Raw genomic sequence first — 56,291 nt, 5'->3', positions numbered from 1 at the left:
ACTGTTCAGTCCCCTGCCGAGGGCAGGCTCGACCTTCTCCTGGAGGCGGCAAAAAGGGTTCATATCACCCGGGCCGAGCGTCCGCCCAGCAAGACGCCGCCCCAGTTTCCCACTATGCTCAGAAGCCATCTCTCCGGAGGGCGGATCGTCGATATCAGGCAGCATCAGTTCGACCGGCTATTAGAGATCAAAGTGGAGCGGAGTGGCGTTCCCCGTTATCTGATCATAGAGCTCTTTCCCAAGGGGAGCATGATCCTGCTCGACGAATCCAGAAACATCCTCAGCATGCTCAGAAAGATGCTTTACCGGGGGAGCAAGATGGCTGCTGGAGAGCCCTACCTCTATCACCCCGGCCAGCCCGATCCCAGGAGCATATCCCGGGAGGAGCTGGCCCTCTGGCTCGCCTCCAGCGGCCAGGATCTGGTGAGGTCCCTGGCCCGCGGCCTGAATATGGGTGGAACCTATGCCGAGGAGGTCTGCCTGGTGGCCGGGATAGACAAGAACAAGGAGGCGATCGACCTTGACTCCGAGGAGATCGATAGGGTGCACCAGTCCTTGAGAGATGTGTTCCTGAATGATACCCTCGACCCTCATATCGTCATCGAAGATGGCTCTCCGGTAGATGTCCTGCCCCGCCCACTGAAGCTTTACTCCGGCCTGGAGCAGAAGCGCTTCCCCACCTTCAGCGAGGCTCTCGACGCCTTTTTTATCAGACTTGAGGAGGAGAAGGCGCCCAAGCAAGATCCCCTGGAGCGCAGGATAGAGCTGCAGCGCAAGGCCATTGAGGAGTTTCAGATCCAGGAGGCAGAATTGGTCCGTAAGGGGGAGCTGGTCTACCAGCTCTACGGCAGAGTGGAGCAGATCCTCTCCCTGATGAATGATGCTCAGGCCCGAGGCTTCTCCTATAACCAGATCTGGGAGAGGATCAGCAGCTCAGGCCTTCCCCAGGCCAAGACCATCCTCTCTTTGGACGGCAGAGGGGAGATGCATGTCCTGCTGGATGAGGAGGAGCTGGAGTTGAATGCCGCCTTGACCGTTCCCCAGAATGCCCAGAGGTACTATGAGCGGGCCAAGGAGATGCTCCGCAAGGCCAAGGGGGCCCAGAGCGCACTGGCCATAACCGAGGAGCTGAAGGCCGGAAAGGCTGCACCCAAGAAGGCCCGTGCCGCTCCTTCGTACTACAGGAGAAGGAAGCCCAAGTGGTATGAGAGGTTCCGCTGGTTTTACTCCTCCGATGGCTTCCTGATCTTGGGGGGAAGGGATGCAGACAGCAATGAGGAGATCTATGCCAAATACCTGGAGAAAAGGGACCTGGCGATGCATACCGATGCTCCCGGTGCTCCCCTCACAGTGATCAAGACAGAGGGCAAAGAGGTGCCGGAAAGCACTCTTCAGGAAGCGGCGGTTTTTTCTGTGAGCTACTCCTCTCTTTGGAAGGGCGGACTGGCGGCAGCAGACTGCTACCTGGTTAAGGGGGGTCAGGTGAGCAAGACCCCAGAGCCGGGGGATTCTTGAAGAAGGGCTCCTTTGTCATCGGGGGGAGCGCAGGTACTTCCGGGATGTGCCTTTTGGGATTGCCCTGGGCATAAGGGATGGAGCTCTCATAGGCGGTCCCGTCTCGGCAATAAAGCCCGGCTCAGATCCGGCGGTGGAGATCGAGCCAGGAGAGCTGAATGCCGATGATCTGGCCAAGAGGATCTACCGGCAGTTCTCAGAGAGGGTGGGGGACAGAGCCTTCCTGAAGTCCATAGCCTCCGTGGATCAGATCGTGCAGTTCCTGCCGCCGGGAAATTCGAGGATAAAAGCCACCTGATGATGAATTCTGGGTCAGGGTCTTGAGTTATGGTCCTTGGTTATGATAGAGGGTTGCGATAACGGGTCATGATACTGAACTATGATACTGAGATATGATATTGAGATATGATATTGAGATATGGTATTGAGCGATACTGGCCTATGGTACTGGGCTATGATCAGAGACCGGGCATCGCAGGAAAATTTCCTGGGCTCCTTGCCCGTTTTATGGGCGATGTACCACAGAAGAGCTTCCTTTGTGCTTTGTTCTCTTGGCCTCAGGTTTTAGCCGCAGGGGACTGCGAATCTCCATTTCTCAACTCTTTCGCTCAAAATATCATTGTCCTTAACATCCTGGAAGATGCAATAGATCCTCTCAAGCCTCACCCATCTGCTGCTCCTCTGAGCGGCTGATTGCCCTCCTGCCATCCATAGACAAATTTTTATGCTCTGCTGCTCAGATATAACATCGATGATAAAACAGTTTTCAAATTTCAGCCAGAGGAGCCCCGGGATAATCATACTTCCTGTCCTTATCCTTCTTCTATTATATGGGCCGGCCCATGCAGCCACCATCACCGTTCAGCCCGGGGAGCGCATACAAGAGGCCATCGATCTGGCTCATAATGGCGATATCATCGAGGTCATGAGTGGCACCTACCGGGGGACGCTGGATATCAGAAAAGAGGTCTCTTTAATCGGCATTGATTCCGGAGAAGGAATGCCGGTGATCGATGCCGGCTCGATCTTCGGATCGGTATTCATGACCGCCAATAACAGCCAGATAAGCGGATTTAGGATATTGAACCCGAATGGCGACGGAATCGATGTCGTATCCAGCCATAACAAGATCAGCAACAACATCATAGAAGCATGCGGAGCCGCAATCTACCTGATGGTATCAGACGGGAATACCATCTCCAATAACGATGCAACCGCCCGCTGCCAGGGGGTGATGGCCCTTCTCTCCAGCGATGGCATAATGCTGGCTCACTCGCATGAGAATCTCATCGAGGGCAACACTGCATCAGGGGCATCGATGGGCATATACCTTTACTTCTCCCACAACAACACCGTTCTCAATAACATCGCTCAGAGAAATGATCATGGGATCGCCATCAAGGGCTCAAGAAATAACACCATACAGGAGAACTGCATCTATAGCAGCAAAGAGGAGGGAATTGGCCTTCTGAATGGCTGCAGCGGGAATACCATCACAAAGAACAATGCGACGAACAATTCCATCGGCATATACATTCGAGATTCCAGCCATAATATAATTTATCTGAACGACTTCATAGATAACCGCAAAAATGCCCTGTCCTCTTCTTCAAATAACAGATGGCACTCACCTGGGCAAATCGACTATCCATGCGCGAACAAGAGCTGTACAGGCTTTTTAGGCAACTACTGGTCCGATTATAAGGGCAATAGCTTAGACGAAAGCGGCCTGGGCGATGTCAGCCACGCCTTTGATTATAACTGCCAGGATGACTATCCTCTGATGATCCCCAGTTGCGATCTGATCAAGCCCAAGATGATCCATAAAGGTATAGTAATAGAGCAATAGGTAATAGAGCAATAGGTAATAGAGCAATAGGTAATAGAGCAATAGGTAATAGAGCAATAGGTAATAGAGCAATAGGTAATAGAGCAATAGGTAATAGGCAATCGAGTTGTTAGATTGAAGATACAGCAGCGATAAGAGAAAGGAAGAGCGCCCAATTCAGCTCTCACCCTCCGAAGATCGGATCTTTTCCCCGCTTATCCTTGCCCGCTTCAGGCCGACCGGTGCCGATGCTCATAAGAATTCGTACTTGAGCTTGACAACTGATGGCCGGATCGGAAAAGTCTCTCTTTCATTGTATTGCTGACTGATTCTCCATTCTATATAAAAGACGAATTCACATCCACATCAAAGATCAGATCAATAGAAACTGCCCCGGGGAGAGGCTTGCAGCCAGCATCACCATATTGATCTCCTGGTGATCCGTCCAGGTATGGGCCTGCTGATTTGCCTCATCCTGCCAGAAGGCCTCTATCTCCTCACGAAGGGGCAAGGATCCCAAAAGAGCATCCGGATGAATGCTCGCATCCCTTTGAGTCCCCCCTTGAACGAAGAGCTCCGGCTGCTCCTCCCACCATCTTGCCAGCCCTTCTGCTGCCGTCAGCCCGATGGAGAGGCCCAGCTCCCGGAAGGCCAGGCGGCGTTCAGCCGGCCAGCTCAACTCTCCCCTGCGAAGATATGCCTGCAGTCCGATCTTGGCAGAGAGCAGGACAGTCTCCAAAAGTCCTCCATCCCTCAAAAAACCCTTCATCATCAATTGGGCGATTCGCGAGCCATCGAAGAGCAGCCCCCCTATCCCCAGAGGATCGCTGGTGGGAAGGGTGATCCCCCGGCAGATCCCCGCCATCTCCGAGATCTCCTCTGAGAGATCAAGGGAAGGAGAGATATAGAGATCCTCGCCCGCCGCCTGCAGCTCGCTGTAGGTGACAAGGCCATCCAAAGGATCATGCTGCCCCATAGACGGGACCAAAGGTCGGGAGAGATCGATGCTCATCTTCCAGTACATCCTCCCTCTGCTGTATACAAAGCTGCGATGAGCAGCTTGCGCCAGCTCCACCGCCCACCGCCAGTAAACTGGATCTCCTGTCACCCGAAAGACGCATCGCAGGGCATGCATCCACTTTGTGAGATAATGATAGTACTGGCCATCCCGGTCCCATTCCAGGCGCTCATCGAAGGGCTCCTCAGCCCGGCGTTCCTTCTGGCTCTTTCCGATGCGCAGCCCACCCGCCGTGGGATGGCGTCTCCCCTCCTCCTCTTCCAGGCCGCTGATCCAGCCCCGCCTCTGATCGTCATCCCGGTGGCGGCCTAAGGTGTGATGCACCTGATCCACCAGGGATAGGGCCAGATCCAGATGGCTCTTTTCATCCGTCTGGCTGAAGAGCTCAAGGTAGCTGCAGACGGCAAAGGCATCCGTCCAAAGATACCGGCGAGAGCTTCCTTCCCCGCCCGTCAGGCCGGTGAGGCGGGCATAATCCTCCATGATCTGGCGGACTTCGGCCAGGTTCCCTCTCCTTGTGCTCTCTTCAGTATGATATGCAGCCATCGTCTTCCTATCCATATCATCTGTCGATTGGTCTGTTGATGCACCTGTAGATTCGTCTGTTGATCTGTCTGTCGATCTGTCTGCCCAATTCATCTCTTATCTTCCGCTCTCTGCCGTCCAGATCCTCCCATAGTTGCTGGGAATATCGATCTCCCGCCATTCCCCGGCCTTTGCCCTGAAACCCTCCTCCCCGTGGATCTCCTCATAATAATCGCCTCCCAGCGGAAAGGGGAAGTACGTCTTCTGGTCGCTGTCTGTGAAGTTGAGGGCCACCAGGCTGAAGACATCCCCTGCCCGGCGGGAGAAGAGCAGGAGCCCTCGGGACTGATACCTCTCAGGATCGTCATAGAACCAGTGATCTCCCCTCAGGAACTGCTCCTTCCGCCTGAGCTTCATCAGCCTTCTGGTCAGCCAAATGCTCCTCTTTCCAATGGGATCATAAAAGTAATCCCACCTCATGGGCCGGAAGATCACCACCCTTCCCATGCCGCTCTCCGGGAGAAAATAGTTCTCCCCCATCTCCTGGCCCTGCCAGATCAGGGGAATTCCCCTGGCGGTCATTATGGCGATCAGATAGGGCTGAACCTTATACCAGCATCTCCTGTCCCCCTCTTTCAGAAGGTCGTTGTCATCCCTGCTGATAGTGCGGAAGTTGCAGACAAAGCGATAGTGGTCGTGATTCTCAATATACTGCAGGGCGCTTTTTGGAATGGTATCCTCATTGATCTTCATTGTTTTAGGATAACCTAGAAGGCCCAGCCTGTGGCCCAGGTGGGTCAGATGGCCCTCCAGCTTTTCAGTCTCTGCTCCGGCCACTGCTTTGGCCACATCAGTGGCGGCATCAAAGGTCTGATTCTGCCAGGTGCTGCTGCTATAGGTCTTCTCCAGAATCTCCTCCGGGCCCTCAAGCTGTTCTGCACACTGGATGAGGCGGATCTCATCACCCTCAAAGAACCTCTGCCAGTGATCTTGAGACCCGCTCATCCCCTCAACCAGCTTATAGGTCTGATAGACCAGATTGGCATAGCCCTGGCCGGTGGGGCCATCCCAGTAGTTGGGGACGCAGTCGTACCTGAATCCATCCACATGATAGGTCTTCAGCCAGTGATGGTTGACGGTATAGAAGAAGTCGCGGGTCAGAGCACGCCTGAAATCGGTGCTCTCTCCGAAAAGGTTCTTGGCGAAGTCCCCCAGAAAGGGATTCTCCCCAAAGCCCATCTCCCGGTAGAGGTAGGAGTAGGGAAAGAGGCTGTCCGTATGGCCGTAGACCATATCCAAGATGACGGCGATCCCCCTCTGATGGGCGGATTCGATCAGCCTCTGCATATCTCTTCTCTTGCCAAACCTCTCGTCCACCCCGAAGTAGCCGATGGGCAGAAATCCCCAGTCGGTGGTGTTGGCTATATTGGTGACCGGCATGATCTCAATGCAGTTGACCCCCAGATCCTCCAGGTATTCCAGATGGCGGACGGCAGTCTCCATGTCTCCGCCGAACTCATTTATCATCAGCTCATAGATTATGAGGTCCTCCTGTCTGGGAATCCTCCATTGCTCTTCTCCCTTGCTCCAGATATGAGGCTCATAACCCAGGGTGAAGGCGGAGAGCTTTCCAATGCCAAACTCCCGCGCATAGGGGTCTATTATCCAGTCGATGGGCTCTTTATCCCCTCTTTCCAGAGAATAGCGGTATACATATCTGCCCGGATTGCCCCAGACGGATCTCTTATGGGGCTTTTCAGAGGCATCTATCTCCACCTGGCAGTGCCAGTACTCCCCATATTTTGGATCGATAGAGCATTCCATCGGGAAGCTCTTCGCCGGCACATCCTGCAGGAACTGGTCAGTCTCATGAATTATCTTGACAGAGATGCGATTGCCATTCTCATCCGATACCCAGGGCAGGAAGACCCCGAAGTCTGCTATGCCCTCCGGGGTGCATCTGGCCCCCAACCTCTCCAGTGGCAAGAGATTCATCAACAACCCCCCATTTAATCGAAGAAAGAGCCCTTTTATGATGAGGCTCATAATCAGAGAACGTCTTCTGCAAGGAACTCCAGCATAGGATTTGTCAGTTATCCTAGTTAAGGATTATGAGTAGATAAATAGATACGCATTCAGATAAACTAGTATATAGATATTTGAGTAAATAGATATGTGGATATGGGGATACATGGATTAATGGATGCATGAGTGATCAGATGCATGAGCGATTGGATGCATGAGCGATTGGATTATAAAAATGCTCAAATAAGCAAGCAGGATAATCGGCGAATAGATAGATATTAAGAGAGGGCTCAGGAATCAAATATCGAGGATCACAGATATATCCTATAGCTGCCACAAATATTCCAGCTATGTACACCATCATCGCCTGTGGCATCTTCAAAGATGAGATCGAGAGGGTGAGCGCCGATCTTGGATTCCCCCACCAGACACGCTATTTGGGTCCAGGCCTGCATGTCAACTTCGATGAGCTGAAGGAAGCCCTGAATGAGGAGCTGAAGATGGCTTCGTCAGATGGCAGCCGGGGAACAATTGTGGCTTACGGCCAGTGCCACCCCATGATGGACGAGATCCTGAAACCCTATCATGCTGCCCTACTGGATTGCCAGAACTGCGTGGATGCCTTCATCACCCGCAAGGCTATGGAAGATAAGGCGCGGGAGGGGCTCTTCTTCTATCTTTCCCCGGGCTGGCTTGATGCCTGGCGGGATATATTCAACCGGTTGGGCTGGAACCCGGAGATCGCTCGCTTGCAGATGGGCTCATTTAAAGGGTCGGTGTATATCGATACACTGAAGGACGCTCAGGAGAGGGAGGAGGAGCTCTTGCAGTTCTTTGATTTCACCAACCTTCCCTTCACCATCATGCCAGTGGAGCTGGATCACTTCAAATCACTGATCATCAATGCTATGGAGAGCTTGGAGGATTGAGCTTGGACGAGCTGGAAGAGATTAAGAAAAAGAAAATGGAGAAGATGATGAGAGAGATGAATAAACCCGATGAACCAGCCATAGAGCTGCCTGGAAAGCCGATCATAGTCACAGACTCGAGCGTTGATGCTGCTGCCGGCCAGTATCCGCTCCTCATCCTGGACTGCTGGGCAGAGTGGTGCGGCCCCTGCCGCATGATCGCTCCGATAATCGAGGAGCTAGCAGCGGAGATGAAGGGCAAGGTGGTCTTTGGCAAGCTGGATGTGGATAGCAATCCTCAGACTGCAAATAAGTACAGGATCTCGGCGATACCTACATTGATGGTCTTCAAGAACGGAAAGCTCATCGACAAGCTTGTGGGGGCTTATCCCAAGCCCTCACTGGTGGCAAAGATTCAAAAGTACCTCTGAAGGCCATCCTTCCGGGTGCTCTGGCCTCATTTTTATTTTTTTACCCCGGGCAGGTTTCCTGAAGATCTTACGCCCTCCGGTATGCTGTTGGGAAGCATGATCACTGGATATCCGGTGAGGTTGTAGACCTCTCTGGTGGAGAGATTCTCCGGTGCCAGGTATGAGGGCTTGGTTCTGGTGTACGGATCTTGCCTGAATAGCGGGGTATAGATATCGGAATTGAACTCAAATTTCGATACCGATCCTTGTCTTTGGCTGAGGTTGAACTCCGCTCTTCGCTCCAGGCCGACCTCGATTCCTGCTTTGCGGCTGCTGCTGTTCTCTCCCAGAGCCATTGAGCTCCTGGCGCTCCTGCCTCCAGCGCGCAGGACCTTATCCTCTCTGGGGAGGTTGCCGCCCTCATTTGATGATAAATTAACGGTCGAGTTAGCAGTTGAGTTAGCAGTTGAGTTTGCAATTGAGCTAGTGATTGAGTCGATGGTTGAGTTAGTGGTTGCAGTAACGGGATGCCCTCTGCTGCTCTGTGCCTCTCCGGCACAGGTCAGGGATACAATCGCCATCATAACGACCAGAGCAATCACCAGCCCGAAGACGGTACTTTTCATATCTTGCCCCCTCCGATCCTTCAATTGGTTCTGCCTCTAGTCCTCCGGAGGAGGATTACGGCCAGCACTGCCACTCCGGCGAGGCCGGCTGGAAGGTCTGCGCTCTTGGTCTCATCCGGGAGACTTCTCCTCACTATGTGTTTGGCCTCGATGATATTCTCCTGCAGGTCCATGATGCCGCCATCCTGGCCAATCAAGGCGGTTTGCAGCTCATAGACCCCCGGCTCAAGGGTGGAGTTCCAGGTGATCTCCACAGTCTCGTCGTCCCCGGAGAGAAGCACGGGCGTCTTTCTCTCAGTGATATTGAGAACCTCTCCTCCCTCGGAGAGGGTGAACCTGAGATATCCCTCAAAGGGAACCCGCGACTCGCCCATGACAGTAGCACTGGCCCCGGTCTCATCCTGATAGGTCTCAGTTATCCGCGCGTCCTCAACCGCCACAAAGGGGCTCATAAACGCCCTGGTCTGATTGTGGTTCAGCTCAACGATCTTGACCCGGCCCTCATATGTCAAGCCATTCTTCAGAATGGGCTTCCACTCGTAATCCTTCTGGATGGCTGCGGACATGATTCCGGAGATGGGAACTGCCCTCTCCTGGGTTACATAGAGGGCCCGATCTCCCTGGACCAGCATATAGTAGATGTCCACGATGGTCGGATCGCGGGCGCTTATCGCCATATGGAGGCCGCGGGAGTCGGCACGAAGATCGCGCACATCAAACCTGACCGGCTCGACCCCACCGTAATAAAAGCGATAGCACCGCCGGGAGGGGGACGGTCTGTCCTCAATCCCGTCCTCATCGCTCTTGCTATTGCTCTTTGTCTCATCATCCCGCAGTGTGGCGCAGGCAGAATAGCTTCCCTTATCTAAATCGAGCCTCGGCCAGCGGACGATATAGGTGCCAGGAGCATCGAAATCCAGTCTCTTCGTACTTAGAACCCTGTTCTCCTGGATCAGATCCATCTGCAGAAGTCCTGCCCCCTCCCCTGCCAGGGTGATATCGGCAGAGTCGGTATTGGAGTAGAGGCTGGAGATCTCTATGGACTGAGCTGTTGTGGCCAGGGCCATCAGCAGGGCGAATGCCGCAAGATGGCGGACGGAGTAGGTAGAGGATATTTTCATGGGACGAACCTGCCTGGCAACCTCTCATTTCTGAATGGGTTTAAAACTGTCGTATCGAAGCGAAGGATATAGAGATTGGATAAGAGGGGCTGACAAGAGGGACAGGCAGGAGCCAAAAGGAGCTGCCAGCCCCGCCCAGAGGGGCGTCAAGCTCTCCTGGCCCCGGCCATCAGATCGATAGATTGTGGGTGAACGGCGCAATGATGCTTATCAGCAGGCTGGTCAGGATCACCCAGGTGAAGACGGCGACAGCAGTTCTGGTGAGCCTCTCCGCCTCCTCTGGAGGCACCAGCCGCTCAAAAGCGGTCTGAACCATATCCCTGAAGATATGGCCGCCATCCAGGGGGCCGGCTGGAAGACAGTTGAAGAGGCCTGCATAAAGGTTGATCCAGCCTATCCAGAGCAGGAGGTTGGCTATCCAGAAGAACCTCTCGCCCAGGGGCTCAGCCCATCCAGTCGGCTGATAGACAGCAGTCAGCCAGCCACTGAAACCCGGAAACCCCTTCTGGGTGAAGCCTGGAATTCCGGAGAAGGGCAGGCTGAGCATGTAGGTGAAACCCTCTATGCCCCTCTCTGGTATGCTCTTCAGGACCTGGAGAAACTGGCTGGCTGGGGCTTCCTGGAATACTGCTCCGCCGGAGTAGATAGCATTTCCAGATATGCCAATGCCTATGAAGCCCGCGCTTGCTGTATCCGGCTCCACCTGCTGCCCGTCCCCCTCCAGGCCGCCGGCTGAGGTGAGATTAACCTGATAGCTCTTGCCATCTCCAGTGGTGATGGTGATGATCTGGCCGGGGCGGGTGAGGTTCATCTGACCCCGGAAGCTTTCAACATCCTCCACCTCTCTGCCATCGATTCTGGAGATGACGCCCCCCGCAGGAAGGCCGACAGCATCAGCAGGCGAGTTGGGGAAGACAGAGGCGACCATGATTCCCCTCGCCGCCTGGCCGGGAAGGAGGAGGGTCTGCTTCTGGCCGTTGTGCATGACCTCCATCTCTGCCCCGGCGTTTCTCAGTCTGCTGTAAAGCTCCTCGATCTTTATCGAATTCACTCCGTTCACCTGGAGCAGGGCCATGCCGCTCTCAAAGCCTGCCTCCTCTGCTATTGAGCCCTCCTGAACGCTAACCACAATCAGCCGGTCCACGGGGGAGATGGAGCCCAGAACCGGTCCAAAGAAGAGGGCCATGGCCAGGGCGGCCACCAGGAAATTGGCTATGACTCCGGCGGAGAGGATCCTGATCCGGGCGGCCTTACTCACCAAAGGAGGCTTATTCTTGGCCCCGAAGAGATCTTCATCGTCCGGCTCCACAAAAGCGGCTATCGGGGCAACGAACAGAGTGACAATGCCCATGGACCGAACCCTGACCCCTTCCGCCCGGGAGAGAATGCCATGGGCGAACTCATGCACCAGCATGGTGATGAAAAGGGCGATCCAGCCCCAGAAGAAGGGGATGTACTCGTTCAGGCCGGGGATGAGCAGGATATTTCTGGGGGCATTGTAGCTGCTGGGCTCAGGGGGAGAGAGGATCATCAGATATGTCATCAGCAGGACCAATATCAGGAAATAGGCCATGCTCAATATCACCAGGGGGATTCCCAATGAGACCACAACCCTCCAGAATCTCCTGGGGCGGCTGAGCCTATCCAGCAGCTTCAAGCCCCTGGTCGTGCGTATGAATATGAGGAGAGGTATACCGGATATCCCTCCCACAGTCACTCCTCTCCTCTTCCATTCTTCGCTGTCCCTCAAGGGCAGAAGGAGAATGGAGTACAGGCCTATCAATGCCGCTGCAATGAGCAGCCAATCGGTGAATTCTAGCTGTAACTCGAAGCTCAAAACCCCAGCCTCAATCAGATCGATCCGAGCGGGCCCTAGAGTATGCCCTGCTCTTTCAGTTCCTCTTTAGCCAGCTCCTTATGCTTCCTCTCCAGGAAGCTGTAGACATTGCCATGCGGAGCACCATCCAAGAGCATCTCTATCGCCGTCCGGGCCACCCTGATCTGAGCGGGATAGCCCAGGATGGCCACTGTCTTGCCGTAGACTGAGACCTTGGTGCCTGAGAGCTGCTCCATCACCACCCGCGACCTTCCATCCCTGCCGATGATCCGCCCCTTCAACCGTTCCATATCGCTCCTGGTGCTGGCCACCTTGGATATATCGAGCACATCGAGCATCAGCATCTCGTCGTCCAGGATCACCAGTGCCCTCTCCGGTGAGAATCCCCTGCCAATGGCCTTTACCAGGTCCACGACCCTCAATACCTGCAATGGATCTTCTTCGGATGTGACTGAGATTGTGCCCGTCTCGCTATCTATCTCCAGAGAGGTCTGTGTCTTCTCTTCTATGAAGTGCTTGGTGGAGCCGCTGGGGCCCACCAGAACTCCTATCCTTTCTTCTGGGATCTTAATATCCATTGTCAGCCTCCTTCATTTTGATCTGCTGCTTTTCATGGCTGCTTTTCATTGCTGCTTTTTTAGTGCTGCCTTTTATAATCTGTTTTATAGTCTCGATTTTTAAGTTCTCTAGCCTTCTGAATCCTGTCCCAGATCTCCTCGGATGAGCCGATCGAATATTTTTTCTGGAAGTAATTGGCGATATTGGAGATGTCGCGCTCCAAGAACCTTTTAGACTGGGGATGGTCCAGGGTGACTGACTGCCCCATATCGATTATCACCGGCTCGCCCCGGTCATAGAGGATATTGAACTCGCTCAGGTCGGCATGGACCAGGCCGGCCTGATTATAAAGAATGGATATGTATTCAATGATCTTCTGGTATATGCGCTCGGCCTCTGCAGCCCCCAGTTCCATATCCTTCAGGGGTGGTGCGGCAGCATCTTCCTGGCCTATCATCTCCATCACCAGAATATTCTCTCTCATGGCAAATGGGTGGGGCACCCTCACGCCGGCCTGCTCCGCCCGCAGGAGATTGCGGTACTCCTTACGGGTCCAGGCGGCGACAATGGCTCTTTTTGTGCCCTTGACGCTGCTAAATCTGGGATCGCCATGCAGGTAATCCCGCATCACATTGAAGTTGCTGGTAGAAATGCGGTAGATCTTGAGGGCAAGGACCCTCTCCTCCGAGAGTGCTGCGAATATGTTCGCCTCTTTTCCAGTGCTGACTGAGCCTCCCAGGGCATCTATGACCCCCTTGCTGGCCAGGCTGTACAGGTCCATCAGGGTCCGCTTGTCAAAGACAGCATCCTCGACATTCAGATCGTCAGAGTCCTTGATCCTGGTGCGAAGGGCATCAATGCGGGCATCAAAATCCTCATCCTTGCTACGCCTGCTCATGATCTGTCTATCCGGCCTATGAAGAGCCCTTCAGAAAACCTTTGCGTTGCAGCCAGTCCACCTGGGGGCCGGTGTATCTCCAGACAACATCCGCCTTCTCATTCTGAAACTCCCAGGGGATGATTATGACCACGTCGCCCTCTCGGATCCAGATCCTCTTCTTCATCTTTCCCGGTATGCGGGCCATCCTTGTTACTCCGTCTATGCCTCTGACCTTTATTCGATTGGAGCCAAGAAGGCTTTCTACATGACCGAATATCTCTCTATCCTGTTTACGGGGGAGGCGGACCCTGGTTATTACCGCTCCTTCCTCCCCCCCATGATCACTATTATACAGCTTATCACCTCAAATAATAATTATAGAGCAACATCCCACACCTTCAGTTGAAAATGGCGCTTGAATAGTTAAAGCTTGTGTCGATCCAGTTCCGAAATGGGCCCGACGCGATTCGAACGCGTGATCTCCGCCGTGTGAAGGCGATGTCATAACCAGCTAGACCACGGGCCCTGGGAATAAGGAAGTGAGGCATCAGATATTAGTATTTTGCCCCCGGGCGAGGATGGCCCCGCCGGCCTTTGGGCTCAGACAAGGAATTATTTAAATAGTAATTCGCGAGATTAATTAACTGAATGAGTTCGATGATCAGAAATCCTGTTTATATGCTATATGAAAGGATGCTCAAGGCTCAGGTTTTGGCCGGGGCGCCGGTGGAGCATGTGGCGATAATCCAGGATGGGAACCGCAGGTATGCCAGGAGAAAGGGGCTATCGCAATTTCTCGGTCATAGCCTTGGCGCTGAGACCTCGGAGAGGGTGTCGGAATGGTGCCTGGAATTGGGCGTGCGCCATCTTACTCTTTATGCTTTTTCTACAGAGAACTTCAGCCGGGATGAATCGGAGAAAGGCTATCTGTTTGATCTGATAAAAGAGAAGTTCAATGATCTCAGAAGATCGAAGAAGACTCATAACAACAGAGTTCGAGTGCGGGCCATAGGTCGTCTGGAGATGCTGCCCGATGACCTGCGGGAGGAGATCCGGCTGACTGAAGAGGCCACCAGGGATTACAGCAGGATGTATCTGAATGTGGCCCTGGCCTATGGCGGCCAGAGGGAGCTGGTGGATGCTGCATGCTCCCTGGCCCGCCTGGTGGTGGAGGGAAAGGTCAGAGCCAGGGATATTGATGAATCTCTCATCGCTCAGCATCTTTATCCCCAGGATGGCACTCCCGTTCCCAAGGTGGATCTGATCATCAGGACGGCGGGGGATTTTCGCACCTCAAACTTCCTTCCCTGGCAGGCCAATGGCAATGAATGCGCTGCCTATTTTTGTGCTCCCTTCTGGCCGGAGTTTCGCAAGATCGACTTTCTGCGCGCCATCAGGACGGCACAGACCAGGGTCTCATGCCAATAGGCTTAATAACCTGAAGCATTCCATGAAGGCTGTTCTTGTCCCGATGGGGTAGTGGATATCCTGGAGGCCTGCGGAGCGTTTTTCGCGCAGAGAGCCTTCAACCCGGGTTCGAATCCCGGTCGGGACGTGATATTTATCCTGCGCAGAAATTTAGCTCCGGCATGAAGCATCTTGATCTCCGCGCATCGCCCAGCACTTCATCAATTGCCTCTTAGTCTGCTGGTAGCTCCTCTCTGCTACCCTCGTTCCTCCCTCAAGCTGGATCTTCTTCAAACCAAACTGCCTGGCAAAGTCTTCGACATTCTCATCAAAGCCCTTCTCAAGAGCAAGGCCGGTATCAATCCTGGCCACCTTGGTCAGGCCGCTTCTCTTCAGCATCGACTGCATATCTCTTTTTCTGCTGCGGGTTGACCCCTCCTGGCCCATGGCTTTCCAGTTGGCAGCCCACATCGGTGTCATGAAGAGGGCCACGTCCTGATGCTCGGCCAGAGTCCGGCTGTAGATCTCGTTTCCTCCCAGGGCGGCAGCAATGCAGTCGTCGATCCTCTCCCCCTGCTCATCGCCGAGGAAGTAGAGGGGGCAGGGAAGGTCGAAGAGGTCCTCCTTTGCATCGGCAAGAGAGCCTAGGCCGGCTGAGGAGGATGTGGGGCCGCCCCAGAGACTTCAGCTTCTCCGACAGTCTCATGCTTTCGATACCATCCACCAAGATGAGCTCTCGAGTCTCCTCATCGGCGGATAATATGTGGGCTAGCTCGTCCTCCAGCATCCTGCAGACCACAATGCTTAGCACAGGCATGAATTATCTGGCAATGGATCCGGGCGGATATAATCGTATGCTTTGGCATATAGCGTTTATCCGGTTCGGGGGATAGTTTAATACCGGTAGGATGCTCAAGGCTCAAGAGATGCATCGCATACTGGTTAGCAACGATGATGGCGTTTATGCCTCCGGCCTCGAGGCGGCGGCAAAGAGCGTTCGGGGCCTGGGGGAGGTGACAGTAGCTGCGCCCTCCGGGCAGAAGAGCGGCGTGGGCAGATCTATATCCGTCTTTGAGCCCCTGCGCTATGCCGAGGTGAACCTGAACGGCTTTAAAGCCTATGCAGTCACTGGAACACCGGTGGATTCAGTCATCATAGGCATCTTCGCCATCCTTAAGGAGATGCCTGATCTGGTCATCTCAGGAATAAATGTGGGAGAGAACATCAGCACCGATACTGTTACCACGAGCGGGACCATAGGAGCGGCCCTGGAGGCAGCCAGCTACGGTGTTCCTGCCATTGCGGCCTCGATCCAGGCCGTCGACCAGGGCGATAAGTTCGATATGCATCATGGGGCCAAGCACAGCTTTGATGTGGCAGCTCTGTTTCTGCGCCGGGTAGCGACCCGGGTCTTAGAGCACGGCCTTCCGGTGGGCGTGGATCTTCTGAACCTGAATGTCCCTGTCGGGGCCAGCGAGGAGACGGAAATAAAGGTGACCCGTCTGGCAAAGAAGATCTTCAAGACGACAGTGCAGGAGCGCTTCGACCCGCGCGGGCGGCCTTATTACTGGATAGATGGAGAGCTGATATGCTGCGATGAGGAGGGGACTGATGTGCAGACCATCTATCAGGACAAGCTGGTATCCTTAACCCCCCTCAGCCTGGACTCCACTGCCAGAATCGATCTGAAAGAGATAGAGAAGCTATTTTGATCTCTATCTGGCCTCAGATTCGCCTCCGACCTACCCGGATCCGCCCTGATCTGCCCCTCAGATCACCCCTTTGGTGCTGAGGATGCCCCTCTCTCCCTCCGCCGCCGCCTGGCGCAGGGCCAGCCCCAGGGCCTTGAAGATGCACTCCATCTTGTGGTGGTCGTTTTTCCCGTAGAAGCGGATATGGACTGTCAGCCTGGCTGCAGTGGAGAGGGCTTCAAGGAATGGCCCGAGGAGCAGCACCTCGAAGTCACCTATCTTCTCTCCCCGAAACTCCCCTGAGAGGATCAGATAGGGCCGGCCGCTGAAGTCCAGGGCCACATCCGCCAGTGCCTCGTCCATGGGGACGGAGGCCGAGCCATAACGGCATATTCCGCTTCTGTCCTCCAGGGCATCATCCAGGGCCAGGCCGATGGCCTCTCCCAGAGCCTGGACCCTCCAGAAGCCCTCCTCTGCCTCCGCCATCAGGTCCATATTGGCCGTGCGGGCCAGGCTGGTGAGCATATGATCAAGAAAACCAGATCCTGAGGCTGCTTCAGTTCTCCCCGATCCCCCCAGGTCAATTGCTGCCCGGGCCCGGCAATCTCTGTACAATCCCTTGCCTTTTCCCTTTCTCTTAGCCATTTGAGATCACCTATCCTCGCAGAGCCTGCAGGGTGCGGGAGACGCTCAGCTTTCCGGTGTAAATGGCAGCTCCTGCCACAGCTCCCGCCGCACCGGCATCCCTGAGGGCCAGGACATCCTCCTCGGTGGTGACTCCGCCGGCAGCGATAACCGGTATTCTTAGGGCTGCCACCAGCTCTCTTACGGGCTGGATATCGATTCCTCCCTCCCTGCCCTCCACATCGATGTTTGTGAAGAGGATGGAGCCTGCGCCCTTCTCCTCGAAGATTCTGCCCAGCTCCACCGCCCTCCTGCCCACGCTCCTCTGCCAGCCCTCCGTGGTCACATCCCCTCTCCTCACATCCAGGGCCACCATGATCCTCTCCCCTCCATGCTCTTCTCCCAGGCGGAGGATCATATCGGGCTCTTTAAGGGCCGCAGTGCCCAGTATCACCCGGTCCACGCCCAGGCTGAGGAGCTCTCTGACGTCCTCTTCCGAGCGGATGCCTCCCCCCACCTGAATAAAGACGTCCAGCTCCTTGACGATCTGGGCGAGGATGGGGGCGTTCACCCTCTTGCCCTGGATGGCCCCGTCCAGGTCGATGATGTGCAGGTGATCGGCCCCTTCCCCAATCCAGTGCTCTGCCTGGGTGAGCGGGTTGTCCAGGGCCACCAGCTCTGTTCCCGGAACCCCCCCCACCAATTGGACGCACTTGCCGTCTCGCAGGTCCACTGCGGGAAAGAATGCGAACTTCATGCAGGCCAATTTGCGCCGGATAGACCTTAACCGTTTCGATGGTTAACAAAAGGATGAGGATCTGAGTGATAGGGATCTGAGTGATAGGGATCTGAGTGATAGGGATCTGAGTGATAGGGATCTGAGTGATAGGGATCTGAGTGATAGGGATCGGTGATAGGGTCTGGTGGGGTGAGTGATAGGGACCTGAGTGATAGAGATCTGAAAACTGCTCAATCGAGTCACAGCGGAATCAACACTGGCCACAGCGCCCTCCTCAGAGGAACCAATCCACTTCAGTGGCTGGTCTGATCCCGCCAGATCCCCGACTCAAAGCCAGGGCAGATGCAAACAGAGCACTGGAATCTCACACAGCGTCCTTTTTACAGGAACCCGTAGCACCGCCAGATGCAGGGCCTGCTGTTGGCTTCGCCTGGTGGCTTTGTGCCGTGTCCCGCACCCCGGCGAGAACCTCAGATCCGGCTGGATTAAGGCAATACTGCGCCCGTTACGGCGTGTATCTTTTTGGCCTTATAGAGCTATCCAGTCCTTTCTGTGCGTTACCGACCGCCACACAGGAGGCACCTCTCAGGTATTTAGAATCGTGGCGTATCTACGGTGGGATACGTCTATCGATTTCTTCTTTTCCGAGAGTTTTGTCGGCAATTCTGTTCCCGTTCTCAGTGCAGAACGCGGCTCTTTCATATACGTATGATTAATACTTATAGTTGTCGGTAGGAGTTATATACTGTAAATTACATAATATAAATCACATGACACGGATTGTATAATAGGGCTGCACAGTTGGAGTTAAACAGTAACAGCTAAAGAGGAAGGAACCAGAAGAGAATAGGAGGGAGGGAAAGCCGATAGGGCAAAGGAGGGAGAAAACTCTTATCGGCTTTCGCCGTAATCTATATAGACAATTGCCTAGATATATAGTTTTCGATTGCAGCCGGAGAGCATGGCTCAAGCCTGCTCTGCCGGCAGGCTCTAGAACAAAGATGAACGACTCCCTATCATGAGATGCACAGCTCTTGATTCAGTGCCCTTGCTCTATAGAGGGATGATGGGAATACTGGCAGCCCTCCTGCTGCTGACGGCGGCCACCTTGGCCCTGCCCACCTCAAAGCATAGCTGGACAGAGACCCCCTGGGATGGGGGGCTGGCGGAGGAAGACGGGACAAAGGCCACGACGCTCTCCCTGCCCCTGGCCTTCAACCTGAGCGGGGCAGAGACACCATCGCTGTATATTGGGGGGCATGTTCTGAACCTCTCAGAGTACCTCCCCTGCCAGTTCTCCTGCCAGCTTTGGATTAGAAAAGGCACACAGTGGAGCCATTACCTGGAAGCGGCCCGGGGGGAGGAGGTGGATGTCATCCTCTATATGCCCAGATACGGCAATGTGGACCTTTATCTCATATCCTATGCCAGCGGCACACAGGATCACTGGAACTTCAAGCTCCTGGAGGGATACCATCTCCTCAGGCTGAGGATTGAGGAGGAGGGAAGGCACTTCATGATGGCTGCGCAGAAAAATGAGCCGGGAAATTCCCTGATCCTGGATGTGGTGTCGAGAGCCGATACAGCCACCACCTCACCACTGGACCTCTCCCTCGTCCCCATTGGCAAGGCCAAGGTGACAGTGAGAAGCGAGAGGATGAGGGGATATGATGTTTATTTGGATGGAGTCTTCTACAGCAGCGATATAGGCGACGGCTCCATTGATGGCATTGCCAGCTTCACTGTGAGCGGGGATAAGACCCATACCATAACTGTATCCCAAAGGGACATTCAGGGCAATATCATCAACGTAAGCGAGCATACCAGGATCTTCAAGAGAGATGTCGCCTATACCCTGTTGATAGAATGAGCCTCATATGGGCAGAGTCGACGATCTCATCGATCTGTGGGCGTAAGGATAAAAAACCGGGATAAAAAGGGGTTTCTGCTCATCAGATCCCTCCCATCCCCCTTCTGAGTGGCAATCCATCCCTCTTCAGAGTGGCAATCCATTCCTATTCAGAGTGGCAATCCATCCCTCTTCAGAGTGGCAATCCATCCCTTCGAAATGCCGGCCCGCCTTTTAGCAATCCAGCCTAGCCAACCTGCAGCTCTCTGCCATTGGGCATGCCTCTGCTCGCTCTGAGCAGCGCCCAATCAGCACTGGTTCCGGTCCTCTTGCCATCAGGGATTCGGCCATAGGTGAAGTGATTTCGGCTATGGTCAATCAGATGGGATGCCCTATCCATCGTCTCACCCTGAGCATTGAAAAGGGAGACTGTGCCGTTGCCTGTTGTCGCCCAGCTCTTCTTGCCCTCTGCCACCTTGAAGCCCAGGGGATCGATGATGCCACTGAGGGGAATGGTGACCATCCAGGCCTCATCCTCGACCTTGACCATCCAGCCGGTCAGGTCCACGGGATCCGCCCCGGTATTGTAAAGCTCTATCCACATCGATTCATTATTCGGCGCGCTCAATTCTATCTCATTGATGACCACATCACATATCCCAGTAATTGAGAGGGCCATCAGGCAGAAAAAGAGAAGGAGCACTCTAAAGCCGCCTTTGGCTGCTGTACTCATATCCGGTCTCATCTCCAGTACATCCTGAATCCCATGATCTCTTAACCAGGAGTCTATTCAGCAGCCTTAGAGGATATTGGAGGACCCACGGGTTCCAGCCGCCAGGCCCCAATCGCTATCTGTGTTCGTATCATATCCGTCTGGATGCCAGCCAAAGGTGAAGTCATTTCCCAGGCTGTCCACCCGGAAGGCAGTCCTGTCCACCTCCTCGCCGGATGCCGTGAAGAGGGTAGCATATCCGCCATTGGTATGGTTCCATGATTTCTGGCCATCCATGACATAGAATCCGCCAGCGGGGAGGATTGTCCCCTCGGGAACGGCTGATAGCTCGCCTATCCAGCTGCCATCGGTGATGGTGGCCGTCCAGCCGCTGATGTCCACGCTCTCATTTCCAGAATTATAAAGCTCGATCCATTCGGCTCCTCCCTTCGGGGGGTTCAGTTCCATCTCATTTATGACCACTGATGCCATCGCGCTGAAGGCCAGGATCATCAATGCAGCAGCAAGAGAGATAATCCATATGTTTGATCTCAAAATTTTTCACTCTCCGTATCTTCTTGTCTCAGGGTCGAAGGGAGAGAGCCAGTACTTTCAGTCCCTCCGAGTACACCATCAATGATCTTAATACTGTTTAGTATCCGATCACTGGTATATTACAATATCGCAGTCCGTTGCATCCTCGATGAAGGCTGAAGCCAGATCATTTGTACTCTGAAAAATAAATTAGGAAAACCCTATATAGTTAGAGAGTTATAAACTGACCCTGATAAACCCGGATTAGTCGAAAGGAGATAAAAATCGGGAAATAGCAATGAGGTGGAGTGAATGAAATTGACGATTCTGGCACGCAGGCCAGCAGTTGCACGGCTATTGATCTCTCTGTGCATCGTTCTCGGCCTTCTGATAGCGAATCTTGCCGCTGCTCAGGAGGAGAGTTATATTCATCTGACGATGCCCCTTGGCGACGAGACAGATACCTATGCAGAACTCGGCACTATCGTGCCTTCCGCATTTGATGTCGAACCGTACGAACAGAAGATTCTGAATTATACTGGCGGCAAGGATATTAAGACATCCATCCTCCTGAATGGCAGCCGAATAGATATCTTTCTGCTGTATCCCTGTCAGCCTCCTGCAAGCCTCCTTGATGCAGAGGGATTGATATCCTTGCTCGCCACTGTTGATGCAAACATACTGCTGGCCAATTACAGTCAATCCGAGTTATATATCGATGACCGGCCTGCTATCTGGGGCATCCTGGGGGGATCCCTATTCGCCGCCTACCAGCCCACCAACCAGACGGCAGCATTGATAGTGATGGACGCCAACATCGATGAGGATACGATATTCGATTTCCTGTTGAACATGAATATAATCGTAGATGAGAGCATGACCCCAATCCCGCCCGGCTACTGCGCTGATGCCACAGCAGCAGCCGCCGATCAGGCTGCAGCTATTGCTGCCGAGGCTGCAAACGCCACTGATGCTGCAATGGATGGGGCGAATGCTGCAGACCTTTCTGCCGGCATAGATACAGATAAGGCGGCAGAACAGTCAGCAGCCCCCGCCCTGGCATCGGCAACTCCAGCTCTATCCCGCCAGGATAAGGCCAAGGCAGACCGGGAAGCGGCCATGGCAAAGCTGAGAGAGGTCAAAGCATCCACGAGAAAGTGAAGGGAAATCGCAGAGGTTTTGGGCCTCTCCCATGATCCAGGTCAGCCCAAAACCTTTTAACCAGGCTGTTATTAATAGGAGGGCCGTCACAACCTAAACACATACAGGAGGTGTATTAGATGCCATACAAGAATATAAGCGAGCTGCCCAGGAGCGTCCGAAATCTGCCCAACCGGGCCAAGACCATATACATGAAGGCCTTCAATAGCTGCTGGGAGGAGCTGGAATCAGAAGAAGAGGCGATCCGCGATAGGGCATCTCACAAATCAGCCTGGTTGGCTGTAAAAGAGCAGTATGAGAAGGATGAAGAGACTGGTGAGTGGGTTAAGAGCGATGAATATGTAGGAAGGCGTTCGCGCCATCGCAAGAGCAGGTCCAGCGGGACCTCTTTGCAGACAAAGGCACATGCATGATGCCTGGAAAGAGATGCTGATGAGGAATTGAGTCTCAATGGTTCTAAATTGAGTTCCTCTTCAGCTATCCTGAAGGACATAATCGAAATATTCTCTTGATCTTGGAAAAGCACTTTTGATAGGAAAAGCTTTTTGCCGGGAAGCCTCAACCCATTTACCTGACAAGCAAATCCAATTCAAATCGGTTTGATGCAGGAGTGGTTGAGCATGACCAAAGACATTCTGGAAAAGGGCGCCATCATTCAAAGGGATAAAGAGACCTTTGCCATCGCCCCCCATATTGCAGGCGGCATAATCGATCCCGCTGGCCTTCGAAGGATCGCCGATGTGGCAGAGAAGTATCATGCCAAGGCCTTGAAGATAACATCCGCCCAGAGGATCGCCATCGTGGGTATCGAGGAGAAGGATATCGATAATGCCTGGGCAGACCTGGGCATGAAGGCCGGGGCGGCCATAGGCCTGTGTGTTCGCAGCATAAAGATCTGTCCCGGAACCACCTTCTGCAAGCGCGGCCTGCAGGATGCTGTGGGTATGGGGCTGAAGCTGGACGAGAAGTATCATGGAATGGAGCTGCCCTGGAAGTTCAAGATGGGGGTATCAGGATGCGCCAACTCCTGTGCTGAGCCGGCGGTGAAGGATGTCGGCCTGATTGGCACTGCCAGGGGTTGGAGGCTGTTGGTGGGCGGAAGCAGCGGGGTGAGGCCGAGGCTGGGTATGATGCTGGCAGAGAATCTATCCGATGATGAGGCCTTCGCCCTGATCGATAAGATCGTCAACTTCTACAAAGATCATGCCAAGAAGCAGCGTTTAGGCGATTTCATAGAGGAGATCGGCTTTGAGGCCTTCAAGAGAGAGATTCTGAAATAGGGCACTGAAAATAGGGCGCTTCAGAACAGGGCACTTCAGAACAGGGCACTTCAGAGCAGAATAAAATGGAGACTAGGCTGACACCACTGGTGCAGCCTCAGTCTCTCATCCATTTTCATTCCGGGCCGGCTTAATGGGCTTTCTGCTCCCCAGTAAAGCAAGACCCTGCGGGCTCAGAGACTGTACAGAGCCACTGGACGGCCGGTGAGCTGGGCAGTCAGCCAGGGATCCAGAGAGGCATACTCCGGGGGCTGCCCGCCTGCAGCAGAGCTATTGATGATGATAGGAGTGCTGCTGGAGGCATAACTTGGGTAATACCATAGCGGTGCCTGCCCGGGCGGATAGACGGTGCCATTGTAGATCTTAAAGCCCTTAGGTGCGCCCCCCCATTTCCAGAGGTTATCATGAACCTCTTCAACAACCGGCTTTGTGCTGTGCTCTTCCAGCCAAGAGAGGCCAAAATCCCTCCCACATCCAGGAAAGATGAAGATGGTTGCAGGAGGAGGATGATAAGGCCCATGCAGATCAATGAGGCCAGCTTTTTTTTTCATATCCACATCCCTTAAGGCTCTTATCCGGCCTGGATTAAATTGCTGTTGCTCCTTTTGCATCAGCGGTGCTTCAAGTCACGGCGTAAGGTTGATAATCTCATGAATGAAAATTTATTTGAGCCTGGCTGAAGGGGTTGAAGCCTCAATCTCATGTCCCGGGGCTTCAAGGCTCAGGATCGGGGAGGATGCAGTGCAAATCATGCATAAAGCCAGGCGGACAGAGACGTATTATGATCGGGGGAGGAGACATGTCTGAAGAAGAGAGACCCACAGGGAAGCAATCATTGCCGCAATTCATTCCCAAGCTGAAGGGCAAGAGGGTGATGGTCCGCCTCACCTCAGGCGGCCAGCCAGTCACGGGAACCATAGAGTCATTCAACTCCTATGAGATCCTGCTCCAGACGGCAAAAGGGGAGCTGCTGGTCTTCAAGCACGCAATTGCCACCATCGCGGTCCTGGATGAGCCCAGGGGATACAGGCCGGCTGCATGACGGAGAGCGATGCAATTTAGTTGGGGGCGCAGCAGAGCCTGGCCTCAATTCTGTTATCCTTCAAAGGGGCAACCTCTTCCGCCAGCTCACTGCAAAGAGCAGAGCTGCAGAGACCGCCATTCCCAGGAGGGGATAGCTCTGTCCCAGGAGGATGGCAGTTGACCCCCCTCCTGCTATCGCCCATAGGGCTCCAGTGGAGGTCAGGCCGAGTTTTTTTCTGTAGAATCCAGCGATGATAGGTATGAATAGGCCGCTGGTGAAGACGGTATAGGCTATGAGCAGCGCCTTGATGATGTTGGGGATGAAGACGGCAAAAGTGAGCGCAAAGACCCCAGCGATGATCACTGCAACTCTTGAGGCCTTCATCATATGATCCTGATCATCCTTGAGACTGCTCTCCCGGTGCGCTCTCTGCCGTATTTTCCCGTATATGTCGAAGGTCAGGATGGTGGTGAAGGTCATAAGGCAGGTGTCTGCCGAGGACATAAAGGCGGCAAGCAGGGCGGCAGCCACCAGCCCCTCAACCGCGGGCGAGAGCAGCCCTGCCATCAAGGAGGGCACTGCCTGCTCGGGGGATATCGCAGGATAGAGATGGCGGGAGAAGATGCCCAGAGAGGTGATGAGAAATGCCAGAGGGATCAGGATTATTGCCGTCATGAATGCCGAGAGCTTCGCCCCTCTTGCGCTGCGGGAGGAGAAGATGATCGAGTACATATCAGGGCCGATCAGATAGGCGGAGCCCACCACCAGGATCATGGATATCGCTTTCCAGAAATCCATTTCAGCGGACAGGGGAAAGCTCTGCCCGATGAGAGGCCCGGCTCCAACAGTGCTGAAGGCTCTCCAGAACAGGATCGCCAGTCCGGATGTTATTATGAGCAACTGAAATAGATCTGTCCTTATAACAGAGATCCTTCCTCCGTATGCGGTATAGAGGACGAATACCATGCTGGAGACGATCATGTAATAGTTGATATCCCCGCCAAAGACGGCAGAGAGGATATTTCCCGAGGCTATGATCTGCACTGCTATCACTCCAATCCAGGAGATGGCGATGAGGAGGGAGGCTGAGGCTTGAGCTCTCTCTCCATAGAACGAGCCGACGAGCTGGGGAAGAGTGCTGCACCCAGTAGATCTTATCCTCTCAGCAAGAAAGAGAGAGAGGATGAGCATGCCAATGGTGCCCGATAGCATCCACCAGGACCCGGTAAGACCCTGGCTGTAGCCCAGTCCAGCCATGCCGATGGTGGTGGATGCTCCCAGTATGGTTGCGCAGAAGGTGCCTGTGAGGGCCATGATCCCCTGACGTCTGCCTGCGAGATGGAAGTCCACCAGCCCCCTCAATCGATGCCGCCAGGTTCCTATGATGAAAATGGCCAGCAGATAGGCCGCAATCGCTATAGCTGCTTGATTCGTAAATCCTCCTGCAAAATAGAGATCCGCCGGAAGAAATTTAAATACCTGGCGCATAGTTATCTTTAAAAATAATCCTTGATGGTGAATGCAATGAGAAAATATGTAATGGCAGTTCTGACTGTGCTGTTGGCGGCATCATCTCTGATCGCGATTGCCAGTTCAGCAGGAGAGGTCGAGTACCGACCAGGGGAGAAGGGGGCAGAAAATCTGTTCAACAAGGGCATTGGTGGCCCATGGGTCGGCGGAGAGCCCTTCACCTCGGATCTGTTCAAATCCGGTTCCTGGGCGGATTTCAGACCGATAAGCTGCGTCAAGCATCCCATTGCCAGTTGCCAGTTGATGGGATACTTGAATACAGCAAGCGGATTGATCATCGCCTCTGATGAAGGAAACAGCCTCAATCTCAATCCCGGCCCGGGTTGCTATCCTGTCTATGGATGCTTCGATAAAGGAAAATTGGTGGGGCTGTTCATCGATTTCCGGCTGGGCGCTTCCTGAAGATGTCTCCTGAGGGTCCATTCTGGGCTCTCAAGATGATTTTTATTGTATTCCAGATTCCTGAGAATTTCAGATCCTAGAGGGTGCTCGGTCATGAGTGAAGAGGGTGTATCTCCCGGCATTTGGCGCTACGGCCTCGCCCTGGCGATTGTAATTGCCGGCTTTGGCACATTCGCCTGGTATCTATCCTCAGGAATATCGGGCTCATTGGCTGGATTGACTCAGATGGCAGCTCCGGGGGAAGTAGAGCTGGATCTCGATGAACCGGGCGAGTATATCATATTTTATGAGAACGAGAGCTACTTCGACGGCCGCTTTTACCGGACCGCAGAGCAGATCCCGGGACTTGAGATCGCAGTAGTGGAGAAGGCCTCCGGAAGAAGGCTCCGGACCTATCCCCCTGCAGGCAGCCTCGCCTACTCCCTTGGAGGGCGGTCTGGCCGGGCTATAATGGCCTTCAAAGTAGATGAGGCCGGGATTTATGCTATCAATGCATCCTACCCCTCCGGGCACGGGCCGCAGGTCATCTTGGCTGCGGGAAAGGAGATCATAGAGGGCATGCTGTGGATGATAATGATATCTCTGTCCATAGTCCTGGGCTCCTTGTTGATAGCAGCAGCCATTACCTACAAAACATATACTGAGAGAAAGAGGGCTCTGGAGAGGCCCTACCAGCGGTTATAATGTATCCTCTCCTCCCTGAATCTCCTGGCCGGGGCAGGCTCTTCGTCCGGATATCCCAGGGCGATCAGGGCGAATGGAGTGATCTCCTCGCTGAGGAGGAACATCTTTCTAAAACCCTCTACCCTCTCCTTCATGGGATAGACCCCTGCCCATACTGCACCCAGACCCAGGGCATGCGCAGCCAGCAAGATGTTCTGGGTTGCGGCAGAGCAATCCTGCACCCAGAAATCGGGGTATTTCTCCAAATTCCTGTCGCTGCAGACGAGAATCGCCAGAGGCGACTGCCTGCACATAGATGCCGTTGGACAGATCTGGGGGATATGCTCCAGGATCTTGCGATCATCAATTACTACAAACTGCCAGGGCTGCTCATTTCCTGCTGATGGAGCCAGCATGGCCGCCTCCAGCAACTCCCTTTGGATCTCCTTGGAGACCTCTTGAGGTTTAAATTTCCTGATGCTTCTACGGGTTTTTATTGCTTCCAGAGCTTGCATAGATGTAACCTCATCTGGATCATGCTGCTTTGGCACTTTATAAAGATGTGCAGTGCAATGATCTATGAGCCAATCCCTGAGCCAGGAGCATCATCCTCCTGCTGCAGACCCGTCCGGCATTGGGGCGGCAGCTATAACAATCGTTATCGGAAAGACATGTCCTGAGCTTCGGATAGGCTTAAGTAGCATTGTATCATCCATGAAGCAGGCATTACATCATGAAAAGCAATGGCGTTATATCACGGATAGTGCAAGCGCTATATCACCGTCTGAGAGAGGTTAAGAGCGCGAAAGGACCCTATATTATAATGAGCTTATGAGGCATGATAAATTGGCACCTTTTATAGAGATTAAGGATCTGACGGTTCGATTCGGCGATGTTGTGGCTCTTCGCAATGTAAATCTGGTCATCGAGGAGGGCGAATCGGTCGGCATTTTGGGAAGGAGCGGCTGTGGCAAGAGCGTCTTGATGCACGTCCTGCGTGGTGTGGAATCATTCCAGGATATATCAGGCAGCGTGATCTTCCACGTGGCCAGGTGCAGCAAGTGCCATCATGTAGAGCCCCCCAGCCATGTCGGAAAGAGCTGCAAGTGCGGAGGGACCCTGGAGAAGGCTGATGCTGACTTTGTATCTCTGGGAATAAATGATCCTCTCAGGCGCGATGTCTCCAAGAGGATCGCCATAATGCTGCAGAGAACCTTTGCCCTTTATGGCGACGAGAGGGTGATAGTGAATGTCATGCGCGCAGTGGAGGAGACCGGAGAGAGCATGAGCGTTCATGTGGCTGCGGATCTGCTGGATGAGGTCAATCTCTCTCACCGGCTGATGCATGTGGCCCGGGAGCTCTCCGGCGGTGAGAAGCAGCGCGTCGTCCTGGCCCGCCAGCTCGCAAAATCTCCCATGATCCTGCTGGCAGACGAGCCGACTGGGACTCTTGACCCGGGCACAGCCAGAGTGGTTCACGACTCCATCAAGCGGGCGGTAGATGACTTTAAGATGACCCTGATCATCACCAGCCACTGGGAGGACGTCATGATAGAGCTAGCCCAGAAGGCCATCCTTCTCGATCACGGGGAGATCAAGGCAGAGGGCAAGCCGAAGGATATAGCTGCTCAATTCCTGGCCATGGCTGGATCCTTAGCCAAGCGGGAGGAGGTCGAACTGGGCGAGCCGATGATAAAGGCCAGCGGCCTCTCCAAGAGATATATCAGCATAGATCGAGGTGTGGTCAAAGCTGTGGATGAGGTCGACCTGGTGGTGAATGAGGGAGAGATCTTCGGGCTGGTAGGCGTCTCTGGAGGAGGTAAGACCACTCTATCCAAGATGATCAGCGGCATTCTCACCCCCACCAATGGCAGCATTGCTGTGCGGGTGGGGGATGAATGGGTGGATATGACCGTCCTCGGATCCAGTGGTCGGGGCCGGGCCACAAAATATATCGGCGTACTCCATCAGGAATATACCCTCTATCCCTCTCGCAGTGTGATTGAGAATCTGACTGAGGCCATTGGCCTCTCATTGCCCTTCGAGCTGGCGGAGAGAAAGGCCATACATACCCTGGAGACGGTTGGCTTCACTGAGGAGCAGGCAGAATCAGTTCTGGAGAAGATGCCCGATGAGCTCTCTGAGGGAGAGAGGCATAGGGTGGCCATGGCCCAGGTCCTGATAAAAGAGCCGAGATTGGTGGTCCTGGATGAGCCCACTGGAACGATGGATGCCATCACCAAGATCGAGGTGACGAACTCCATTCTCAACGCCCGCGAGGAGACGGGCGAGACATTCATAATCGTCAGCCATGATATGGATTTTGTAAAGAACGTCTGTGACCGGGCTATGCTCATGCGCAATGGAAGGGCGATATTCACCGGCCTGCCAGAGGAGGTCTTGGGCAAGATCACAGAGAAGGAAGAGAAGGAGTTGCTGGGGAGTTAATTTGAGAGTCTTCGTTGACGGCAATGAGATTGAGCTGGGGCCTGGAGCATGCCTGGCCGACGCCCTGCAGAAGGCAGGCAGCAAGCCTGCTGAAGGCGCAATTGTGGGGGTGGTCAAAGGCCGGGGCGAGAAATCGCGCCAGACCAACTCTTACTGGCTCAATACCTCCAAGGGCAGAATCAGAATCGAGCTTTTGGAAAATGAGCTGCAGAAGATCTGGCATGAGGTCGTGGACAGGATCTTGGGATCTCGAGTAAGGTGGGCTACAGCCGATGGTGTGGCCTTGGGCGGGTTCTCTTCGGAGATATCCTTTGGCCGGAGTGCTCATGAGTACAATCGCTGGGAGGTGGTCCTCGGGGCGGCTGGTTTCGATGCCGAGAACACCCAGTTGATATTCATCCACAGGAGGCATTCAGCTATCTATGGCACACCAGATAACGGTGGGGTTTTCGCTCATGTGGTAGGGGGCAAGAGCACCCTCGACCGGCTGGAGATAGGGGACAAGATCGAGGGTATAGAGCCCATAGTGGAGTGGCAGGACCTGACAGAGAAGACCTCCACCCTTGATATGACTCTGCCTTTGGAGGAGGACATGGAGATCTATACCCGGGTCCAGGCGGAGCTCATCGGGGAGGCCCCATTGGGGGCGGAGTTCTTCCTCGCCTCAACCAGGGACGGCACATTCCGGGTCGATTCCGTATCCAGCTCGTATGTCCTATCCGACCAGCTTCTGACGGAGCGCGTGGCCTATGAGCATCGTGAGCCCCGCCTGGAGGGGGTGGTCACCGTCCGGACTGTCGGAAGGGGCCTGGGCAGGATATTCATCTATAAGCAGGATCGTACCTCGAATCCCAGTCATTCTGTAGTGGCACGGGTCGTCAAAGGCATGGACATGATCAAGTTGGCCCGGCCTGGTCAGTTGATAACCTTTGATGTAACCCCGGAGCGCATAATGCTCCTGGGCAAATCCCTGGAGGATGCCAGGGAGGAGATGAGAGAGAGGGGCATTGAGGCTGAGGCCGTGGGCTATATGGGCGAGGATGCCGTCGTGGTCAAGCAGGATCCAGGGGCCACCATGGAGATCCTGAAAGCCAAGAGGGTGAAGCTCTCAGCGATTCCTTCCAGCCGCCTCATCTCCGTCCAGCTTTACTATGATCTGGCACCAAAGAGCCTGGACTATTTCCGTCATGTCACCGGCCTGAAAGAGAAGCCTCTAGGGCCTCTGCCTGTCTACTTCACCTATGAGAGCACACTGCTCTTCAAGCCGGAGGTAGAGGCGGTGAGCTACAAGGAGCTTCTGCCAGAGAACAAGCCTGTCGGCCTCGTTCCTGCTGGCTCCATAGGCATCTCCAATCAGGTCTCAAAGAAGATCGGTATGGTGGGCATCCGGCTGGAGGAGGACAGGCGATACGGTCCCTCGGGGGAGAAGTTCGAGGCGACGAACATCATCGGCCGGGTATTGGAGCCGGAGAAGCTCAGGGATGTTAAGGATGGAGAGACTATCTATATTCGGGAGGAACGGTAATGCTGGTCACCAAGTATGTGATAATGTCCTCTGAGTCCAATATTCTCCCCTCGGATATCGCCATGAAGATCTATGGTTCTGGCTACGATGTCCTGGTCAAGGAGACCTGTTTTGGGGTCATTATCAATGGGGAAAGGAAGTGGTAGAGGCGCTGGTAAAGGAGATTCGCGCTCTGGACCCGGCCGGCATATTCATCAAGGACCGGGGATTTCCACCAGGCGATCCGAGGAGATGCCGCGGTCGCAGAGGAGGAGGAGCCAGGCCAGGCTTCTATATGATCGAGTCTGAGACAAAGCTGCTTCCCATGATCTCCCGGGCTTTGGCCCAAGAGGATAAGCCCGAGCCCATTGTTACAGAGAAGGTGCGCCCTCTCCCCCTTAAGAGGCTGGAAGAGATCGTAAATGAAGTTTAATTCTGAGGTAAATTAATGGCAAAAGTAATCGTTTATCCTCCCACCAGCATGATCCTCTCGGACCTTGTGGACAGGATGGGACACAAGGCACTTGTAGTACCTGAAGTGGTAAGGAAGCTGGCGACTGATAATAATATCGCTTCACCGCCTTTGAATGTCACCTCCGAAGAGCCCAAAAAAGGGCTTCGCTACGCGGCGGTGGATGTCCCTTCAGGGATCAGGGGCAGAATGGCCCTGATAGGGCCGATAATCGATGAGGCAGAGGCGGCGATCATAGTTCAGGATCCGGGATGGCTGACAGGATGTGCAGGCTGCAACAGAACCAATGAGCTGGTCAGGCTGCTCATCAGGACGAAGGGAATACCCACTCTCGATCTCTCTTATCCCAACAATGACGCTGAGGCCAGGGATTTCGTCCAGAAGATCAGGAATTTCTTGGAGGATTTGAAGTGATTCGCATTGCGCAGCTCTCCTGTGGTGCGGAATACAGCGGCATTCAACAGGAGATCGAACGGGCAGCAGAGATGGTGGGGGCGAAGATAATCTATCCAGAGGTCTCTTTGGATGATATGCTCGATGTGGAGGAGAAGTTCGGGGTACGGGTCTCCTCTGGAGACCTCAATCTGGCCATTGCCCGGGCGGTCAGGATAGTGGAGAACCCGGATCTTGCCGATGCCGTAGTGGTCATGACCTGCTTCCGCTGTGCTGAGGCGGCCATCATCCGCTCCGAGATTCGAAAGTACATCCACGAGAACTCCAAGATTCCCGTCCTGAGCTATTCATTCACCGAGAGAACAACAGCAGAGACCCTGCTCACCCGTATGGAAGCCCTGGTGACAACAGTCAAATACCGCGGCCTTCTGGCGCGGGAGAGGCAAAAGGGCCTCACGGCTGGAATCGATTCCGGTTCCACCACCACCAAATCCGTGGTGATGAGGGATAATGAGGTGATAGGCACAGGCTGGGTTCCCACCACTGAGGTCTTGAAGAGCGCCGATGATGCCTTCCAGGAGGCCCTCAAGGCTGCCGGGGTCAATAAAGAGGAGATCGAAGCTGTGGGCGTCACCGGATACGGTCGATTTCTGGTGGGCAAGCACATCAATGCCAAGCTCATCCAAGAGGAGATCACAGTCAACTCTAAGGGAGCAGTCTTCCTGGCTGATGCCCAGAGGGGGCCGGCCACAGTAATCGACATTGGCGGCATGGATAACAAGGCTATATCGGTTCAGGACGGAATTGCTGGAGGATTCACCATGGGCGGAATATGCGCTGGTGCCTCGGGAAGATTCCTGGAGCTGACCGCCCGCCGCCTGGGAGTGGACATCACAGAGCTGGGCAAACTGGCCCTGAAGGGTGACTACAGAAAGGTGGCAATGAACAGCTACTGCATTGTCTTCGGCACCCAGAGCCTGGTCAACAGCCTCTCCATGGGCAACAAGCCCGAGGACGTGGCCATGGCTGCCTGCCACTCCGTTGCCGAACAGGTCTACGAGCAGCAACTGCAAGAGGTGGAGGTCAAAGAGCCGGTTATCATGGTGGGTGGAACCTCGCTCATCGAGGGCCTGCCCAAGGCGATGGAGGAGCTGCTGCAGGTGAAGGTTACTGTTCCCCCATATGCCCAGTATATTGGAGCTGTAGGCGCTGCTCTTCTGGTGTCGGGGCTGCTGGAGGACTGAGATGGACCCAATGGAGGTCTTCAAGATAGAGGTGACCGGCGAGGAGGAGTTCGGAGCCAGAAAGTACAGGGAGATAATAATGGACATTCTACAGGATCTGGGCCTGATCCGGTCTATAGGCAGGCTCTATGTCTATGTGGATATAGCCATCCCTGTCTTCGCTGTCTATGGCCTCCTCCGTTCCGGTATACCCCCCCTCACAGTCAAGGACGTGGGAGATGTGATGAAGATCGGGGGCGGACATCAGATCAAGATCAATGATGAAGAGCATATGGCTGACCTTCTCAAAGCTCTATGGAAGCGATATGGGCGGGAGAGGGTGGAGCAGCCGGCAAGAGATGTTGTGATCATCGCCTCGGATATCCCGCCCTCTGATCTGATGGTTACCGATATGGAGGCTGAGTTCCTGCAGGATCTGACCGATGCCTTGATCAGAGTGGCACCAGAAGGATTTCGCAACCGCAGAAATATCATGACCAAAGACAGCTTCTTTTTCATTGCTGCTGAGGAGTCGATAAAGCCAGAGCTGATATCGGAGATTGAGGAGAAGATCCGGGAGATGGAGAATGCTTGAGCCTGTGATGTTCACTGGAGGATTGTATAAGCACGACCTGGTGCTGGAGCTGGTAGAGGACCTGGGCGGCTACATCCTGCAGAAGAATGTGACTCAGACGGAGATCATTCTTTTATTGCTGGTCCCCTCAGAGGATATGAACACTCTGGAGATCTTGAGCCGGGAGCTAAGGGGCGAGCTGGTGCGGGCACCGCTGGCAGGGACGGAGGTGGCAGTGGTCACACCAACCCTGGCCATTCATCATCTGCCCCATGTGGCCTGCGATATTGCTGAATATCTGCGTCGGCACGGCTCAAAGACCAATATGATTGGAATGGCCCGGGGGGTGGGCAGGGAGATCGCCCAGATAAATGAGTATGAGACTGCCCTGATAAATGAGCATGATGCTGCCGTTTTCATCTTCGGAAACTTCGAGGATTGCATCAGGAAGAAAGAGCACCTCTACAAGAATATCAGCGTGCCGGTGATAGTGACCGGTGGACCGAAGATCGATGCTGAGAGATTGCCCTATGCCTTTGGCTATGTGCCATCCATAGGCCGGATGGCCCACAGAACCCGCAAGTCCTCAGAGATTGGATCTTTGGACAATATCGTTGAGGTGATGGGCCGGGCACTGGACCAGACACGGGCGGCGATAGCCAAGGATCCTCTGACCACCTCTCCTCCCCGGGTGATGGATGCAGTACGAGAGCAGGTTCCCGAGGTGGAGTTCTCATATTCTCCGCTGCCGATCGCCCTCAATCTGAATGGGGTGCGGGTTAAGCTTCCTTATGGGATCTATAAGGATAAGGTGGCAGCAGTGACCTTTGATGAAGGGGTGAAGCTGGGCGAGGTGGCTGCCATCAAGCCTTCCAGGATGAAAGATTATATACTGGTGAGAATACTTCCCAGCTCGGAGACGGGATTTGTCTTCTAGGTTTTTGGATTTAGCAGAGCCGGGCGGGAATATGGCCAGAGAGCTGGACTCGGGGAAGAAGAGGCCAGGGAAAGCAGGAATCTGAGAAGACAGGAACCAAATGAGGCAGAATCAGGGGAAGCAGGAACCAGGGAAAGCAGGAGTCAGAGATCATGGGCTTTGAGGAGGAGCTGGACGCAATACTGGTCAAGGGGAAGGATAACGCAGCCAAGGACATCTTGACGGCGGTGGAGAAGACCTATGGTGAGATTCCCTATATATTTCAGTTCATGGAGTATGACTCAGAGCTTCTCATCACCAAGATGCTGCACAACAATGCCATCTTGAGGAGCTCCAGCTTGGATGCAAAGACGGTGGAGCTGATATCAGTGGCCGTCTCAGCTGCATTACGGTGCAGTCACTGCCTGAAGCTGCACATCCGTCTGGCCGGAAATCTGGGAGTGCCTGATGACCAGGTTGCTGCAGCAATATTCCTTGCCGGCAACCTGGTGAATGCCAGCGTCCTTGCCACTGCAGCCCGTGATCTGGATGAGGAACGAGAGATCTGCCGTTCCTGCGAGCTGGCAAGCGAGGCCTGTGATATAGATGGCAGGGGAGGGGACTGATCCTCTCATTCCTCAATCCCTAAATGCCGGACTGGCAGCGGGCATAGACGGCTGAGAAGCATCGCCATACCTCAGATTTCCCTGCCGTGCAATTCCATCCATTGGTATATAATGTCATTATTATCTATGAACTCTTGTGTGATAACGGCTGAGGTTTTTTCAGTAATCAGCGATAGTATTATGAGATATGCTGAGAGATATCTGCATGGAATAATCCCGAGGGCGAGAAGAGATGGATAGAGATGTGCTGATCAGACTACTGGGCCTGAACCTGGGCATTGCTGCTGCCAACATAATCGTCTTCTCGCCGAGATTCCTTGATGTGGGCATCATCAGGCCAGGGGTGGGTGCACTGGAGGCAGCCTTTGGCTGTGCATTTCTTGCCTTGAGCGCCTCCGGGCTGGCCTATGGAAACTACAGGCTCCTCTCTGAGCCGGAGAGTGCCATTCCCATCGGTCCTAAAAGCACAAAAGAAGATTATATAGAGGCCCTGAGTGAATACCGGGATCTCGAGACATTCGAGATAAACATCGGGATCTTGCTGGATCAGATCGATAGGCTGCAGAAGAAGAATAAGACCATCCGGGATATACTCCTGCAGATCTTCAGCGCCTCGGAGATCAGCTATCAGAAGTTTGATGAGGTTATTGCTGAGGTAGAGAATATATTTTTTAAGAATATACGCAGCATCATCAATAAATTGAATGCATTCGATGAGGATGACTACATCTTCATCAGAAAGCAGCGCGATACGGGAGCCTTTTCTGAGGAGATCATGGAGGAGAAATTCAAAGTATATAATGAATATATAACATTTGTTAAAGAGGCTACAGAGGATAACGAAGAGATCCTGCTCAAGCTGGATAAGCTGTTGCTGGAGATCTCTGGCCTGAACTGCATCGAGAGCGGTGAGCTGGAGAGGATGGCCGGCATGATCGAGATCGATAAGCTGATCAAACAGGCAAAATATTATAAGAATTAATGATTCAGCAGGAGGGAGCATAGCATGCTGAATGAGAAAGATAAGAATATAGCTTTAAAGATATTGGGATTGACAGTTGGAGTATTCATATTAGCTTTTTTTTTAATTGATGGAGGAGAAAAAACACTGGACGACATAGTCAAGGATATCAATCCGATAACAGTTAAGCATAATGGGGTGCCGGTTGAAATCGATCCCCCAGATCTGACTAAGATCCTGCCGGAGATATCCAGTTATCCGCCACAGGTCAATAGCATCACACCCAGCTATATCGAGATATTCTCATCAACGGAAAAGGCGGGCAGCGGTACTGATGGCTGGCTGACAGAGGTGGCCAGAGACTTCAATAATGCGAAGATCAAGATCAACGGCACTCAGGTATCTGTAAAGCTCAGAGGAATCCCATCCGGTGAAGGCGCTGATTATATCACCTCTGGGAAGTACTTGCCCGATATCTACACCCCATCCAATGAGCTCTGGGGAGAGATGATCATCTCTCGCGGGGCGAAGGCCGAACTGGTGCAGGAGAGGCTTGTCGGCAACGTGGGCGGGATTCTGATCAGCAAATCCAAGAGGGAAGAGCTGGAAGGAAAATATGGCGAGGTGAATATCACGACCGTCATCGATGCTGTCACAAATGACGAGCTTCAGATGGGCTACACCAACCCCTTTGCCAGTTCGACCGGGCTGAACTTCCTTACATCAATACTGCAAAGCTTTGATGGCGAAAATCCACTATCTGCAGAAGCTGAAGCAGGATTCAAGGGCTTCCAGAAAAATATTCGGGTGGTTGCTTATACCACTCTGCAATTGAGAGAGGCAGCTAAGTCTGGCGTGCTGGATGCTTTTATTCTGGAGTATCAGACATATATCAATGAACCGGAGATAAGATCCTATGAATTCATTCCCTTTGGGGTCAGACATGACAATCCGGTGTATGAGATAGGAGAGCTATCTGCAGAGAAGAGAAGAATCCTGAATGAATTCATTAAATTCAGCCAACAGGAAAAATATCAGACCCTGGCCACCAAATACGGTTTCAATAGCTTCAATGAATACAATCCCTCATCAAGACCGTTGAAGGGCGATGTGATCATCCAGGCCCAGAATCTCTGGAAAATTATAAAAGACTCTGCGCCTATTTGTGCTGTCTTTGTGGCCGATGTTTCAGGCAGCATGGATGGAGAGCCTTTGAATAATCTAAAGAGATCCCTGATCGAAAGCCAAAAATATATCGGTAGTAATAATCTGATCGGTCTGATATCATACTCCGATGATGTCCACATCGATCTGCCCATCTCCAGATTTGATCTGAAAAACAGGTCTTTGTTCGCGGGAGCGGTTTATGATTTTAGGGCTGGCGGCAATACAGCAACCTTCGATGGGATTGCAGTGGCCATGAAGATGCTCGAAGAACAGAGAGCTCTCAATCCCCAACTCGAGCTCAGGATCTTCGTTCTCAGCGATGGAGAGACCAACAGAGGCCATTCATTGAAAGATATCAGGGGATTAGTAGAAGAGTCTGGAATACCCATATACACGATAGGGTATAATGCAAATATCGAGGCCCTGAATGAAATCTCTCTTATCAATGAGGCAGCCAGCATCAATGCCGATACCGAGGATGTTGTCTATAAGCTGGCCAATTTCTTTAATGCAATGCTATAAATAAAAGAGGATTCAAGGGAATGAGGCAGTAGAATGGCTTTCACAATGGAGGTTCCAGATGATGGGGCGATCAAGAATGAGGTTCTAAAGCAGGCCAAACCGGTGCCTGAAGAGATCGCCCAGCTTCAGAAGGTGGCGGAGAGCAATGTAGCCGAGATTCTGACCCTGGATATCGATGAGTTGGCCAAAAAGAAGTTCATCCTCAAGTCGATAGAGTCCTTCGGCGCCGAGTCGATGAAAGGCTCGGCAGCCAAGAATTCTATGCTTCAGGTGACAGTGGGGGAGCTGTCCAAGAATGGGGATGATGGTGGAGTGGTGGCAAAGGGTCTGATGGAGCTGACCCGGGAGCTTAAAGGCCTTGACCCCAGCCGGATTGAATTCATCAAGGATGGCAGCTTTCTGGGCAAGTTCTTTAACCCCGTCCGCGATTATTTTGCCCGATACCAGAGGGCAGATTCAGCCATAGCAGATATAATCGCCTCTCTGGATAAAGGCAGGGCGGTTCTGAAGAACAACAACACCACCCTGGAGATCGAGCAGCAGTCGCTGCGTGATTTAACCCGGAGACTGTTGAGAGAGGTCCAGCTGGGCTCTCTGATGGACGAATCGATCAATAGACAGATCGAGGAGGCCAAAGCCAGAAATGAGGAGCCGGAAAAGATCAGGTTCGTCACCGAGGAGGTCCTCTTTCCTCTCCGGCAGAGGATCATGGATCTGCAGCAGATGATCGTTGTCAATCAGCAGGGAATACTGGCAACTGAGGTTGTGATCAGAAACAACCGGGAGCTGATGAGAGGAGTGGATAGGGCAAAGACGGTGACGATGTCCGCCCTGCGAACATCAGTGATGGTTGCAGGCGCCCTGTACAACCAGAAGATCGTCTTGAAGAAGATCCAGGTGCTAAATGAGACCACCAGCGATCTGATCAGCATCACCTCGGATCTGCTGAAAAAGCAGGGGGCTGAGACACATAAGCAATCCATTCAGAGCAGTGTCTCTGCCGAGGATCTAAAAGCCGCTTTCGTCGAGGTCATGGAGGCGATGGATTCCATCAACACCTACAAACAGGAGGCTCTGCCAAAGATGAGGGAGACGATCGAGCAGTTCAGGGAGCTGGCTGCCAAGGGCGAGGAGCAGATTCAGCAGCTGGAGAAGGGGCACAGGCTGGAAATGTAGCTGGTTTTCTGCAAGACCGATCCCTGCGGGCCCAGTAGGCTGGTTTAATAGGCGGGTCCAATGAGCGGGTATCGATGGTCAGGTCCAATGAGCGGGTTCAATGGTCAGGTCCGATGAACAAGGGGCCGGCCGAGCCGGCAAATTGGTTCCACCTGCATTAACCCTCTTCAGATAATGCAATCAAGCAGAGGTCCAGTTGATGATCCTCAGAATAATCGCTGTCGGTCGCCTGCGGGAGAGGTTCTGGCAAGAGGCTGCAGCCGACTACATCCGCCGCCTCCGCCCTTACGCTCGATTGGAGGTGGTGGAGGTTGCCATCAGTTCGAAAGAGGGCCTCTCCCCAGTAGAGGAGATGAAGGCGATGGAGGCGGAAGGGGAGGCGATTCTCAAGAGGCTCAAGCGCCAAAAAGGCTCAGTGCTGGTCCTGGACAGAACTGGAGATGCCCTGGACTCGCAGCAGTGGGCAGAGATGCTGGAGGGGCTCATTCTACAAGGCCAGTCTGAGGTGGCCTTCATAATTGGCGGCCCCCTGGGTCTGGCGCCGGCGGTACTGGACAGAGCAGATATGATCCTCTCTTTCTCTGAGATGACCTTTCCTCATCAGATGATGCGGGTGATCCTTCTGGAGCAGATATATCGCAGCTTCAGAATAATTCGTCACGAGCCCTATCACAAGTGATTGCGGCTAAAGCTCTGATCTGCTGGCAGTTATATTCCCTCCTCCCGCCTGGGTCCCGTCTTGATAGATTTTGTAGCTGCCCTCCATCCTCTCTCCGGCCAGGGCCAGATCGAGCCTGTAGTCCTTATTCTCCTCCACCTGCTTCACATTCAGGCTGATAGAATCATTGGAGGCTATACGGCCGGTGGCGGTTACAGGGATGTTTATGCCTTTCTGGTGGATATTTCCATAGCCCTGCAGCCGGTCTTTGGTCTGAATCAGGATCAGATCCAGTATATCCTGCCTATTCTGCCCGTCGATCACAGCGTCGAGAAAGACCTTCCAGTCGCCCTTCAGATCCACGACCGGATCTTCTTCTGCCACTGCCTCTTTTGCCGCCTTCACCGGCGCAGCCTCCTCTTTAGGAGCTTTTGCGCTCTCATTTGATGCCCCTTCTGTCCGGCTTGCATCTCCACCGGGCGGATTGTTCGGCTTGGTTGCCCCTTCCTCGCCATTGGAGTTGAGGGCAGCTGAATGGCCGGTAGAGGATATCACTGCCCTCTCGTACTCTGCATCATAATGGTATTCGGTGTTGCCCCTGATAATCCATGTGCCGCAACTTGCTCCGGCTGGGCTGCTCAAGAGGGCAGCTATCAATGCCAGATATACTAATGGATGTATGTTCAATATCTTCTCCTCCTTCCGGTCTCAACTGGAGAGTCTGCTGGCGGTGACATTCCCCCTCCCGGCCAGCCTCTCGCTCTCATATAGCTCGCAGATTCCCCTCATCCCGTCGTTGTTGGCGGTCAGATCCATCCTGTACTCCCTCTTCTGCCCGACTAAAGAGACAATCAAGCTGACAGAATCAGCGGATATATGGCCGGAGGCGGCAGCAGGAAATTCAATATCCCCTTCAAGGAGGCTGCCATATCCCTGCAGCTGGCCTTCTCTCTGGATGAGGATCAGATCCAAGGCCTGCTGCCTATCCTTCCCGCCTGGCTCATCCAGCCGGTCGGCCTTCATATCGAGCTGTACCTTCCATTCCCCTCCCAGATCTCTGCCAGGGGCACCCCCCGGGAGGGCCTTATCTTTATTTTGGGCCTCTTTCTGGTGGTCTTTGTCATCTGCGGCCTCTCTTCCTCCCGATCCCCTGACGGTGCCATCAGGATTGAGGGTGGCAGCAGAGCCAGTAGAGGATGCTACTGCTTGATCGAAGTCCGGGTCGGAGAGATAGTCGCTATTGTCCCGGATCACCCACCTGCCGCAGCCTGCCCAGGCTGGACAGGCGAGCAAGGCTGTGATCAGGATCAAGCATAGGATTGAATGGATCTTCAATATCTCGTGCTCCTTTATCTTTGATATCAATCGATTGAGCCTTTCTCGGCTGAGATGGGGAGGATGACCGCCCCCTCAGTTGATGAATCTGCTGGCGGTAGCATTCCCCTCTCCTGTCAATTCATTGCCGGAATACAATTCATAGCGCCCCTGGAAGCTCCAGCCCTCCTTCTCCAGATAAAGGCTCACGCTCTTGTCAATATCATTTCCAAATTCATCTATCACTGCCTTCGACCGCAGTCTCAGGGAGGTGGAGGTGACTGTACCTCTTATGGTCTGGGGGATCTTTATATTCCCCTCGATCAGATCTCCCATCCCCACGATGCTGCCTCCTGTTTGAATGAGATTTTTTATATCCAGAGTGCATCCCGATCCGGCAAGCTCAACGCTCCATTTTCCGCCCACATCCATATCATCCGATGATGCAGACTGGGGATCCCAGGTGCTCCGGGTCTCATCCAGCAGGCCGCCAGCGGCGGCAATTCCCCTCTCATCGGGAGCGAGCCTCGGCTTGCTCACATCGATGTTGGCGGTCTTCCCTCCTGGATGAGGGTTCAACTCGGCTGGTTTGGGTTTTTCCATGCTGGCAGAGGAATCTGTCACCTGGTTTTCAGAGGCGGGGGCAGAAATGGTGAAATTCTGCGATTTTAGGGCCTCAACTCCTCCTGCGCCCGGGCGCTTGACCTGCACCTGGACCTGATTCTGCCCGATATCGGCCTCAGAGGTATTCCAGGTCCAGCTATTCTCTGCTCCCCATCCCGTCTTCTCAATAAGCTCGCCGCCGGTTGCGGGCCCTTTCAGGAAGAAATCATAGAGAAGCTCCTCATCATCCGGAGCTGTTGCATTGGCCACCCAGATGATAGCCGATCCTGCCACCTGCGGGCTGGCCTTGTCTGGATTCAGGCCCTCTAAGGTCACATTTTTCTTCATCAGCTCGCCTGAGGTGTTCAAGGATGAGGCTGTGCTTACTTCGTTGGAGGCCCCAAATGCCGGGGACAATCCGCTGGAGGTCGGAAGATTCTGATTCTTGCTCACATGGGAATCGGTGTCTTCTGATGTGTCTTCTGATGTGTCTCCCAGGGGATTGATGCCCCAGCCATCTGCAGACGCAATATAGGTCAGGGGAAAGATCTGCACTGTTAAGCAGAAGAGCACAGTGGCAGAGATAAACAGCATATTGAACTTCATTCCTTTTCCATCCTTCACCGTTCTCAGCATGCGTCGGTTTTCAACGTTTTAAAGTTTCCCCTTGGACGTCATTCAACGAAGGTGCTCTGCTCGGAGGTGAAGTGCCAATCGGCATCGGCAAGCCCTTCGATAGCTTTATCAATCATTAAAGATCTTATGGCCGGAGACGGCTTATATGCCGTTGGGTGATTGAGCATGAATGCGTGGGATCGATTTATCGGGTAGAATACGATTTCTAGATACTACCCTACGTGACGGCGAACAGACTCCAGGCGTATCTTTGGGCATTGACGAGAAGCTCACCATCGCTCAAGGGCTAGACTCTCTTAGGATGGATGTCATCGAAGCCGGGTCGGCGATGACCTCCGAAGGAGAACGCCTGGCAATAAAAGCAATTGCAAATTCAGGCTTAAATGCCGAGATATGCAGCTATGTCCGGGCTTTAACCTCAGATATCGATATCGCTCTAGCCTGCGATGTGGACTCAGTCCACCTGGTCGTGCCGGTCTCTGACCTTCACATCAAGATCAAGCTGAAGGCCGATCGGGAGTCGGTGGTGCGCATGGCGGTGGACGTGACCGATTATGCCAAGGAGCATGGGCTGATAGTGGAACTGAGCGGCGAGGATGCCAGCCGCTCGGACCTCGATTTTCTGGCCAGACTTTACAGGGCTGGAATCGAGGCGGGCGCTGACAGGCTGGCCTTTTGCGATACAGTGGGCGTGCTGGTTCCAGAGGTGGCAGCGGAGATATTCTCCCGCTTCTCCCGGCTGGGAGCGCCCATCAGCATACACTGCCATAATGACTTTGGCATGGCCACTGCCAATACAATCGCTGCCCTTCGCGCCGGTGCCTCTCAGGCCCATGTGACTGTGAATGGAATTGGGGAAAGGGCGGGAAATGCCAGCCTGGAGGAGGTGGTGATGGCCCTGGAGTCCCTTTATCAGATCGATACCGGGATCAGGTGCGAGGATATCTACCAGCTCTCCAGGACTGTTGCGCGAATGACCGGCCTTCTGGTCGCCCCCAATAAGGCGATAGTGGGCGAGAATGCCTTTACCCATGAGGCGGGAGTCCATGTGCATGGACTTTTGGCCGATACCAATACCTATGAGCCTATGCACCCGGAGAGTGTGGGCAGAAAGAGGCGCATAGTTCTGGGCAAGCATGCCGGCCGGGCCTCAGTGGAGCTGGCCATGCGCGAGTTTGGCCTGTCTGTCACTCATCAGCAACTGGATGAGATAGTGGCCCGGGTAAAGGAGCTGGGCGATAAGGGCAAACGGGTCTCGGATGTGGATTTGCAGAGCATAGCAGATACCGTGCTCTCCATTCAGATGGAGCCGAAGGTGAAGCTGGAGGAGCTGACGGTGGTTGCCGGCAATACCGTCACCCCCACAGCCTCGGTCAAGATCCTCTTGGCCGGAAATGAGAGGCTGGAGGCGGGAGTGGGTGTGGGTCCGGTGGATGCGGCCATCAATGCAATAAGGAGGGCCATCTCAGGTGTGGCTGATGTTCGCCTCGATGAGTATCATGTGGATGCTGTAACTGGCGGGACCAATGCCCTGGTTGAAGTGTGGGTGACAATGGCAATGGCAGATCGGAAGATCACAGCTCGAGGAGCTGGCGCAGATATTATCATGGCATCAGTGGAAGCGGTGCTCAATGGCATCAACCGGCTGATGCGGCTGGAAGAGGAGGATATAGCTAAATGTCGAAAGGCATAGCCCGGACGGGCTCAGACAAAAATCGAGATACGCCCCAGAAGATGACCGGCGCCCAGGCGGTGCTGGAAAGCCTGAAGAGAGAGAATGTAGATGTGGTATTCGGGCTGCCCGGCGGGGTACTGCTACCTCTTTACGATGCCATCTACAACTCGGACATCCGCCACATTCTGGTGCGCCATGAGCAGGGGGCGGCCCATATGGCAGATGGCTATGCCCGGGCTACGGGAAGGGTGGGAGTCTGCATTGCCACCTCCGGGCCAGGGGCCACGAACCTGGTCACAGGCATTGCCAATGCCTATATGGACTCAGTTCCTATGGTGGCCATCACCGGCCAGGTGAACACCTGGCTGATAGGAAAGGACGCCTTTCAGGAGGCGGATATCACCGGCATCACCCTGCCCATTACCAAGCACAACTACCTGATCCGCAGTGCCAAGGAGATACCAAAGGTATTCAGGGAGGCCTTCTATATCGCTCGCACCGGACGGCCCGGCCCGGTCCTGATCGACCTTCCCCGCGATGTGACTGTGGATGAGCTGGTATTCACCTGGCCGGATGTGAGCCTGCCAGGATATCATCCCTCCGTCAAGCCCCATGAGATGCAGATCAGGAGGGCGGCAAAGGCTTTAATGGAGGCGAGCCAGCCGGTCATCTATGCCGGCGGCGGCGTGAGGTACGCCTCTGCTCATAAGGAGCTCTTGGAGTTAGCAAATAAGGTTAACACTCCTGTCACCACCACCCTTATGGGGGTGGGCTGCTTTCCCGAGGACCATCCCCTCTCTTTGGGAATGCTGGGGATGCACGGCACCAAGTATGCCAACTATGCCATCCAGGAGTCGGATCTGATAATCGCTATAGGCGCCGATTCGATGATCGGGTGACGGGCAGGACCTCCAGCTTCGCCCCCCATGCCATGATCGTTCATATCGATATCGATCCAGCGGAGGTGGGAAAGAACGTGCGGGTGGACATACCCGTGGTGGGAGATGCGCGTAATGCCCTGCAGGGGCTCCTCAAGGAGGTCTCGCCAAAGCCCAAAGGACCCTGGCTGGATAAGATCGATGGCTGGAAGAGGGATCATCCTGTGCGCTACATCCCGGACATGAACATCATCAAGCCCCAGTATGTTATCGAGAAGCTCTGCGAGCTGGCGCCCGATGCCATCATCACCACTGAGGTCGGACAGAACCAGATGTGGGCTGCGCAGTTCTTTGTGCATAAGGATCCGCAGAGGTTCATATCCTCCGGCGGCCTGGGGACGATGGGCTATGGCTTCCCGGCGGCCATTGGCGCCAAGATGGGGCGGCCGGAGAGCACCGTCATCGATATTGCCGGGGACGGCAGTTTCCTGATGAACAGCCAGGAGTTGGCGACGGCGGTGGTCAACGACATTCCAGTGAAGGTGGCAGTGCTGAACAACGGCTGCCTGGGTATGGTGCGGCAGTGGCAGGAGCTGTTCTTCGAGAAGAGGTACTCAGCCACCATTCTTGGCCGGACCAGCCCGGATTTCGTGAAGCTCGCCGAGGCCTATGGGGCGGTGGGCTTGAGGGCCACAAAGCCCTCTGAGGTCGAGGATGTGATTCGCAGTGCTCTGGCGATAGACCGGCCCTGTGTGATGGACTTCATCGTCAATCCGGCGGAGAGGGTCTCGCCCATGGTCCCTGCAGGGGCCACCTTGAGCGAGATATTGGAGCTGGAGTGGTGTGATGAGGTTCAATGCAGCCATCTGGAGAGGATTTACGCCCAGGAGAGGGAAGGGGTTTTCGGCGAGGAGGGCTGCTAGATGAAGCATGTCATAGCTGTCATTGTGGAGAACAAGTCCGGGGTTCTCACCCGCATCGCCGGCCTCTTCAGCCGCCGGTCATTCAATATCGATAGCCTGTCGGTGGGGGCCACAGACAATCCCGACTACTCCCGCATGACCATCTCTGTGCATGGTGACAGGGATACTTTGGAGCAGGTGATAAAGCAGCTCTCCAAGCTGATCAATGTCATCCGGGTGAGCGAACTGGACCCGGCCGATTCTCTGGAGAGAGAGCTGGCCATAATCAAGGTCAGCGTCGACCGGGAGAGCAGGAGCGAGGTTATTCAGATCGTGGACATCTTCCGGGCCAAGATCATCGATGTCTCCCAAAGGTCGATGATAATCGAGGTCACAGGAGATGAGGATAAGGTCGAGGCGATGATTCAGCTCCTGCGCCAGTTCGGAATAAAGGAGCTGGCCCGCACCGGAAAGGTCTCGATGGTGAGAGGGGCGAAGGTAATCAAAGCTTAATTATTATTTTTTGTTTATTTAATATTTGGAGGAATGAGATTTGGCGAAAATATACCATGACCAGGATGCAGACTTGAAGGCATTATCGGACAAGACCATCGCCATAGTGGGATGGGGAAATCAGGGGCACGCCCAGGGGGAGAATCTGAAGGATTCCGGCCTTAATGTGATAGCAGCCGACATTCCCGGCTCCAGGGCCTGGAAGAGGGCGGAGGCGAATGGAGTGAAGGCCATGAGCGTTGCTGATGCAGCCCGGGCGGCGGACTACATTCAGATCCTCCTGCCGGATGAGCATCAGGGCAGGATCTACCGGGAGCAGATCGCCCCCCATCTGGAGGAGGGGGATGTTCTGGGATTCAGTCATGGCTTCAACATCCGCTACTTCCAGATCGTCCCGCCCGAGAATGTCGATGTGGTCATGGTAGCGCCCAAGGGACCCGGCGACCTGGTGCGCAGGACCTATCAGGAGGGCAAGGGAGTTCCCTGTCTGGTGGCAGTGGAGCAGGATCACTCCGGTGAGGCCATGAAGAGGGCTTTGGCCTATGCCAAGGGCATCGGCGGCACCCGGGCAGGGGTCATAGAGACCACATTCACTGAGGAGACGGAGACCGATCTCTTCGGGGAGCAGGTGGACTTATGCGGCGGGGTGACGGAGATGATCAAGGCGGCCTTCGAGACCCTGGTGGATGCGGGATACCAGCCCGAGATCGCCTACTTCGAGGCCTGCCACGAGCTGAAGCTGATTGTGGACCTGATCTATGAGGGCGGATTCATGCGCATGTGGAACAATGTCTCCAACACTGCAGAGTACGGGGGCATGACAAGAGGCCACAGGATAATCAATGATCAGTCCCGCCAGGAGATGCTGGATATCCTGGCGGAGATCCAGTCCGGGGAGTTCGCCCGGGAGTGGATCCTGGAGAGCCAGGCCGGCCTCCCGGTCAAGAGGTCGCTGGAGAAGATGGAGGCCGAGCACCCCATTGAAGAGGTGGGAGCGCAGTTGAGGGCTATGATGCCGTGGCTGGAGAAGAAGTAGAAGCAAACTTTATATCGTGGGAGGTTATAGCATGGTCTCGTGCAGGAGCAAGTTGATGCATTCGGATGCAATGGCATGATATGCTCTTGACATAGACGATTATCAAAAACCAGAAGAACTACATAACAGGAGGGAGGAGCAGTTTCAGAAGCGCGGCCACCTGGCCGCGTTTCGGAAGCTGTATCTATTCATTAAGCAGCAATCACATAATTCAATGGGATTGCTCTGGATGGGCTGCATTGCCCATATATCATACAACCAGTTCCTCTACCATTTCCTGCCTTTTGCTCCATAGAATGGGATAAACCTCGTAGCTGTTGAGTGCATCCATGACCGAAGAGGAGACCGGCTTTTCCGAATCATTTAAAAGAGCATAAGCTCTGGAGTCCGCAGCTCTCACCTCTCTGGTATCGATCCAGGCAAAAGCCGTCGCGCCTGCCTCATCCCTGCTCGGGCGGTTTATCGCCTGGAGAATCCTCTCCGGTCGCTTCTTTGACTTGGGGATCACAAAGTCGAATAGGTGGTCGTAGCCGCTTTTTCCCGTAAATTTCACATTTGGAGTATAACGAATCTCGTTTTCATCCAGCCAGGCGATGACATCCTCTAGAAATAGGCTCGTTACCATTGGTGAAGCCAGATAAAACAGATCATTTACAGCCAGCATGGCTTGAACGAGGTTATGCTTGCGCAGGGGGAAGTCGTCTTTGGATGCACTGACCTCCATTGCACCATTGACCAGCTTCACGCCGAAACCGTTTAGAGTCATTTCAAGAAGTGCAGATCTCTTGGGGCTCTCTAATTTACAGCCCGATATCTCAAGCTCGTCGAGAATATATCCGTCATCGGTGAGGATGTAACTCCCGTTCTGCCTTCGGGCATAGATCTGGAGATAATCATTATTTCGGTCGAGATAAGGCGTAGTTATTTCGATCCAGTCGGCAACCTGACGGAGTGTGATCTTGCTCCCAAGCCATGCAACATACTGATCGATTAACGTCTTTATCTCTTCCATTCTCCAATCCCTTTTTGTATATTTGGCGGTTTAGTTATATTACAGTATCTCATAAAATCCTGCAGCGTTATCCATAAGTCACTTGCATCTGAAAATTCATCCGATGAAATGGATTTTGCCCATTTAGTTCCATAACCCTCTCTATAGATATGAAGATGAGGACAAGCAATTTCTTCTCCATCAGGATTGCGGAGGTGCCCCCAGTCGCCCCCGCGGGCGGCGCTGAGAAGGTCGATCTTTCCCCCCCCCCCCCCCCGCCGCCCCCGGGGGGGTGGGGTTTTTTTTTTTTTTTTTTTTTCTTTTTCCCTTTGCTCCGGGCCCCGCCCCCCGGCTTTGCGGCGTTCTGTTCTCCGGGGGCGGGGGCCTGTTCGCCCTCTTCGGGCTCAAATGCGCCCGCCCCCCGCCCTTTTCTGGGGGGGGGGGTCCGGGGGCGGGGGGCCCGGGCCCTTTTCGGGGGGGGCTCTCCTCTCTTCTCCGTTTTTTTTGGATTAAGGTTCCCCCCTTCCCCCTCCCCTTTCCTTCCTCTTTGGGCTCCGCCCCCCCCTCGGGGGGGGGGGGCCGTTTTGGGGGCGCCCCCCAACCTCCCTTTTAAAAACCACCAGACACATGAAAATTGTGTACTTGGGTAGCGTGACGATTTTGCTGTAAAATTTACAGGAATATTCCGCAGCAGAAACCGACTTGCTGTTTACGAGATGACAGCAAGTCATTTCTAAGAGATATTATAATTGGCCCTGTATCCCCAAGTCGCAAAACTCAGGAGGGACACAGAGCCATGGATATAACTGATTTAGCAGAAGATTATCTTGTCGATGTCCCGATTGTGATCGGGACTCTTTCCCTGTAAGTGAAAGATCGAAAAGAATGCATGAAAAAGCTAACCACTACGCTCTTAAATGAGGTAATGCAGCAGGAAGCGGAGAATCTGATTTAAGCCCGCCCCTATGAACGCACTGGCAAAAGGAAGGCGCACAGGAATGGAACAAGATCGCGATCATTCAAGCACGGTGAAATCGAACTTGATAAACCTCAAATCAGAGAGTTCCCATTCAAGACTACCGTATTCGAGACATATTCTAGAGTAGAAGAATCTGTTAGGATCGCTGTTGCTGAATCTTATCTTAATGGAGTAGCGACAAGAAAGGTCGAAAGAGTATTCTCCAAATTCGGATTAGAAAATATCTCCGCCTCTGAAGTATCAAGAATTTCTAAAAAGTTAGATAAACAGGTACAAGAATTTTTAAACAAGCCAATCGAAGGACCAATTACTTACTTGTTCCTGGATGCAAGCTATTTCAAGGTCCGAGATGAGGGACGGTATGTAAACAAGGCACTGCTTATCGTTACTGGCATCCATGAAGACGGTTATCGCGAGATTCTTAGCGCTGAAGTCGCAGATAGCGAAGATGCATCTTGTTGGGGGAATTGCTTTGAAAGCTTAAAGGCGAGGGGGCTTACAGGTGTCAAATTAGTGACATCCGATGGTCATAAAGGGATACAAGCGGCTGTGCAAAAAGAATTTTTAGGAGCTTCCTGGCAGATGTGTAATGCTCATTTCATGCGCGCAGTGCTCAAGAACATACCCAAGAAAGATAAAAAAGAGGTTGCATATATGCTGAAGGATTCTCTTGAGGATGAGTGCAAGATGCAGGAGCTAGCAGTTATTCTTGATAGTAGAGGCGCTAAAAAGTCAGCAGACACAATTGATAGCTTCCGATTTGATCTTTAGAACTACAAATCTTTTCCTAGACAGCACTGGAGGCAGATCCGGACTACCAACGGCCTGGAAAGGATCAACAAGGAACTGAAACGAAGAAGTCGCGTATCAGGAGCATATTCAAATGATCAATCGCTCCTGAGAGTTATGGTTTGTATCATGATGGATATAAACGAGGATTGGATAACAGGTAATAGGTACTTATCTTTGGAGGAGTGAGTATAATCAGGATATGAGACCTCTAAGATTTTACAGCAATTATGGCACGCAACCGATCCGTCCCAAACATTACTGTAAATAGCCATAAAATTTTGCGTCCGATAGCCGATTGTCATCTATCCAGATCACTCTTATGAGCAGATAGATGGGATTAGGTCAGATTACCCCTCTCCCAAGATCACCAATATGGTATGGCCCTTTTATCAATAGACACAACAAACAAACACGGCACCGAAACCCCCGGAACCAGTCCCCCCCCTTTTTTTTTAAACACAACCCCCCCGGGGGGGGGGGTTGGAATCTCTCCTTTTCCAACGATAAACGGGTGAAGTGACGAAACCCTTTGCGGTAACCCGAGTTTTTGAAATCAACCCCAGGAGCTCAATGAGCCAAATCACCCCTGACTATGCTAATAGGTCTCCACAAATTAGGAGAACTCATTTTCCTTGGCTAAATAACTTTAAAACGAAACACCGGCCATCCTTGAATAAGCCCTGACAAACCCATAGCACCAACAGGTCCACAACTTGGAAATTCTAAATTAGTAATTGAATCAGATGAAGCCCAAGAAAATAGATTTTCGGAGAGGGGTATAATTAAATAATTGCTGGCCAGGGCATCGAGGTTGTATCGAAAGCACTCTGTCCAGAGCGCCGATCGCCTCCTCTGTCCTTCCCATCTCCAGCAAGAGGACGCCCTGTCCAGCCAGGCCTGAGCTGATTCGGGATCGATCTTTATTTGCCAAATTCACATCTCTTCTCTCTTTAAACGGAAGTGATAGGCAGTTCCATATCCTCCAACCAAAGAGATAAATATCATCGACCAGGATGAATTAGCTGGAGATGCTTCATGCAAAAGCTCGAACCTAACTTCACCGGAATAAATAGTCTGAATGAGAATCTGAGGGCAGCAGCTGAGGCTTACACTCTTAGAAGGCCAAATGATGTATACGACTTCTTAAAAAAGGAGCCTTCAGCTATCGCTCTGGTCTCGGAAGCGCATGAGAGAATTCGAGAGCATTTCCCTCAGGACGAGATCTTCCTGGAGGTCCTACGAGATCCAGACTCACCGATGGAAAAGGAGCTTTTGATCTCCATATCCACCAGACTTCCGCCAATCGATGCCATCAAAAAGCTGGACGCCTTTGATGATAGCTGGTGGCTTGGGGCTTCGAGCAATTCGCCTGTGGATATCTGTATTAAGGTGGAATACAGATAGCATCCCGGCAGAGAGAGTTCAACTGGAGCTCTTACCTGGCTTTAGCTGAAGAGCTGGGGAAAAGCTCTGATGATGAGGCAAAGCTGCGAACATCGATCAGCAGGGCTTATTATGCTGCGTTTTGCACAGCATGCAACTTCATCTCTCATGTAGATCATAAGCCGCTTCCAGATGATGAGCCAATTCACCAGTATGTCGCCAATTATTTTAGCGGCAAGACGCATGGCAGCAAAAAGAACAACAAGAGAGCCAAGATCGGCTCTGAACTTAGAAGAATGAGAGCAGATCGAGTAAGTGCTGATTATGATAGCCGCATGAGCAACATGAAGTCTCTGAATGCCGTAGTCATGGACGTTCTGGTTAGATCAGAGCGGGTAATCTCTTCACTTGAGAAAGGCGGGCTTTGAAATGGCAAAAGAACAGAGAATCCAGGACATTCCATCCTTCAAAAAGGCTCAATCTGATGCAAAAGACTTGGTAGCTCTAAAAAACGCTATGCCTGTGCTCCGTGGGCTAATAAAGCTGATTGGCATTGATGTAGACCAATTTGACAATGCATTTAAGGATGCAGAAAGGATAAAGGAATCAATCGAAGAAATCACAACACTTCCCGATCGATTCAACGATCATTTAGTGGCTCATGGCTGGATTATCTATGAGGGGATGAACCTGAATGTTGCAAAGACCGCTTTAGAGAAGGCGGATTCAGGAGACGTTGAAGGAGCAGAGGCTCACCTTGTAGAATACTACAATCCAGAAACCGTTCAGCATAAGCTGCGCAGAATGAAAGATATTGAAGAATTTCGTCCCAGGATGACGTTGGCCCAAAAAGCATTAACTGATTATCGTGAAGGACGCTATCATGCCTGTGTGCCTGTATTGCTTGCGCTTATGGATGGCATGGTAAACGAGCTTTATTTAAAAGCCAATGGGAAGAAAAAAGGCCTCTCTGCAGAGGGTGTTAATCTTGAGGCCTGGAATTCCGTCAGCGATCACAGCAATGGCCTGGGACGATTGGTTCCTTTAATGATGAAAGGCCGAAATAAGACCACAACACAGCAAATAGATATTCCCTATCGGCATGGAATAATGCATGGTATGGATTTAGGCTATGACAATAAGATCGTAGCAACCAAGACATGGGCGGCTCTTTTCTCACTTCGTGATTGGGCCATTAAGGTGGAAAAGGGGACCTTTGAGCAACCATCTGCTGAAAAACCGCTAAATATTGCAGATCTGGTTCATCAGATTCAAAAGAATCAGGAAGATCAACAACTCTTACAGAAATGGAAGCCGCGAGATATCAAACCAGGCCGAGATATCCCAGTTTCGGGAAAACCCGAGAATTACGAGGAAGGATCTCCTGAAAAGCTGCTGGCAGAGTTTCTCGGATACTGGCAGGATAGAAATTACGGATTCATGGCCAAGAGAGCTCTTGCATCAATATGTTCCAAAGACTCCGCAAATCCTCGTGATTTGAATCTGGCCTATTCAAAGAGAGTTTTGAAGGCCTTTGAATTCGAGGCGGTTAGAGATCAAGCTGCTGCGATAACGGTTATAGCCACTAAATTGACCTATGAGGAGTACGGCCATGAGGTTGAAAAGCCATTTGAATTCAGGTTGATAAATCTCGATTCAAAAGGAGAAATCCAAGTCAGAGGACAGCCTGAATGCTGTTGGTTTATCTTGAATTGGGGTTGGCTGTAAATGGGATGCGAGGTTCGCGGCCCGAAAGCTTGCGGAGCCGCAAAGAATGTACTAGCATACCCGCACAAGGTATAAAAAATAATTAAGAGCCATATATAGGCGCCAATCAACGTAAGAATCTCCTGTCTCATACCTTCTGGAATTCATATCCATCGCCTGGTCGAAGGCCAGGCTGGCCACATCGTATCTGCCCAGGATGGTGAGCGCCTCTGCCTTGGTGGTCAGGGCATCGAGATTGTCTGGCTGCATGGCCAGAGCCCTGTCCAGAGCGTTGATCGCTTCCTTCGCTCTTCCCATCTCCAGCATGAGGATGCCCCTTATCCAGCCAGGCCTGAGCAGATCCGGGATCGATCTGGATTGACCTATCGAGCGCGGTCCTGGCATCATCCTCCTCGCCCGAGGCGAGATTGGTAAGGGCCAGCCCCCGCCAGGCCTAGGCGTCATCCGGGTCGAGGCCCAGGGCTCTATCGAATGCCTGTTGGGATTGGTTGTATATGCTATCCTGACCGGCATCTTCAAATTCTGTCTCCTCAACCTCCCTTTCCCTGATCTTTGCAATGGAGATGAGGGCGAATCCCTTCATCTTCCAGGCGGCGGGATTCTCTGGATCAGCCTCCACCGCTCTGTTCAGGGTCTGAATGGCCTCATCGGTCCTGTTCAGTTTGGCAAGGAGGAGGCTCTTATTGCCTGTGGCATTGAAGTCTCCCGGATTGACGGCGATCTCCTGGTTGTAGATCTCCAGAGCCCTCTCAAAGCTCTCAATTGCCTGATCAAATAGTCCCTTCCACTTGAGTTTATAGCCCTCTTTGATCCAGTGATCGGCATCATCGCCTGCGCAGGTCGGGATGCACAGACCGGAAAGCGCTGTCAGGATGAGAATGAGCCAGCACAATCTGCATAGACTGTGATGGTGTTCGACCCGCCTGGTATTACAAATCTCCATTCTTTCCATCCTCCTCTCCATGGTTTATTTGATCTTCCTGTCTCTACTGTAATCTTCTACGGCATTTGACGTGGTGGATATATTTCATTAATCTTGCGCTAATAGAAAAGTCTATAAATGTTTGAGTAATTATATTTCATCCGATGCTTAACATCTTGCAGCTATCAGAGAGCCAGATCTATGTGGAGAGCGATCGCTGGCAGTGCAGCTTCGGCCATGGAAAGCCGGTTAAGCTTGGTCTGGTATTGGAGGCTGTGGACCTGAACGAGGGGAATGAAGAGGGATTCTCGTTCGTCATCGATGCCACTCTGCTCCCCCAGCCGGAGTACCTGGATGAGGAGATACTGGAGGAGGGAAGGGCAGAGGGCCTGGGGACGAGAGAGGAGCTGATCCTCTATGCCTATGAGAGCTATGGCGGGGTGCCGGTGAATATCGATGCCGTCCAGCCTCCCAAGGCCTCATGCGGATTCTCCGGCTTTGTGGCGGATAGCATGATCCGGAGCACTGAGATCGCAGGCACAGGCGAGTCGATGGAGACCCGCCACTTCCAGGATAGAGGGGAGGCCATCTCCTTTGCCCGCGACTTCTATGCCGTCTATGCTCCCGTCATCTTCGGATTCATCGATGTGGTGCTCGACCACCCCCTCCGCACAGGCGGGACGGGCTGGGATAGGATCAGCCGGATGGCGAGGAGGTAGGGAGCGGGAAAAAAGGGGATGGCGCTGGATGGCTCTGCTATCATGAGGCCGAAGGGCGCTTTGCAGCCTTATTCACATCAAAGGGCAGTGGCATAAATAAAATGACATAGCATCGTGCTCAAGGGGCATTCTTGCTCATCCTCGCGGCAGCACTGGCTTGTATCTCCTTTGCCAGGAGAGTCATATTGTTGTAGACGGCTGAGGATTGGTTGAGAATGGCCAAGCTCCCGTTATGCAATTGAAGAGTGCTATTTTGGATTTCCCTTGACTGGCTGGCGCTTTCTGCAGATGCATTGGCACAATCCCGTGCATCCTCCACCATGGACTTCACCTGGCTTGCGTTCTCTCTTATCACCGTGGATAGGGCTAGAGCCTTTCTGTAAGCCTCATCGGTCTTATTGAGGAGGCTACCTGCCCGGGCGGCGTTTTCTGCAGAGGCATTGGAATATCCTCTTGCTCTCTCAACCATGGACTTCACCCGGCTTGCATCCCCTTCCACCTCCACGGATAGAGCCAGAGCCTTTCTGTAAGCCTCGTCAGTCTTATTGAAGAGGGCCCCTGCCCGGGCGGCGTTTTCTGCAGATGCATTGGAATATCCTCTTGCTCTCTCAACCATGGACTTCACCCGGCTTGCATCCCCTTCCACCTCCACGGATAGAGCCAAAGCCTTTCTGTAAGCCTCATCGGTCTTATTGAAGAGGGCCCCTGCCCGGGCGGCGTTTTCTGCAGATGCATTGGCATATCCTCTTGCTCTCTCAACCATGGACTCCACCCGGCTTGCATCCCCTTCCACCTCCACGGATAGAGCCAGAGCCTTTCTGTAAGCCTCGTCAGTCTTATTGAAGAGGCCCTCTGCTCGGGCGGCGCTTGCGGCAGAAGCTTCTGCCTTGGATTCTGCTCTTTCCAGCATGGACTGGACTCTTTGCTCCTTCTCCTCCGTTTTTGCCAATATGGATTTTGTCTCGTTGTAAAGGGCTCTCGTCTCATCTCGAGCAGAAACAGACTCATCTTTGGCTGCAGCAGCCTCATTCATTAAATTCTTGGCTTGAGTTATCATTATATTAGGGCTCAAGGCCATTGGCTGAGGCAGGCTGGGCGTGACGAAGCCTGACCTGGTGAATTGATAGTTCTGCCCAGGCTGTCTTGCTCCTGCATCGAGATTGATGACCTGGTCTCTAACTCCGCTGCCCAGATAGATGTAATCCGTTCCAACAGACTGCAGGGACAGGGCAAGAAGAATTAGAATTGGTACTGCTATTTTAGCATTCATGCAAGCTATCACTCCAATTCAGATAAGCTTTTCCGAGTATATAACACTTTTTTATCATTTATTAATAATATGTAATAATGAAAATACATTATTATGATGCATCCCCGTTGATGATCGAGAATTATAAGAGCCCATTCGCTTGGTTTTGCCTCCCATACTGGCAGGCCATCCTTTGATGAACCATGATGCGATGGGATCTAATCAGAAGAGGAGTCCGACCTGGCAGCGGCCGGAGCCCGACGACAGGTAGACGCGGTAAAGGAGGTCAATGGCGTTCTGTCGCTATTTCATGGGTAAGGATATTATTAGTTAATAAACTTTTTGCTTATAGTAGCAATACGGAATCGCCCAGAGAGATCAGATACATGGTCTGCTAGAGAACCTTTGACCACAAAGCCAGGTCAAATGCTGATCAGCAAGCTCAATGACGGAGAGATTTGATT

General features: G+C 53.2%; 57 protein-coding genes, 2 tRNA genes and 4 pseudogenes (2 of these 63 only partly in view). 36 read left to right on the top strand and 27 right to left on the bottom strand.

What is annotated here, in order from left to right; all coding sequences use genetic code 11:
• From rqcH to IPI63_RS03895, 3 genes are all read left to right on the top strand, one after another.
• Positions 1-1,515: the 3' portion of a ribosome rescue protein RqcH gene (gene rqcH / locus IPI63_RS03905; RefSeq protein WP_292476745.1), read on the top strand. Its footprint begins 117 nt before the window's first position; only the last 1,515 of its 1,632 coding nucleotides appear in the window; its start codon lies off the left edge, out of view; it ends in the stop codon at positions 1,513-1,515.
• Between the two features lie 46 nt (positions 1,516-1,561).
• Positions 1,562-1,813, top strand: coding sequence for a hypothetical protein (locus IPI63_RS03900; RefSeq protein ID WP_292476743.1), 252 nt, complete (start codon positions 1,562-1,564; stop codon positions 1,811-1,813).
• A gap of 453 nt (positions 1,814-2,266) precedes the next feature.
• Entirely contained in the window at positions 2,267-3,364 is a 1,098-nt protein-coding gene (locus tag IPI63_RS03895; protein WP_292476741.1) for a nitrous oxide reductase family maturation protein NosD, read from the top strand.
• Between the two features lie 352 nt (positions 3,365-3,716).
• Here IPI63_RS03895 and IPI63_RS03890 read toward each other — a convergent pair whose 3' ends face one another.
• Together IPI63_RS03890 and IPI63_RS03885 are read right to left on the bottom strand one after the other, a co-directional pair.
• Positions 3,717-4,907 carry a hypothetical protein gene (locus tag IPI63_RS03890; protein ID WP_292476739.1) on the bottom strand — a complete coding sequence of 397 codons (1,191 nt, stop codon included), beginning with the start codon at positions 4,905-4,907 and terminating at the stop codon, positions 3,717-3,719.
• Between the two features lie 96 nt (positions 4,908-5,003).
• Positions 5,004-6,881, bottom strand: coding sequence for an alpha-amylase family glycosyl hydrolase (locus tag IPI63_RS03885; RefSeq protein WP_292476737.1), 1,878 nt, complete (start codon positions 6,879-6,881; stop codon positions 5,004-5,006).
• A 380-nt stretch (positions 6,882-7,261) separates the two neighbouring features.
• Here IPI63_RS03885 and IPI63_RS03880 point away from each other — a divergent pair, with 380 nt between their 5' ends.
• Together IPI63_RS03880 and trxA are read left to right on the top strand one after the other, a co-directional pair.
• Positions 7,262-7,840: a DUF1638 domain-containing protein gene (locus tag IPI63_RS03880; protein ID WP_214065249.1), complete on the top strand. Its 579-nt coding sequence runs from the start codon at positions 7,262-7,264 to the stop codon at positions 7,838-7,840.
• A 2-nt stretch (positions 7,841-7,842) separates the two neighbouring features.
• Positions 7,843-8,250 (top strand): thioredoxin, encoded by a 408-nt coding sequence (gene trxA / locus IPI63_RS03875; protein WP_292476735.1) that lies wholly within the window; start codon positions 7,843-7,845, stop codon positions 8,248-8,250.
• Positions 8,251-8,282: 32 nt separating this feature from the next.
• Here the strand turns inward: trxA and IPI63_RS03870 are convergent, their stop codons facing one another.
• From IPI63_RS03870 to IPI63_RS03840, 7 genes are all read right to left on the bottom strand, one after another.
• Positions 8,283-8,855: a hypothetical protein gene (locus IPI63_RS03870; RefSeq protein WP_292476734.1), complete on the bottom strand. Its 573-nt coding sequence runs from the start codon at positions 8,853-8,855 to the stop codon at positions 8,283-8,285.
• A 20-nt stretch (positions 8,856-8,875) separates the two neighbouring features.
• Positions 8,876-9,976 (bottom strand): hypothetical protein, encoded by a 1,101-nt coding sequence (locus IPI63_RS03865; protein WP_292476732.1) that lies wholly within the window; start codon positions 9,974-9,976, stop codon positions 8,876-8,878.
• A 169-nt stretch (positions 9,977-10,145) separates the two neighbouring features.
• Positions 10,146-11,813, bottom strand: coding sequence for a site-2 protease family protein (locus IPI63_RS03860; RefSeq protein ID WP_292476731.1), 1,668 nt, complete (start codon positions 11,811-11,813; stop codon positions 10,146-10,148).
• A gap of 35 nt (positions 11,814-11,848) precedes the next feature.
• The gene (locus IPI63_RS03855; protein ID WP_292476729.1) at positions 11,849-12,391 is read right to left on the bottom strand and encodes a pre-rRNA-processing protein PNO1; all 543 of its coding nucleotides are present in this window, start codon (positions 12,389-12,391) and stop codon (positions 11,849-11,851) included.
• 59 nt (positions 12,392-12,450) lie between these two features.
• Positions 12,451-13,269, bottom strand: coding sequence for a serine protein kinase RIO (locus tag IPI63_RS03850; protein WP_292476728.1), 819 nt, complete (start codon positions 13,267-13,269; stop codon positions 12,451-12,453).
• A 16-nt stretch (positions 13,270-13,285) separates the two neighbouring features.
• Complete coding sequence (gene eif1A, locus IPI63_RS03845; RefSeq protein ID WP_292478195.1) at positions 13,286-13,606, bottom strand: translation initiation factor eIF-1A; 321 nt, start codon at positions 13,604-13,606, stop codon at positions 13,286-13,288.
• Positions 13,607-13,703: 97 nt separating this feature from the next.
• Positions 13,704-13,777: transfer RNA gene (locus tag IPI63_RS03840), tRNA-Val, on the bottom strand.
• A gap of 122 nt (positions 13,778-13,899) precedes the next feature.
• On the opposite strand from IPI63_RS03840, the gene uppS reads away from it, so the two are divergent.
• Both uppS and IPI63_RS03830 read left to right on the top strand, forming a co-directional pair.
• A complete protein-coding gene (gene uppS, locus IPI63_RS03835; protein ID WP_292476727.1) occupies positions 13,900-14,679 on the top strand; it encodes a polyprenyl diphosphate synthase in 780 nt (259 codons plus the stop codon).
• Between the two features lie 37 nt (positions 14,680-14,716).
• A tRNA-Arg gene (locus IPI63_RS03830) sits at positions 14,717-14,806 on the top strand.
• A 23-nt stretch (positions 14,807-14,829) separates the two neighbouring features.
• On the opposite strand, the gene IPI63_RS03825 is transcribed toward IPI63_RS03830, so the two are convergent.
• Positions 14,830-15,210, bottom strand: a complete 381-nt coding sequence (locus IPI63_RS03825; protein ID WP_292478194.1) for a DUF1638 domain-containing protein — start codon at positions 15,208-15,210, stop codon at positions 14,830-14,832.
• On the opposite strand from IPI63_RS03825, the gene IPI63_RS03820 reads away from it, so the two are divergent.
• Positions 15,157-15,306 (top strand): hypothetical protein, encoded by a 150-nt coding sequence (locus IPI63_RS03820; RefSeq protein ID WP_292476725.1) that lies wholly within the window; start codon positions 15,157-15,159, stop codon positions 15,304-15,306. The genes IPI63_RS03825 and IPI63_RS03820 overlap by 54 nt on opposite strands.
• A 278-nt stretch (positions 15,307-15,584) precedes the next feature.
• Positions 15,585-16,370: a 5'/3'-nucleotidase SurE gene (gene surE, locus IPI63_RS03815; protein ID WP_292476723.1), complete on the top strand. Its 786-nt coding sequence runs from the start codon at positions 15,585-15,587 to the stop codon at positions 16,368-16,370.
• 57 nt (positions 16,371-16,427) lie between these two features.
• On the opposite strand, the gene IPI63_RS03810 is transcribed toward surE, so the two are convergent.
• Positions 16,428-16,994 (bottom strand): imidazoleglycerol-phosphate dehydratase, encoded by a 567-nt coding sequence (locus IPI63_RS03810; protein WP_214065171.1) that lies wholly within the window; start codon positions 16,992-16,994, stop codon positions 16,428-16,430.
• Between the two features lie 10 nt (positions 16,995-17,004).
• On the bottom strand, positions 17,005-17,730 hold the full coding sequence (gene hisA, locus IPI63_RS03805) for a 1-(5-phosphoribosyl)-5-[(5-phosphoribosylamino)methylideneamino]imidazole-4-carboxamide isomerase (protein ID WP_214065172.1): 726 nt from the start codon (positions 17,728-17,730) through the stop codon (positions 17,005-17,007).
• A gap of 1,000 nt (positions 17,731-18,730) precedes the next feature.
• Here hisA and IPI63_RS03800 point away from each other — a divergent pair.
• Positions 18,731-19,582, top strand: coding sequence for a hypothetical protein (locus IPI63_RS03800; RefSeq protein WP_214065173.1), 852 nt, complete (start codon positions 18,731-18,733; stop codon positions 19,580-19,582).
• Between the two features lie 226 nt (positions 19,583-19,808).
• Here IPI63_RS03800 and IPI63_RS03795 read toward each other — a convergent pair whose 3' ends face one another.
• Positions 19,809-20,306, bottom strand: a complete 498-nt coding sequence (locus IPI63_RS03795; protein WP_292476719.1) for a lamin tail domain-containing protein — start codon at positions 20,304-20,306, stop codon at positions 19,809-19,811.
• A gap of 54 nt (positions 20,307-20,360) precedes the next feature.
• Positions 20,361-20,828, bottom strand: a complete 468-nt coding sequence (locus tag IPI63_RS03790; protein WP_292476718.1) for a lamin tail domain-containing protein — start codon at positions 20,826-20,828, stop codon at positions 20,361-20,363.
• A 291-nt stretch (positions 20,829-21,119) separates the two neighbouring features.
• Between IPI63_RS03790 and IPI63_RS03785 the strand changes: the two genes are divergently transcribed.
• The 3 genes from IPI63_RS03785 (at position 21,120) to IPI63_RS03775 (ending at position 23,248) form a co-directional block, all read left to right on the top strand.
• Entirely contained in the window at positions 21,120-21,968 is an 849-nt protein-coding gene (locus IPI63_RS03785; RefSeq protein ID WP_292476716.1) for a hypothetical protein, read from the top strand.
• Between the two features lie 119 nt (positions 21,969-22,087).
• Positions 22,088-22,381: a ChaB family protein gene (locus IPI63_RS03780; protein WP_214065177.1), complete on the top strand. Its 294-nt coding sequence runs from the start codon at positions 22,088-22,090 to the stop codon at positions 22,379-22,381.
• Between the two features lie 207 nt (positions 22,382-22,588).
• A complete protein-coding gene (locus IPI63_RS03775) occupies positions 22,589-23,248 on the top strand; it encodes an NAD(P)/FAD-dependent oxidoreductase (RefSeq protein ID WP_214065178.1) in 660 nt (219 codons plus the stop codon).
• A 173-nt stretch (positions 23,249-23,421) separates the two neighbouring features.
• Here the strand turns inward: IPI63_RS03775 and IPI63_RS03770 are convergent, their stop codons facing one another.
• Positions 23,422-23,799 carry a hypothetical protein gene (locus IPI63_RS03770; RefSeq protein WP_292476714.1) on the bottom strand — a complete coding sequence of 126 codons (378 nt, stop codon included), beginning with the start codon at positions 23,797-23,799 and terminating at the stop codon, positions 23,422-23,424.
• 248 nt (positions 23,800-24,047) lie between these two features.
• Between IPI63_RS03770 and IPI63_RS03765 the strand changes: the two genes are divergently transcribed.
• Positions 24,048-24,290, top strand: a complete 243-nt coding sequence (locus IPI63_RS03765; protein WP_214065180.1) for an RNA chaperone Hfq — start codon at positions 24,048-24,050, stop codon at positions 24,288-24,290.
• 60 nt (positions 24,291-24,350) lie between these two features.
• Here the strand turns inward: IPI63_RS03765 and IPI63_RS03760 are convergent, their stop codons facing one another.
• The gene (locus IPI63_RS03760) at positions 24,351-25,622 is read right to left on the bottom strand and encodes a sodium:solute symporter (protein WP_292476712.1); all 1,272 of its coding nucleotides are present in this window, start codon (positions 25,620-25,622) and stop codon (positions 24,351-24,353) included.
• A 174-nt stretch (positions 25,623-25,796) separates the two neighbouring features.
• On the opposite strand from IPI63_RS03760, the gene IPI63_RS03755 reads away from it, so the two are divergent.
• Together IPI63_RS03755 and IPI63_RS03750 are read left to right on the top strand one after the other, a co-directional pair.
• Positions 25,797-26,204: a hypothetical protein gene (locus IPI63_RS03755; RefSeq protein WP_292476711.1), complete on the top strand. Its 408-nt coding sequence runs from the start codon at positions 25,797-25,799 to the stop codon at positions 26,202-26,204.
• Between the two features lie 93 nt (positions 26,205-26,297).
• The gene (locus IPI63_RS03750; RefSeq protein ID WP_292476709.1) at positions 26,298-26,888 is read left to right on the top strand and encodes a hypothetical protein; all 591 of its coding nucleotides are present in this window, start codon (positions 26,298-26,300) and stop codon (positions 26,886-26,888) included.
• On the opposite strand, the gene IPI63_RS03745 is transcribed toward IPI63_RS03750, so the two are convergent.
• Complete coding sequence (locus IPI63_RS03745) at positions 26,873-27,382, bottom strand: nitroreductase family protein (RefSeq protein ID WP_214065183.1); 510 nt, start codon at positions 27,380-27,382, stop codon at positions 26,873-26,875. The two genes, IPI63_RS03750 and IPI63_RS03745, sit on opposite strands and share 16 nt — an antisense overlap.
• A gap of 331 nt (positions 27,383-27,713) precedes the next feature.
• Here IPI63_RS03745 and atwA point away from each other — a divergent pair, with 331 nt between their 5' ends.
• The 12 genes and pseudogenes from atwA to rlmH all read left to right on the top strand — a co-directional run bounded on the left by atwA (position 27,714) and on the right by rlmH (position 39,528).
• Positions 27,714-29,315, top strand: a complete 1,602-nt coding sequence (gene atwA / locus IPI63_RS03740; RefSeq protein WP_292476707.1) for a methyl coenzyme M reductase system, component A2 — start codon at positions 27,714-27,716, stop codon at positions 29,313-29,315.
• Between the two features lies 1 nt (position 29,316).
• Complete coding sequence (locus IPI63_RS03735) at positions 29,317-30,840, top strand: methanogenesis marker 3 protein (RefSeq protein ID WP_292476705.1); 1,524 nt, start codon at positions 29,317-29,319, stop codon at positions 30,838-30,840.
• A pseudogene (locus IPI63_RS03725) lies at positions 30,840-31,252 on the top strand (methanogenesis marker 6 protein). Before IPI63_RS03735 ends, IPI63_RS03725 begins: the two are co-directional and overlap by 1 nt.
• 15 nt (positions 31,253-31,267) lie before the next feature.
• A complete protein-coding gene (locus tag IPI63_RS03720; RefSeq protein ID WP_214064605.1) occupies positions 31,268-31,705 on the top strand; it encodes a methanogenesis marker 5 protein in 438 nt (145 codons plus the stop codon).
• Positions 31,702-32,928 (top strand): methanogenesis marker 15 protein, encoded by a 1,227-nt coding sequence (locus tag IPI63_RS03715; protein WP_292476701.1) that lies wholly within the window; start codon positions 31,702-31,704, stop codon positions 32,926-32,928. The genes IPI63_RS03720 and IPI63_RS03715 overlap by 4 nt, the downstream gene beginning before the upstream one ends.
• A gap of 1 nt (position 32,929) precedes the next feature.
• Entirely contained in the window at positions 32,930-33,502 is a 573-nt protein-coding gene (locus IPI63_RS03710; protein ID WP_214064607.1) for a methanogenesis marker 17 protein, read from the top strand.
• Positions 33,495-34,418: a methanogenesis marker 7 protein gene (locus IPI63_RS03705; RefSeq protein WP_292476700.1), complete on the top strand. Its 924-nt coding sequence runs from the start codon at positions 33,495-33,497 to the stop codon at positions 34,416-34,418. Before IPI63_RS03710 ends, IPI63_RS03705 begins: the two co-directional genes overlap by 8 nt.
• A gap of 152 nt (positions 34,419-34,570) precedes the next feature.
• On the top strand, positions 34,571-35,023 hold the full coding sequence (locus IPI63_RS03700; protein ID WP_214065648.1) for a carboxymuconolactone decarboxylase family protein: 453 nt from the start codon (positions 34,571-34,573) through the stop codon (positions 35,021-35,023).
• Between the two features lie 232 nt (positions 35,024-35,255).
• Positions 35,256-36,005 (top strand): hypothetical protein, encoded by a 750-nt coding sequence (locus IPI63_RS03695; protein ID WP_214080220.1) that lies wholly within the window; start codon positions 35,256-35,258, stop codon positions 36,003-36,005.
• A gap of 24 nt (positions 36,006-36,029) precedes the next feature.
• Positions 36,030-37,673: a VWA domain-containing protein gene (locus tag IPI63_RS03690; protein ID WP_292476699.1), complete on the top strand. Its 1,644-nt coding sequence runs from the start codon at positions 36,030-36,032 to the stop codon at positions 37,671-37,673.
• Between the two features lie 33 nt (positions 37,674-37,706).
• The gene (locus tag IPI63_RS03685) at positions 37,707-38,849 is read left to right on the top strand and encodes a toxic anion resistance protein (protein WP_292476698.1); all 1,143 of its coding nucleotides are present in this window, start codon (positions 37,707-37,709) and stop codon (positions 38,847-38,849) included.
• 199 nt (positions 38,850-39,048) lie between these two features.
• On the top strand, positions 39,049-39,528 hold the full coding sequence (gene rlmH, locus IPI63_RS03680) for a 23S rRNA (pseudouridine(1915)-N(3))-methyltransferase RlmH (RefSeq protein WP_214066572.1): 480 nt from the start codon (positions 39,049-39,051) through the stop codon (positions 39,526-39,528).
• A gap of 6 nt (positions 39,529-39,534) precedes the next feature.
• Here the strand turns inward: rlmH and IPI63_RS03675 are convergent, their stop codons facing one another.
• From IPI63_RS03675 to IPI63_RS03665, 3 genes are all read right to left on the bottom strand, one after another.
• Complete coding sequence (locus IPI63_RS03675) at positions 39,535-40,194, bottom strand: hypothetical protein (protein WP_292476695.1); 660 nt, start codon at positions 40,192-40,194, stop codon at positions 39,535-39,537.
• A 21-nt stretch (positions 40,195-40,215) separates the two neighbouring features.
• The gene (locus IPI63_RS03670; RefSeq protein WP_292476694.1) at positions 40,216-40,818 is read right to left on the bottom strand and encodes a hypothetical protein; all 603 of its coding nucleotides are present in this window, start codon (positions 40,816-40,818) and stop codon (positions 40,216-40,218) included.
• Positions 40,819-40,917: 99 nt separating this feature from the next.
• Positions 40,918-42,048, bottom strand: coding sequence for a hypothetical protein (locus IPI63_RS03665; RefSeq protein ID WP_292476693.1), 1,131 nt, complete (start codon positions 42,046-42,048; stop codon positions 40,918-40,920).
• A 181-nt stretch (positions 42,049-42,229) separates the two neighbouring features.
• Here IPI63_RS03665 and IPI63_RS03660 point away from each other — a divergent pair, with 181 nt between their 5' ends.
• From IPI63_RS03660 to ilvC, 4 genes and pseudogenes are all read left to right on the top strand, one after another.
• Entirely contained in the window at positions 42,230-43,753 is a 1,524-nt protein-coding gene (locus tag IPI63_RS03660) for a (R)-citramalate synthase (protein ID WP_214064582.1), read from the top strand.
• Positions 43,754-43,794: 41 nt separating this feature from the next.
• Positions 43,795-45,536, top strand: a pseudogene (locus IPI63_RS12865) (acetolactate synthase large subunit).
• Positions 45,537-46,028: an acetolactate synthase small subunit gene (gene ilvN, locus IPI63_RS03645; RefSeq protein ID WP_214064580.1), complete on the top strand. Its 492-nt coding sequence runs from the start codon at positions 45,537-45,539 to the stop codon at positions 46,026-46,028.
• A gap of 40 nt (positions 46,029-46,068) precedes the next feature.
• Positions 46,069-47,064 carry a ketol-acid reductoisomerase gene (ilvC, locus tag IPI63_RS03640; RefSeq protein WP_214064579.1) on the top strand — a complete coding sequence of 332 codons (996 nt, stop codon included), beginning with the start codon at positions 46,069-46,071 and terminating at the stop codon, positions 47,062-47,064.
• Positions 47,065-47,314: 250 nt separating this feature from the next.
• On the opposite strand, the gene IPI63_RS03635 is transcribed toward ilvC, so the two are convergent.
• Entirely contained in the window at positions 47,315-48,076 is a 762-nt protein-coding gene (locus IPI63_RS03635) for a DUF1829 domain-containing protein (protein ID WP_292476687.1), read from the bottom strand.
• Positions 48,064-48,312: a DUF6978 family protein gene (locus IPI63_RS13090; RefSeq protein ID WP_394357581.1), complete on the bottom strand. Its 249-nt coding sequence runs from the start codon at positions 48,310-48,312 to the stop codon at positions 48,064-48,066. The genes IPI63_RS03635 and IPI63_RS13090 overlap by 13 nt, the downstream gene beginning before the upstream one ends.
• Positions 48,313-48,944: 632 nt before the next feature.
• Here IPI63_RS13090 and IPI63_RS03630 point away from each other — a divergent pair.
• From IPI63_RS03630 to IPI63_RS03620, 3 genes and pseudogenes are all read left to right on the top strand, one after another.
• Positions 48,945-50,012, top strand: a pseudogene (locus IPI63_RS03630) (IS256 family transposase).
• A gap of 849 nt (positions 50,013-50,861) precedes the next feature.
• Positions 50,862-51,230 carry a hypothetical protein gene (locus tag IPI63_RS03625; protein WP_214065351.1) on the top strand — a complete coding sequence of 123 codons (369 nt, stop codon included), beginning with the start codon at positions 50,862-50,864 and terminating at the stop codon, positions 51,228-51,230.
• A 408-nt stretch (positions 51,231-51,638) separates the two neighbouring features.
• Entirely contained in the window at positions 51,639-52,937 is a 1,299-nt protein-coding gene (locus tag IPI63_RS03620; RefSeq protein ID WP_292476685.1) for a hypothetical protein, read from the top strand.
• 51 nt (positions 52,938-52,988) lie between these two features.
• Here IPI63_RS03620 and IPI63_RS03615 read toward each other — a convergent pair whose 3' ends face one another.
• The 3 genes and pseudogenes from IPI63_RS03615 to IPI63_RS03610 all read right to left on the bottom strand — a co-directional run bounded on the left by IPI63_RS03615 (position 52,989) and on the right by IPI63_RS03610 (position 53,880).
• Entirely contained in the window at positions 52,989-53,234 is a 246-nt protein-coding gene (locus IPI63_RS03615; RefSeq protein WP_366850857.1) for a tetratricopeptide repeat protein, read from the bottom strand.
• Positions 53,235-53,307: 73 nt separating this feature from the next.
• Positions 53,308-53,358 (bottom strand): annotated as a pseudogene (locus tag IPI63_RS12860) (hypothetical protein); the annotation flags it as partial.
• Between the two features lie 12 nt (positions 53,359-53,370).
• Positions 53,371-53,880 carry a tetratricopeptide repeat protein gene (locus tag IPI63_RS03610; RefSeq protein WP_214065354.1) on the bottom strand — a complete coding sequence of 170 codons (510 nt, stop codon included), beginning with the start codon at positions 53,878-53,880 and terminating at the stop codon, positions 53,371-53,373.
• A gap of 143 nt (positions 53,881-54,023) precedes the next feature.
• On the opposite strand from IPI63_RS03610, the gene IPI63_RS03605 reads away from it, so the two are divergent.
• Positions 54,024-54,578: a hypothetical protein gene (locus tag IPI63_RS03605; RefSeq protein WP_214065355.1), complete on the top strand. Its 555-nt coding sequence runs from the start codon at positions 54,024-54,026 to the stop codon at positions 54,576-54,578.
• 118 nt (positions 54,579-54,696) lie between these two features.
• On the opposite strand, the gene IPI63_RS03600 is transcribed toward IPI63_RS03605, so the two are convergent.
• Positions 54,697-55,848: a hypothetical protein gene (locus IPI63_RS03600; protein WP_292476682.1), complete on the bottom strand. Its 1,152-nt coding sequence runs from the start codon at positions 55,846-55,848 to the stop codon at positions 54,697-54,699.
• A 401-nt stretch (positions 55,849-56,249) separates the two neighbouring features.
• Positions 56,250-56,291, bottom strand: partial view of a hypothetical protein gene (locus IPI63_RS03595; protein ID WP_292476680.1) — the final stretch only. 123 nt of this gene lie beyond the right edge of the window; 42 of the gene's 165 nt are visible here — the last part of the coding sequence; its start codon lies off the right edge, out of view — the gene reads right to left on this strand; it ends in the stop codon at positions 56,250-56,252.

The sequence above is a fragment of the Methanothrix sp. genome, assembly GCF_016706325.1.
Classification (GTDB): Archaea; Halobacteriota; Methanosarcinia; order Methanotrichales; family Methanotrichaceae; genus Methanothrix.
The sequence above is the reverse complement of the archived record's forward strand: the minus strand, read 5'-3'. Positions and strand labels throughout refer to the sequence as shown.

Excerpts from the sequence above, each read along its gene's own strand:
- IPI63_RS03895 (WP_292476741.1), top strand. The coding sequence starts at position 2,267 with ATGATAAAACAGTTTTCAAATTTCAGCCAGAGGAGCCCCGGGATAATC.
- IPI63_RS03890 (WP_292476739.1), bottom strand. The coding sequence starts at position 4,907 with ATGGCTGCATATCATACTGAAGAGAGCACAAGGAGAGGGAACCTGGCC.
- IPI63_RS03885 (WP_292476737.1), bottom strand. The coding sequence starts at position 6,881 with ATGAATCTCTTGCCACTGGAGAGGTTGGGGGCCAGATGCACCCCGGAG.
- IPI63_RS03880 (WP_214065249.1), top strand. The coding sequence starts at position 7,262 with ATGTACACCATCATCGCCTGTGGCATCTTCAAAGATGAGATCGAGAGG.
- IPI63_RS03870 (WP_292476734.1), bottom strand. The coding sequence starts at position 8,855 with ATGAAAAGTACCGTCTTCGGGCTGGTGATTGCTCTGGTCGTTATGATG.
- IPI63_RS03865 (WP_292476732.1), bottom strand. The coding sequence starts at position 9,976 with ATGAAAATATCCTCTACCTACTCCGTCCGCCATCTTGCGGCATTCGCC.
- IPI63_RS03855 (WP_292476729.1), bottom strand. The coding sequence starts at position 12,391 with ATGGATATTAAGATCCCAGAAGAAAGGATAGGAGTTCTGGTGGGCCCC.
- IPI63_RS03850 (WP_292476728.1), bottom strand. The coding sequence starts at position 13,269 with ATGAGCAGGCGTAGCAAGGATGAGGATTTTGATGCCCGCATTGATGCC.
- uppS (WP_292476727.1), top strand. The coding sequence starts at position 13,900 with ATGAGTTCGATGATCAGAAATCCTGTTTATATGCTATATGAAAGGATG.
- IPI63_RS03820 (WP_292476725.1), top strand. The coding sequence starts at position 15,157 with ATGCTCGGCCAGAGTCCGGCTGTAGATCTCGTTTCCTCCCAGGGCGGC.
- surE (WP_292476723.1), top strand. The coding sequence starts at position 15,585 with ATGCATCGCATACTGGTTAGCAACGATGATGGCGTTTATGCCTCCGGC.
- IPI63_RS03810 (WP_214065171.1), bottom strand. The coding sequence starts at position 16,994 with ATGGCTAAGAGAAAGGGAAAAGGCAAGGGATTGTACAGAGATTGCCGG.
- hisA (WP_214065172.1), bottom strand. The coding sequence starts at position 17,730 with ATGAAGTTCGCATTCTTTCCCGCAGTGGACCTGCGAGACGGCAAGTGC.
- IPI63_RS03800 (WP_214065173.1), top strand. The coding sequence starts at position 18,731 with ATGAGATGCACAGCTCTTGATTCAGTGCCCTTGCTCTATAGAGGGATG.
- IPI63_RS03795 (WP_292476719.1), bottom strand. The coding sequence starts at position 20,306 with ATGAGACCGGATATGAGTACAGCAGCCAAAGGCGGCTTTAGAGTGCTC.
- IPI63_RS03785 (WP_292476716.1), top strand. The coding sequence starts at position 21,120 with ATGAAATTGACGATTCTGGCACGCAGGCCAGCAGTTGCACGGCTATTG.
- IPI63_RS03780 (WP_214065177.1), top strand. The coding sequence starts at position 22,088 with ATGCCATACAAGAATATAAGCGAGCTGCCCAGGAGCGTCCGAAATCTG.
- IPI63_RS03775 (WP_214065178.1), top strand. The coding sequence starts at position 22,589 with ATGACCAAAGACATTCTGGAAAAGGGCGCCATCATTCAAAGGGATAAA.
- IPI63_RS03770 (WP_292476714.1), bottom strand. The coding sequence starts at position 23,799 with ATGAAAAAAAAAGCTGGCCTCATTGATCTGCATGGGCCTTATCATCCT.
- IPI63_RS03765 (WP_214065180.1), top strand. The coding sequence starts at position 24,048 with ATGTCTGAAGAAGAGAGACCCACAGGGAAGCAATCATTGCCGCAATTC.
- IPI63_RS03755 (WP_292476711.1), top strand. The coding sequence starts at position 25,797 with ATGAGAAAATATGTAATGGCAGTTCTGACTGTGCTGTTGGCGGCATCA.
- IPI63_RS03750 (WP_292476709.1), top strand. The coding sequence starts at position 26,298 with ATGAGTGAAGAGGGTGTATCTCCCGGCATTTGGCGCTACGGCCTCGCC.
- IPI63_RS03745 (WP_214065183.1), bottom strand. The coding sequence starts at position 27,382 with ATGCAAGCTCTGGAAGCAATAAAAACCCGTAGAAGCATCAGGAAATTT.
- IPI63_RS03720 (WP_214064605.1), top strand. The coding sequence starts at position 31,268 with ATGGCAAAAGTAATCGTTTATCCTCCCACCAGCATGATCCTCTCGGAC.
- IPI63_RS03710 (WP_214064607.1), top strand. The coding sequence starts at position 32,930 with ATGGACCCAATGGAGGTCTTCAAGATAGAGGTGACCGGCGAGGAGGAG.
- IPI63_RS03705 (WP_292476700.1), top strand. The coding sequence starts at position 33,495 with ATGCTTGAGCCTGTGATGTTCACTGGAGGATTGTATAAGCACGACCTG.
- IPI63_RS03700 (WP_214065648.1), top strand. The coding sequence starts at position 34,571 with ATGGGCTTTGAGGAGGAGCTGGACGCAATACTGGTCAAGGGGAAGGAT.
- IPI63_RS03695 (WP_214080220.1), top strand. The coding sequence starts at position 35,256 with ATGGATAGAGATGTGCTGATCAGACTACTGGGCCTGAACCTGGGCATT.
- IPI63_RS03690 (WP_292476699.1), top strand. The coding sequence starts at position 36,030 with ATGCTGAATGAGAAAGATAAGAATATAGCTTTAAAGATATTGGGATTG.
- IPI63_RS03685 (WP_292476698.1), top strand. The coding sequence starts at position 37,707 with ATGGCTTTCACAATGGAGGTTCCAGATGATGGGGCGATCAAGAATGAG.
- rlmH (WP_214066572.1), top strand. The coding sequence starts at position 39,049 with ATGATCCTCAGAATAATCGCTGTCGGTCGCCTGCGGGAGAGGTTCTGG.
- IPI63_RS03660 (WP_214064582.1), top strand. The coding sequence starts at position 42,230 with ATGCGTGGGATCGATTTATCGGGTAGAATACGATTTCTAGATACTACC.
- ilvN (WP_214064580.1), top strand. The coding sequence starts at position 45,537 with ATGAAGCATGTCATAGCTGTCATTGTGGAGAACAAGTCCGGGGTTCTC.
- IPI63_RS03635 (WP_292476687.1), bottom strand. The coding sequence starts at position 48,076 with ATGGAAGAGATAAAGACGTTAATCGATCAGTATGTTGCATGGCTTGGG.
- IPI63_RS03625 (WP_214065351.1), top strand. The coding sequence starts at position 50,862 with ATGCAAAAGCTCGAACCTAACTTCACCGGAATAAATAGTCTGAATGAG.
- IPI63_RS03620 (WP_292476685.1), top strand. The coding sequence starts at position 51,639 with ATGGCAAAAGAACAGAGAATCCAGGACATTCCATCCTTCAAAAAGGCT.
- IPI63_RS03615 (WP_366850857.1), bottom strand. The coding sequence starts at position 53,234 with ATGGGAAGAGCGAAGGAAGCGATCAACGCTCTGGACAGGGCTCTGGCC.
- IPI63_RS03610 (WP_214065354.1), bottom strand. The coding sequence starts at position 53,880 with ATGGAGATTTGTAATACCAGGCGGGTCGAACACCATCACAGTCTATGC.
- IPI63_RS03605 (WP_214065355.1), top strand. The coding sequence starts at position 54,024 with ATGCTTAACATCTTGCAGCTATCAGAGAGCCAGATCTATGTGGAGAGC.
- IPI63_RS03600 (WP_292476682.1), bottom strand. The coding sequence starts at position 55,848 with ATGAATGCTAAAATAGCAGTACCAATTCTAATTCTTCTTGCCCTGTCC.